The sequence below is a fragment of the Gymnodinialimonas sp. genome (assembly GCF_059726805.1).
Map to the genome: position 1 here is coordinate 2807100 of NZ_AP041059.1, position 56159 is coordinate 2863258.

Consider the following 56159-nt stretch of genomic DNA (forward strand, 5'->3'; position numbering starts at 1 on the left):
AAGGGGTTGATCTGGAAAGACATCTTCCAAGGTTGTGGCGCGGCGTCCCAGCACTTCGCGCATCGCGGAATTCATCGACAGGACCGTATCGTTGTGGCTCACGACCATCATCGGCAGGCCGATCCATTCGCCATGGCGCGAGTTTGCATCCGCCATGTCATCGAGCCGCCAGATCACGCCGCCGTTCAGGCGGTGGGCGGCCAGGCGCACGGTGCCGCGGGGCGTCACGACGATCTCATGGGCAGAGGGGCGGCGCCCGAGGGCGGTTTCCTGCCGGAACACGACCGCCGCCGCGTTGGGCAAAACACCTGAAATCGCGCGCCCGATCGGCAGGCCGAGCCGTTCGCCAAACCGTCGTTCAGCCGAGGCGTTCTGCAAGACAATCGCCCCGTCTTCGTCCGTACAGAAACACGGCGCGGGGTCATGTTGGATCAACGCAAAGGCGGCCTGAAACGTATTTTGCAGCCGCCAGACGCGCCAGATATCCTGCAGCGCCACAAGGCCCGCCGCCGCGAGGCAACCGCCCGTTGCCGCCATCAGGCCAAAGCGCAGCTCGGGCCCCGGTGCCAACAGGGTCGCTATTCCCGCCACGATCCCCAGAACCAGCAGGACGGTCGGCTGCACGAAGGGTTTGATCCCCCGCGCATCGGTCACTATGCGATCAACAGCCTCGTCCGTCACAATTCCGTTCGCCTTCCCTTAGCCACCGAGGCCGCCATCTGGCGCGGGGCTCAACTTGCCCTGAAGGTTCTGCCAAAATGGTTAAATTAACCTTAAGACCCTCTCAAATGATTGTATCATTTTCGCCCGGTTGACTAGCCGTCGGCGCGTAGAAGCTCGGCGGTGAAAAAACCGTCCGACGCCGTGAGTGGCGTGTCGATGTGCGACAGGCCCGCGCGCCACCCCTTGTGTCGGGTCAGAAACGCGGTGATCTGAGCCTCATTCTCGGCCTCGAAGAGCGAGCAGGTCATATAGATCAGCCGCCCACCCGGCCTCACCAGATCGGCGGCGTGGTCCAAGATCTCGCACTGGGTTTTGACAAGCGCGTCAAGCACTTGAGGGGTAAGACGCCACTTGGCCTCCGGGTCGCGCCGCCAGGTGCCGGAACCGGAACAGGGCACATCGGTCAGGACCACATCGAACGGCGCGCGCGCCTGCACCTCGTCCGGTGCAAGCGTCGTGATCACCACGCCCGCCCGCGCCGCCCTCGGCTCCAGATCAGCCATGCGCTGCGGCAGGGCGTCATGGGCAAAGATCTGCGCGCGGGTCCGGTCCGCGATGGCCAAGGCCTTACCGCCCCCGCCCGCGCAATAATCAAGGATCATCCCTTCGTAGGGCCAGTCCACCCGCTGGATCGCACTCTGAACGGACAGGTCCTGAGGCTCCACCCCGCCCGTCAGATAGGCAGAGGCCTGCCGCAAGCGCCGCGCGCCCTCGGTCACTTCAAGCGCTGTTTTAACTTGCGCGTGGGGCCGCGTGAGGATCCCGTCCTCGGCCAAAGCCCGGGCCGCGTCGTCGCGTGTGCCGCGTTTCAGGTTCACGCGCAGCCACAAGGGCGCACGGTGGGCGAACGTTGAAAGAAGGCTCGGCAACGCATCGGGCGCACGGGGCGCGAGCAGCGGCAGGACCCAATCTGGCACGTTCATCGCCGGATCGAGGGCGGGCAGATCCGCTCCCTTCTCGGCATCGCTCAGCGGCTCGGGCGCGTGGCCCATCCCTGAGAAAATGCTGTCCACGTCCAGGTTCTGCAGCCGTACCAGACCAAGGATCATGCCCCGCCCGGTTGTCCCACCAAAAGCCTCGCAGGCGCCTTTCTGGCGCAGCACGTCGAAGACGTGATCGCGCACGGCAGCACGGTCCTTGGAGCCCGCATAGCGCGCCCCGCGTGCCCAACGGGTCAAGGCCTGCTCGACCGGCGCGCCATCGCGCCAGGCATCCAGAACCTCGATAGCTGCCGCGTATCTCGCCGCCGGCTGCATCTTAAAGTATCACTTTAACAACAGCGCACAAGCCACTCATCCTGCGCGATAATTCGGGCTCTCGCGCGTGATCTGAACATCATGGACATGGCTCTCCTTGAGGCCCGAACCGGTGATGCGGACGAACTGACATTTCGTGCGCATTTCATCCACGGTTGCCGAGCCGGTGTAACCCATCGCCGCCCGCAATCCGCCGATCAACTGATGCACGACGGCCCCGGCAGAGCCCTTGTAAGGCACTTGCCCCTCGATCCCCTCGGGCACCAGCTTGTCGCTGGCGGCGTCCTTCTGGAAATACCGATCCGCCGAGCCCCGCGCCATCGCGCCGAGGGATCCCATACCACGGTAGGATTTGAACGAGCGGCCCTGATAAAGGATCACCTCACCCGGCGACTCGTCCGTCCCCGCGATCATCGAGCCGACCATGGCGCAATGGGCGCCCGCCGCGATCGCCTTGGCAAAATCGCCCGAGAACTTGATGCCGCCGTCCGCAATCACCGGCGTACCATCGGCGGCCGCCGCGCAATCGGAAATCGCCGTCAGCTGCGGCACGCCGACGCCGGCCACGATCCGCGTCGTGCAGATCGAGCCCGGCCCGATCCCCACCTTCACCGCGTCCGCGCCCGCATGGATCAACGCCCGCGTGGCCTCGCCGGTGGCGACATTGCCCGCGACCACCTGAACTTCGTTCGAGAGCGATTTCACCCGCTCTACCGCCGTCGCCACGCCCTCGGAATGGCCGTGGGCCGTGTCGATCACAATCAGATCGCAGCCCGCATCGATCAGGGCCTGAGACCGCTCGAACCCCGCATCGCCCACCGTCGTGGCCGCCGCCACGCGCAGGCGCCCCAGCGGGTCCTTGCAGGCCATCGGGTTCAGCACCGCCTGCTCGGTGTCTTTCAGGGTCAAAAGTCCCGTGAGCGCGCCCTGCCCGTCGGTGATCAGCAACTTCTCGATCCGCCGCGCGCGCATCAGGCTGATCGCCTCGTCCCGGTCTGCGGGCTCACGCAGGATCGCCAGATCGTCGGAGGTCATCATCGCCGCCACCGGCGTCGCGTCGTCCTGGGCAAATCGCATGTCGCGGTTGGTCACGATCCCCAGGACGCGGCGCGCCGCGTCGACCACCGGAAAGCCCGAGAAGCCGTAGCGTTCCATCAAGGCCTTGGCGTCGGCCAGCGTCTGATCCGGCGATAGCGTCACGGGCGAATACACGATCCCGCTCTCAAACCGCTTCACCCGCCGCACTTCGCGCGCCTGCGCCTCGACATCCAGATTGCGGTGAATAACCCCCATGCCGCCGGCTTGCGCCATGGCAATCGCCATCCGCCCCTCGGTCACGGTATCCATCGCAGAGCTCAGGAGCGGGATGTTCAGGGCGATGTTCTTGGTCACCCAGGTGCGCGTGTCGGCGTCAGACGGCAGGACCGAGGACTTGCCGGGAACCAGCAGAACATCATCAAAGGTGAGGGCCTCGCGAATCTCCATCTGGGTGCTCCTTGGAGGGGACATCGGTTGGCACGTCGCTATCCCATGGGGTGAGACGCGGGGCAAGACCTAAATGTGGGGGCGCCAGCGACAGGAGGGATTGCGCCCGTGCAGGTCCTTTTTCAAAGGACCTTTGCACGGTCGCCGGGGGCAAATTTTTGGGAAAAATTTGCGGGCGCGGGGCGGGTAGGTTTTGACTGATCCCAGGCGGCGTGCCCGAGGCTGTTAGAGGGAGTTGAGTTGTATTTAGCAAGATGAAGGAGCCGAGGGGGCTAGCCGCGGAACCCCGTGGCAACCACGAACTTCTCGGAACTGTCGGCGCGCGAGGCGCCCGGCTTCACATTCGCCACCTTCTTGAACCGCTGCTTCAGCAGCGCCTGGAGACTGCCCTCTGCCCCGCCCGCCAGGACCTTGGCCACAAAGGTGCCGCCGGGCTCCAACACGTCAAAGGCCAACTCGGCCGCCGCCTCGCACAGCGCCATGATGCGCATGTGATCCGTCTGCTTGTGACCCGAGGCGCTGGCGGCCATGTCGCTCATCACCACATCGGCGCGACCGCCCAGCCATTCCTTCACCTTAAGATCCGCGTCATCTTCCATGAAATCCAGCTGGTGCAACTCGCAGCCTGCAATCGGCTCCATCTCCTGCAGATCCAGCCCGATGATCCGCCCCACGGCCTTGCCGCTCTTCTCGCCCAGGGCATTCACGCGCTTCACCGCCACCTGACACCAGCCGCCGGGCGCACAGCCAAGGTCCACCACCCGCGCGCCGGGCACCAGGAACCGGTATTTGTCGTCCAGATCGACGATCTTGTAGGCCGCCCGACCGCGATAGCCGTCGCGCTTGGCGGCGGCCACGTAGGGATCGTTCAACTGCCGCTCCAACCACCGCGTGGACGACAACTTTCGCCCCCGCGCGGTCTTCACCTTTACCTTCAAATCGCGCTGCCCGCGCCCGCTTGTGTTCTTCGCCATCACTCGCCCAATCGCGCCTCGGCGCCCATTTCATCTTGCCAGGAAAACTCAATCCGAGATCCGCCCAGAAAGCCTCCAGATGGCCCGCCTACGCGACATCCGCAACACGCGCTTGCAAATTTCTCCCAGAAACTTGCCCCCGGCGCCTTTGCCCCCCGAAGGGGGGAAAAGGCGCAATCCCTCAGTAGGGCCCGTCTTCCAACACGCCGTCGCGGCTCATCTGCGCATACAAAAGCCCCTCACGCAGGCCCCGGTCCGCCACGCTCAGCCGGTCCGTCGGCCAGGCGCGCAGCAGCGCCTGCAAGATCGCCGCGCCGGACATGATTAGCGTTTGCCGATCGCGTCCGATGCGCGGGTCGCGCCGCCGTCCATCGGGGCCCAGCGCCAGGTAGCCGTTGATCACCGTATCGATCTGCGTGGACGTCATCCGCAACCCGTCCACCTTGTTGCGGTCATAGCGCCGCAACCCCAGGTGCGAGGCCGCCACCGTTGTCACCGTGCCGCTCGTGCCGATGATCTGAAAGCCCTCCAACGTCTGCTCGGCCGCATCGGTGTAAGGGGAAAACTCCGCCAATTGCTCCTCGAAGTACCACGACATCAGCGCGAACCGCGCGCCGTCGTCGGCCACGTCGTCATACATATCCTTCAGCGTCGCCACCCCCAGCGGGATCGAGATCCAATCCACCACCTTGGCGCGGGGGAAGATGCTGTCGTCGTAGTCAAACCCCTGGTGCAGGCGCATGATCGCCTTGGGGCGCTCCAGTTTGGGCACACGGGAAAGGTCGATCCAGACCAGTTCCGTTGAGCCGCCGCCGATATCCACGACCAGCAACTGCTCTGTCCGAGTCGACACCAGCGGGGCGCAGGAGACCACGGCCAACTGCGCCTCTTCCTCGGGCTTGATGATCTCCAACTCCAGGCCGGTCTCGCGCTTTACCAGGCTGATGAACTCAGCCCCGTTGACCGCGCGACGGCAGGCTTCTGTGGCAACCAGCCGCGCGCGTTCCAACTCGACCCGGTGCTTGGAAAGCTTCTTCTGGCAGATCTTTAGCGCGCCAACTGCGCGCGCCATCGACGCACGGCTCATCCGGCCCGAGGCCTCCAACCCATGGCCCAATTGCACGGACTTCGAGAAGCTGTCGACCACATGCAGCTGCGAGCCCTTGGGCTGCGCAATCAGCATCCGGCAAGAGTTCGTGCCCAGATCCAGCGCGGCATACAGATCGTCCGGGTCCGGGCCGGTCTTGTGGGCCATCGCGGGCGGGCGGCGTTCAACAGGCGGGACTGCGCCGGGCTCTCCTTTCGGGGCCACGGGCGAGACGGGTCTGGGGAACGGGCCGTCTGAGCCGGGGCGCTTGGGCGACATGGCGCGGTCCTTTCCGAATTAGCGTTACGAAAAGCCTAACGCGTTCGCCCCTTTCAAACAATGCCTGTGACACCCGCGCCCTCATGATCATGATGAGCGTTTTGGGCCCGCCGCCCTCTGGTTTGCGTGGCCTTTCAGGCGCTAACAAAGAGGCACGGAAGAAGGCTCACGTCGTTTTGGTCGGTCGTGATGTCGAAAACAGGACCAACCTGCTGTGTTAGCCCGCATATTGTGCCTCAACCGGGGCCAGATTCGCGGCCAATTGTGAAGCCCGGCACCGATGTGCCCCGAAGGGAGACGAAAATGCCGTCCATTACCCACGTCTTCTGGCGCGATATTCCCGCCCAGGTGATCATCGGCAAGGGCCGCTCCGGCGCGAAAGCCCCCCTGCCCGAGCGGTTCGAGCAAGCCATCGACCGCGCCGCCATGAAGGTCGGCGCCAAGGACGATGACGCCTATCTGGCGGGCTTTCACCGTGTCGTCGTGGGCGACGCGGACGGCGACCTGCGGGAGGCCGCCGCGGCAGAGGCCGCCAAGCTTGACGCCGCCTACGACAATGATCGCCTCAAGACCCTGATCGCGGCAGAGGGCTACGACCCCTCCAAATCCGCTTAATCTCTTTGTCACTCCGGGAGACCCTCATGGCCCTTCTCAACTTCCGCAAGCCCGCGCCCGCGCCCAGTGGTCCGACCCCGCAGATGGAGGCGCTGCTTAGGGGCTATTCCATCGAGGTCATGCCCCGCACCGCCGAGAAGGTGGATGATTTCCGCAACTACCTCGCCCCCGGCACGCGGGTCTACATCGCCCATATCGACGGCACGCCGATCGAGGATATGGTGGCGACCGCCGCCCGCATCCGCGCCGAGGGCTATGAGCCCATGCCCCACTTCGCCGCCCGCTCCATCCCCGACGCCGCCACGCTGGCCGATTGGATCGCCCGCTATCAGGGCGAGGCCGACGTGAAGCAGGGCCTAATCCTCGCGGGCGGCATCGCAGAGCCGCGGGGCGATTTCCATGCCTCCATGCAACTCCTGGAAACGGGCCTCTTCGACAAGGCGGGCTTCACCCATCTCCACGTCGCGGGCCATCCCGAGGGCAACCGCGACATCGACAAGACCGGCGATGCGGGCGTGATGGAGGCGCTGCGCTGGAAGCAGGCGTTCAACGAGCGGACCGATGCCTCCATGGCGATGGCGACGCAGTTTGCCTTCGAGTCTGCCCCCGTGATCGCCTGGGCCGAGCGGCTTCAGGCGGAGGGCATCACCCTGCCGATCCACCTCGGGATCGCGGGGCCTGGCAAGCTGCAAACGCTGATCAAATTCGCCATCGCCTGCGGGGTCGGGAACTCGCTCCAGGTCCTGCAAAAACGCGCCAAGGATGTGACGAAACTGCTGCTCCCGTTTGAGCCCAACGAGATCATGGCGGACCTTGCCACCTACAAGGCCGCCCACCCCGATAGCCTGATCGAGGGCATCCACTTCTTCCCCCTCGGCGGGATCAAAACGAACGCGAAGTGGGCGATCCAGAATGGGGGTGCCGCGACGGAGCCGGTGAACGGGGCTGAGGCGGCGTTTGCGTGACTCGCAACCCCCTGCTCAAGCTTGAGCAAGGGATTAAGCAGTTGATTTGAAACGGAAACGCGTTTGCGTTAACGTTTTGATCAGGGTTTAACAGCTCGTCTCAAGGCCTGCTGGTCCAGGCCAGAAGGGCGTGGAGGATCAGGCCCGGTAGGTATATCTCAGGCTTGCCAGTCACATAGGCGACATAGCCGTACCAACCGGAGAGTTGGCAGTAGAGGCTGCATTTGCAGGCGTAGAGGCGGGCGGCCGTGCGGAGGCGGTCGAGAGCAGTCTTCGGTTCGGTCTTCATGGTGTTTGGTCCTTGCGATGAGGACCTGCGTCCAGGTCAGTGAGAGTGTCGACACCAACACCCTCTCACCGCATCCCATTGAAGGCGCGACATCCTGGCTGTTGTAACGTTACACTCCAAAAGTAACGCCCTCCTCGCGCGCCTGCGGATATGAAGAGCCCATGACGATCCAACAGCCCATCTCCCCCGCGCTCGACGCATTTGGCAAAGCCATCAAGGCCGAACGCCTCGCCCGTGAGTGGAGCCTGACGAAGCTTGCGGAGAAAGCCCTCGGCAACCCCGACCGCAAGGGCTATTGCTCCCAGGTCGAAAAGGGCCTGCGGAACCTGTCAGAGGGCACCATCCGCAGTTTCGCCCGCGTCCTCGACCTTCCCGCCTCCGCCACCGACCCGCTCACCGGGCACCTGCTGCCGCCGGAGGATGACGAAGGCCCCTCCGACGCCGCCGCCGCTGCCCTTTTGGTTGAGGTCGAGGCATTGCGCGACAAGTTGAAACTCTCGGAAGCCATCGCCGTGGCGATTGCCTACAAATACGCGGACGGGAACCCGACCGATATTGAGGGCGCGCTGAAGGGCTTGGAGTCCGCCTTGGAACTCGCCGCAAAGGAGCAGCAACGCGGTGCGCTTCCGTCGAACCACGAGGACGCCGCCGAGGCGGTCATCCAACGCATCAACGACCTAAACAATCGCGGCGAGATCGACACCGCTTACGCCGACCTCCAGCGTGAGGCCGCTGAGCGCGCCGAGCGGCGCGAAGCGATGCTGGCCGAGGACACCCGCATCCTCGACCTGCTGATCACCCAAGCCGCCATGGCCAACGACGCCGACGGCTATGCACAGGCCCATTTGCAACGGGTGGAACTCGATAGCCCCAGCGCGGAGGACACGTTCCACCGCCTGCGCAATCTTCTCGTCAAACGCTACGAAGTCGGCGCCCGCCTCGGCACCCCCTTTGCGCTCACATCAGCTGCAGGCCTCGCCCGCAAATGCGCCGACATCGCCCCAACGCCGTACCTCCGCGCCATGGCGCAAAACGATCTCGCCGTCACGCTGGACGCCCAAGGCACACGCATCCAAGGGGCAGAGGGCAATACCCTGCTGTCGGAGGCCGTGGACAGCTACCGCGACGCGCTGCGTGTCCGCACCGAGGCCGACCACCCTGTGGAATGGGCTACGACCATGCAGAACCTCGCCGGTGCGCTCACAATCCAAGGTATACGCAGCCAAGGGGCGAAGGGTAACGCCTTGCTGGCGGAGGCCGTGGACAGCTACCGCACTGCCCTGCGGGCCCGCAAAGAGGCCGACCACCCCATGGAATGGGCCATGACGATGCAAAACCTCGGCAACGTACTCGCAATACAAGGCAAACGTACCCATGGGGCCGAGGGCAACGCTCTGCTGGCGGAGGCCGTGGACCGCTACCGCAGCGCCCAGTGCGTTTATACCGAAGCAGATCACCCCGTGGGCCGGGCCGTGACGATGCATAACCTCGGCAACACGCTTGCAGCCCAAGGCCTCCGCACCCACGGGGCCGAGGGCAAAGACCTCCTGGCGGACGCCGTGGAAAGCTACCGCAGTGCCTTGCGTGTCACTACGGAGGTAAACCACCCCGTGGACTGGGCCATGACACAAGAAAACCTCGCATATGCCGAACTCAGCCGCGCCATGCACGACACCACCGTCGACCCGCGCGCGCACCTCGACGCCGCCCTTACCCACATCAAAAATGCCCTGCGCATCTTCGACCCTGTCCACATGTCCTATCGGCACACCGAAGTCACGACCCTCCGCACCGAAATCCTCAAAGACCTCGACGCCCTGCCCCCCTCATCATCTTCATGAGCGCAATCCCCCGTGACGTCGCCCCCGCGCGCGGCTATGTCGCCTCTGTGCCGTCGCCCCTGCCGCGCCCTCTTTAGGCTCGCGCAAAACGGCCCATTCAGGAGAGCCCAACCGTGACGCGTACCATCATCGAATCGAAAACCAAGACCACCGTCATCGGCTTTGATGAGCCGTTTTGCGTCATCGGTGAGCGGATCAACCCGACCGGGCGCAAGATCCTCAACCAGGAGTTGGAGGACGGCGATTTCAGCCGCGTTGAGGCGGATGCGGTGGCCCAGGTCGCGGCGGGCGCGACGGTGTTGGACATCAACTCGGGCGCTGTTTTCTCGGGCAAGATGGCCGAGGATGCGCGCTATGCGGACAACAACTTCGTCGAGCCGCCGTTGATGAAACAGCTGATCGAGGTGGTGCAGGCGGTGACGGATTGCCCGCTGTGCATCGACTCGTCCGTGCCGGGCGCGTTGGAGGCGGGGTTGGCGGCGGCGGAAGGGCGGCCGTTGCTCAATTCGGTGACCGGGGAGGAGGAGCGGCTAGAGTTGGTCCTGCCGCTGGTGGCGAAGTACAACGTGCCGGTGGTGGCAATTTCCAATGATGACACGGGCATCTCCGAGGACCCGGACGTGCGGTTCGCCGTGGCCAAGAAAATCGTCGAGCGGGCGGCAGATCATGGCATTCCGGCCCATGATATTGTGGTCGATCCGCTGGTGATGCCGATCGGCGCGATGGCGACGGCGGGGCATCAGGTGTTCACGTTGGTGCGGCGGTTGCGCGAGGAGTTGGGGGTGAACACGACGTGTGGGGCCTCGAACATCTCGTTCGGGCTGCCGAACCGGCATGGGATCAACAATGCGTTCCTGCCGATGGCGTTTAACGCGGGCATGACGAGTGCGATCATGAACCCCGTGGCGCTGCCGGTGGGGCCCAAGAAGATCGCGGAGAAGAAGGCGCAGGTGGAGGCGGCTGGTGTGATCCTGCCCGAGGGGATGGATGACGAGGCGTTTGTGAAGCTCTTCGGCATGGGCTCCACCAAGCCGCGGGCCGGTAAGGAGATGGAGGCCATTCGCGCCGCCAACTTCCTGCTGAACCACGATGACGGCGGCGGGGCGTGGATTGCGTTCAACAAAGACCCCGATGCGAAACCGCGGCGGGGTCGTGAGGGCGGTCGGCGCGGCAGAGGTTAACGCCGTTCACGATTGACCAGGGCGGCCGTCGCGGCGCAGGCTTTGCGCTGAAGAGCGGAAAGCGTGATGACCGACGGGGACAAGAACGGAACTGACCCTGTCGAGGGGCTTTGGGTGCGCGCGATGCGGACGGCCCTGCGCGGGGCTGTTGTTCTAGCCGTAGCGGTTGCGGCGGTGCAGTTGATGTCCCTGTCCATGGCCCTGACGGAGCGATTGCCCGACGCGAGCCAGGGGCCGATGCAGGGGGCGCTGTTGCTGACGGCGCTCGCGCTTTACGCGCTGATGATCGCAACGCCCTTCGTGCCGGGGGTGGAGATTGGCGTGGCGCTTCTTCTGTTGCGCGGCGCGTCCATTGCGCCGGCGGTCTATCTGGCCACCTTGGCGGGCCTGATCCTGGCGTTCGTGATCGGGCGGCTGGTCCCGCCCGCCACCCTGGCGCGGACGTTTCGGGACCTGCGTTTGCGGCGCGCGGCGGAGTTGATCACGCGCAACGCTACGCTCGCCCCGGGCGAGCGGGAAGCAGCGCTGCGCCGCCGCCTGCCCCGCCTGCTGCGCGCGCCGCTCACACGTTGGCGCTACGCGACGCTGGCGCTGCTGATCAACCTGCCCGGCAATGCCTTTCTGGGCGGCGGTGGCGGGCTGTTGATGGCCGCAGGCCTCAGCCGCCTTTTCGCGCCGCGCCAGACGCTGTTGACCCTGCTGATCGCCGTGCTGCCGGTGCCCTTAACGATCTGGTGGTTCGGGACGGGGATGTTGGCGCTGTCACCGGACTGATACCATCGGCCTGATATGACTGTTCCCAGCCCAGACAGGAGCACCGCAATGCCCGCCCCCCTTGAAAACCTGATGATCCTTGACCTGACCCATGTGCTGGCGGGGCCGTTCTGCTCGCAATCGCTGAGCACGATGGGCGCGCGGGTGATCAAGGTGGAACGCCCCGGCGTGGGCGATGACACCCGCGCCTTCCCGCCGTTTACGGACGGCGAAAGCGCCTATTTCAACGGGCTGAACCACGGCAAGCAGTCGATTGCCCTGGACCTCAAGGCGCCCGAGGACCGCGCGATTTTCGAGCGTCTTTTGGCGCGCGCCGATGTCCTGCTGGAAAACTACCGCCCCGGCGTGATGGCGCGTTTGGGTTATGGCTGGCAAGCACTGCATGCCCGCCACCCGCGGCTGATCTACGGGGCGGTCTCGGGCTATGGGCAGACCGGGCCGGACGCGCTGAAGCCTGCCTATGACATGGTCGTGCAAGCGCGCGGCGGGGTGATGTCGATCACCGGCGAAAAGGGGCGCGAGCCGGTGCGCGTGGGGGCGTCGGTTGGGGATATCGTGGCGGGAATGTACCTGACCCAAGGGGTGCTGGCCGCCCTTTATGACCGCGAGAGCACCGGCCTGGGCCAGATGGTGGATGTCGCGATGCTGGACGGGCAGCTTTCCATCATGGAGCATGCCGTGGCCATGGTCGCCGCCGGGGGGCCGGTGCCCGAGCCTGCGGGGGCGCGTCACCCCTCCATTACCCCGTTCGAGACGTTTCACGCCGAGGATGGCCTGTTTGTCATTGCGGCTGGAAACGACACGCTTTTCCGGCGTCTTTGTCAGGTGCTTGGCCACCCCTATTGGGCCGAAACGCCGCGCTTTGCCACCAATGCCGCGCGCTGCGAAAATGCGCGCCTTCTCAAGCGGATGATTGAGTTGGAGACGCTGCTGCACCCCAAGGCCCATTGGATCGCGCGCCTGGAAGAGGCGGGCGTGCCGACGGGAGAGGTCCAGAACGTGGCCCAAGCCATGGAAGACCCGCAGATTCTGGCGCGCAACATGGTCATTGAAGTGGCGGGCCGTGAGGGCCGCGCGCCCCAGAAAGCGGCTGGAAATCCGGTGAAGATGTCGGGCCTTGACGACCCCAAAACGCGGCCCCCGGCACCGGCGCTTGATGGGGATCGCGCGGCCATTCTGGCCTGGCTCGACACCGCGCGCGAAACCTGACGTTTACCGCCCGCCCGAGGGCGCATTTCGGCTGTCGCCGCCGCGCCTTTGCGCTAGTCTCCGCCAGAGATTTCCAGCGCGGACGCACGTCATGACCGAACAGACCCCCCTTGTGATCTTCACCCCCTCGGGCAAGCGCGGGCATTTTGCTGTCGGCACCCCGATCCTGACCGCCGCGCGGCAGTTGGGGGTGGATCTGGACAGTGTCTGTGGCGGGCGGGGCATCTGCTCCAAATGTCAGATTGCGCCGAGTTATGGCGACTTTCCCAAGCACGGCGTGACCGTGCGCGACGGGGCGCTGAGTGAATGGAATGAGGTGGAGGCCCGCTATGACCGCGTGCGGGGCCTGAAGAAAGGCCGCCGCCTGGGATGCCAGGCGAAGGTGGAAGGCGACATTGTGGTCGACGTGCCGCCCGAAAGCCAGGTTCACAAGCAGGTGGTGCGCAAGGCGGCCTCGACCAAGCCGATCGTGATGGACCCGGCGACGCGGCTGGTGATGATCGATGTGGTGGAGCCTGACATGCACTCCCCCTCCGGTGATCTGGAGCGGGTGGCGGACGCGTTGAAGGCGCAATGGGATATCGGGCCGGTGACGGCGCGGCTGCCGGTGCTGAAAGCGCTGCAACCAGCGCTGCGCAAGGGGCAATGGCAGATCTCGGTCGCCGTTCACACCCCGGCGGGCAGTGAGACCAGCCAGATCCTGGGCGTTTGGCCGGGCTTTCATGAGGGCGGGCTTTACGGCTTGGCGGTGGATCTGGGCTCTACCACCATCGCGGCGCATCTGTGTAACCTGTCCGATGGCTCTGTGCTGGCGTCGTCGGGCCTGATGAACCCGCAGATCCGCTTTGGCGAGGATCTGATGAGCCGGGTGTCTTACGTGATGATGAACCCCGGCGGCGATGCCGAGATGACGGCGGCGGTGCAGGAGGCGCTGAACACGCTGGCCGTTGAGATTGCGGCGGAGGCGGGCGTTGATCCGGCGCTGATTTTCGAGACGGTGATCGTGTGTAACCCGGTCATGCATCATCTGCTTCTGGGCATCGACCCGGTGGAACTGGGGCAAGCGCCCTTTGCGCTGGCGACCTCGGGCAGCCTGACGATGGACGCCCGCGATATTGGGCTTTTGGGCATCGCGCCCACCGCGCAGCTGTATCTGTTGCCCTGTATCGCGGGCCATGTCGGCGCCGATGCCGCCGCCGTGGCCCTGGCCGAGGCGCCCAATACGTCGCAAGATCTGGCGTTGATCGTGGATGTCGGCACCAATGCGGAGATCCTTTTGGGCGACACCAATGGGGTGCTGGCGTGCTCCTCGCCCACGGGCCCCGCGTTTGAGGGCGCGCAGATCAGCTCGGGCCAGCGGGCGGCCCCCGGTGCGATTGAGCGGATCGAGATTGATCCGGAGACGAAAGAGCCGCGCTTTCGTGTCATTGGCAGCGACATCTGGTCCGATGATCCGGCGTTCCCGGAGGAGACGGAGATTACCGGCATCTGCGGGTCGGGCATTATCGAGGCGGTGGCCGAGATGCGTATGGCGGGGCTGTTGGATGCGAGCGGGTTGATCGGGTCTGCCGAGGCCACAGGCAGTGCGCGGTGCGAGCCGACGGACCGGACCCATGCCTATTTGATCCACGACGCGACGGCCACCGGCGGGCCGCGCATCACTGTGACCCAGGGCGATATCCGCGCGATTCAGCTTGCGAAATCAGCGCTTTACGCGGGCGCGCGGTTGCTGATGGACCAGCGCGGCGTCGACAAGGTCGACCGCGTGGTGCTGGCCGGGGCCTTTGGCGCGCACATCAGCCCCAAGCACGCCATGGTGCTAGGGATGATCCCCGATGTGCCGCTGGAGAACGTGCAATCGGCGGGCAATGCGGCGGGCCACGGCGCGCGGATTGCGCTGTGCAACCGGGCCGCACGCACGTCCATTGAGGCGATCGTCGGCGACATCCACAAGATCGAGACGGCGGTGGAGCCGAAGTTTCAGGAGCATTTCGTCAACGCCAACGCGATCCCCCACGCCACCGATCCGTTCCCGGAGTTGGCCAAGATCGCGCCCTTGCCGAAGGTGGCGTTCGGGGCCAGCGGCGCGGCGCCCGGGGAAGGCGGTGGGCGGCGCCGGCGGCGGCGCGGTTAACGCCTGATCTCGAACCGGCAGCGGTCGTGCGACGGTTGTGCCGCGCAGGTGGTCTCTGCGCAGTGGCAGTTGGGCGTGACCAACGTCCGGTAGAGGTGCTGGAAAACGCCCGCGTGCCAGTGGCAGAGGCAGGTGTCGCTGACCTCGCCCGCGATCAGCGGGTTGCCGGTGATCTCGAACGTCCAGGGGTCGGGCACCTGCAGCTGGCCAGAGCCCACGAAGGTCCAGGCGTTCCGCGCGATTGCCTTGGACAACAGCCGGGCCGCCGCAAAAGGCGGCAGCGCTTTCAGCACTGCCTTGATCGGGCGCGGGATTCGGTGGGCCAGGATGTATTCCGCCGTCCCCTGCCCTGCGTCGGCTGACATGGCGGCGGCCAACGTCGGCTCTTCCAGGCGCAACTGGCGGTGCAGCCGCGCGGCGTCTTCCTCGGGGATCATGCGCGTGCCGTCGGGCACCTCGGGCACGCCCGCCGCTGCCATCATCCTCGCGCAGCGCTCACGCCCGCCCAACCGCTCGATCACCGGAAGCATCTGAAGGATCGCGTTGGGGCCGATCAGGCCGCCCGTGTGTTTGAGATCCTCAGACATCCTCCATCTGCTGGGTGCCGCCGCCACAGGCCCTCACCTCGGCGCCGTTGGGCATCTTGAAGTCCTGCTTGCGCTCCAGCGTCTGGGCCTTCACCGCCGCGCGCCGCTCGGCTGCTTTGGCGGCCTTGTCGGCGGAGGCTTCCCAATCCTCCATCTGCGCCTCGGCGATGGTGCGGGTCTCATCGAACTGGAAATCGAGCCGGTTCTTCGACTGCGGCCCGGTGTAGCCGACCTTGCCGAGGTCATAGAACGTGCGCCCGACGCCCGCCTTCAGGAAGGCGTAGAGGCACCCCAGCAGATAGCGCCGCCGGAAGCCGGTGCCGCGCCAGGGGTAATGGAACAGCGCCTTTTTCATGTAGAAACGGCGGTAGTTGTTCATCACGCCATCGAGCAGCTCTCCGCGTTCCATCGCGGCGGGCTTCATGATCGGGGTCACGAAATTATAGCGGCTGAAATCGAACACCTCGACCTGATCCTTCAGCTCCTGGAACAGCGGTGTGAAGGGCCAGGGCGTATACATCGACCAGTTGGCGAGGTCCGGCTGCCAATCCCAGGCCATCTGGTAAGTCTCTTCCAGGGTCTCCGGCGTCTCATTATCGAGACCGACAATGAACTGCGCCTCCACCAGGATATCGGCCTCACGCAACAGGCGGATGGCCTCTTTATTCTCTTCGACCTTGGTTTCCTTGTTGAAGGTATCAAGCTTCATCTGCGCGGCGGCTTCGGTGCCAAGCGAGACATGCACGAGCCCCGCCTTGCGATAGAACTTGAGCAGATCACGGTCGCGGTAGATGTCCGTCACGCGGGTGTTGATGCCCCATTTCACACGGTCCGGCAGGCCGCGGTCGATCAATTCCTGGCAGAACGCCACGAATTTCTTCTTGTTGATCGAGGGTTCTTCATCGGCCAGGATAAAGAAGCCAACCCCATGATTTTCCACCAGATCCTCGATCTCATCGACCACATCCTTGGGGTCGCGCACGCGGTAGTCGCGCCAGAATTTCCATTGCGAGCAGAAGGAGCACGTGAACGGGCAGCCCCGCGCGAGGTTGGGGATCGCGACGCGGGTGCCAAGGGGGATGTAGATGTATTTCGACCATTCCAGCACCGACCAATCGGGCTTGATCTTGCTCAGGTCTTTGACCGTGGAGGCGGCTTGCGTGGCGACAATCTGGTCGCCGTCGATAAAGGCCAGGCCCTTGATCTTGTGGCGGTCCGCCGGGAAACGGCCATCTTCGATGGCCAACATCAGCTCGGTGCAGATCTCTTCCCCCTCGCCGCGCACGATGACGTCGACCCAGGGCGCCTCGGTCAGCACCTGTTTGTACATGAACGTCGCGTGGACCCCGCCCATGACCCGCACCGCACTTGGGACCACGTCTTGCGCGATCTTGAGCACATCTTCCGCCCGGTAGATCGACGGCGTGATCGCGGTTACGCCCACGACATCGGGGGAGATCTCTTCCATCTTGCGGGCGAGATCGGCGTCGGTCAGCCCATCGGTCATGGCGTCGATGAAATGGATGTCGTCGAAGCCAGATTGCCGCAAATGCCCGGTCAGATAGGCGACCCAGGCGGGCGGCCAGGTCCCGGCGATCTCGGCGCCACCGGATCTGTAATTCGGATGAACGAAAAGAATGCGCATGAAAGCCCCCTGTCTGATGTGTAAATCAGGATTGACACATTATGGGGCGCATTAACTTGACACAGATCAAACCCGGGCGGCGGCCCTTGGTTTGGCCGCCGCACGCGGGCCGATCGGCGCGGTCGAGCGTCATTTTGCACGTTGTCATTGGAGGGGCGGTAAAATACAAAAGTGGGGCATCTTGTGAGGCCACGGTGCAATGTGCAGGGCGTTTGATGCCAATTCGGTGTCACACATCCCCCCGGCGCGGGTATGGTGAAAAGGTATCACGGCAGCTTCCCAAGCTTTAGTTACGAGTTCGATTCTCGTTACCCGCTCCAACAACCTCCAATTGACACCGCGCTTACCGCCGTGTCGGGCCGCCGCGCCCGCCGCTTGGCCTGCGCACCTTTCCGGCGCGCGATTTGTGACGGGTGCGCGTGTTGGGCGCGTCCTTGTCGCGCACGAAGACGACCCAGGCCGCGACGGCGATGATCACGAAGACCACTGCTGCGAGTGCTCCGAAGGCCCAGAACATGATTTCCATGGTGCGTTTGCGGTCCCGTCAGCTGAGGTCTGCGACCAGTTTAGGGACATCTGCCCAAGCGTCAAATGCGGCGGCGTGGGTCAATTCCTCTAGCGGTGTGGCGCGGTAGCCGGGCGTATAGAGCAGGAAGGGCACGCCCGCGCGTTCTGCGGTTTGCACGTCAACCTCACTGTCGCCCACGTAGATCGCGGGGCCGCTGCCCAGGGCGTCGAGGGCTGCCAGAAGCGGCGCCGGGTCGGGCTTGCGCTGCGGCAGGCTGTCGCCGGTGAAGACGGTGTCGAAAAGTTGCGTCCAACCCAGGTGCGCCAGGACCGCCTGGGTCGGGCGCGCGGGCTTGTTGGTGCAAAGGCCCAGGCGATGGCCCTGGTCCTTGAGCGCGGCCAAGGCGGCTTCGACGCCGGGGTAGATTACCGTCTGGTGCACGGCGCCCTCGTAGTGGTGGACAAAGCGCGGCACCAGGGCCGCCGCATCGGGCAGGTTCCGCGCGCGGGCCATCCGCTCCACGAACACAACCGCGCCCGCCCCGACAAAGCTGCGCGCCAGATCGACGGACAAGGGCGGCGCGCCGACTTCGGCCAGCGTCGCATTGGCCGCGGCGGCGATGTCGGCGGCGCTGTCGATCAGCGTGCCGTCGAGGTCAAAAACAATGCGCGCCATGGGGGCCTCTCTTGCCAAGTCCGTGTCCCGCGGCGATTACACCATCACGCATCGGAGGACCATCATGACCCGCATCCCCTATCACACCCGCTTGCCCGCCGAGGCGCTGCGCGCGCTTGGCATCCCTGCGCCCTGGACCTTCGGCCTGGCCGACCGGGTTCGTTTCGGAGAGCTCGACGCCATCGGCCACGTCAATCACACCGCCTACCTGCGCTGGTATGAGAGCTTTCGCTTGCCGTTCTTGAAGGCTCGTTTCGTGACGGACTATGGCCCCACCTCGCCGCGTCTGGTCCTGAAACAGGTGCAATGCAGCTACCTGGCAGAGATGGGGTTGGGCGAGGATTACGTCGTCACCGGCCGCGTCAGCCGGTTTCGCACCACCTCGTTTACCATGGACTTCGCGGTCTGGCGTTTGGACGAGGCGGTGGCCTGCACGTCAGAGGGCAGCGCCATCGTCGTGCTGTTGAACCGGGGCGCGCCGGGGCGCTACGCGATCCCCGAGGCGGGGCGCGCGGCGTTCATGGCCGAGGACGGCGCCCTGGCGGAGGAGTGACCCCGACGTCGGGATTTCCGTAGTTGGCCGCCTGGGTCGCTGCCGGTAGGCTCAGTCGCACTTAAAAACACTTCATTTTCTTCGACGCGACCCGCTATTTTGCGGTCCGTTTCACCGGCGCGGCAACGCGACCAGACGGATACCGATGTGTCTTTTTGCTCGGTGAAACGGAGTTGCGTCCTTATTTTGAAAGGCCTCTTCCATGTTCAAGCCCAAAACACGCTACTTTGCCGCCACGTTGATCGCCGCGTCGGCACTCGCCGCGCCTGCCATGGCCGATACCGTCGGCGTCAGCCGGTGCAACGTCAGCGGCGGGTCCAGCGCCTCGGCCCTGCACTTCGTCAACGGGGGCGAGCGGTTCATCGTTCCGGTCGGCACCAGCGGCCTGACGCGCAACGTTGTCATGAACGAGCGGCGCGCCCTGGCCTGGGCCGCGGCCTCGGGTCTGTTCCCGGAGGGCACGTCCTACGGCGGCTATGCCAATGTGATCTGCGGCATGGCCTATGAAGACGCCGAGGAAACGCAGACGGCTGGCAACGGTTCTTTCACGGATGACCGGCCGACGACCGAATTGACGGAATGCACCTCGTGTGAGTAGTGATCAGCGCTTCGGACGGGGCTAGGGTCAGGACCCTAGATCCCGCCCGCCGCCTGCACGGCTTTGACGAGGGCGAGGGTGGAGCCATCCTTGCCCGCGCCGTCGTCGTCCCCGGTCAGGACCGGGTCGAGGGCGACGGCCAGCTCCTTGCCCAATTCCACGCCCCATTGATCAAACGAGTTGATGCCCAGGATCACCCCTTCGACGAAGACGCGGTGCTCATAGAGCGCGATGATCTGGCCCAGGGTGGCTGGCGTTAACTGATCATAGAGCAGCGTGGTCGACGGGCGGTTTCCGGCGAAGACGCGGTGGGCGGCCTGGCGCTCCAGCTCGGCCCCCTCCAGCCCCTTGGCGGCCATCAACGCGCGCGCTTCGTCCAGGTTTCGACCCCGCATCAGCGCCTCGGACTGGGCGAGGCAATTGGCCACCAGAAGGCGGTGGTGGTGAGCCAGATCGGGCTCATGCCCCTTGGCCGCGACAAGGAATTCGCAGGGCACGACGCGGGTGCCCTGGTGGATCAGCTGGTAGAAGGCGTGCTGGCCGTTGGTCCCCGGCTCGCCCCAGACGATTGGGCCGGAGTTGATCTTCAGCGCGCTGCCGTCCATGGCCACGGATTTCCCGTTGCTCTCCATCTCCAGCTGCTGAAGGTAGGCGGGCAAACGGCTGAGGCGGTTGTCGTAGGGCAGCACCGCGCGGGTGGCGTGGCCCTGAACCTGGTTGTGCCAGATCCCCACCAGCGCCAGCAGTACCGGAAGGTTGTCCGCCAGATCGGCGTCCTGGAAATGCCGGTCCATGGTGGCGGCCCCGTCGAGGAACTGACCGAAGGCCTCTGCCCCGACCGCGATCATCAGACCCAGGCCAATCGGCCCCCAGAGCGAGTAGCGCCCGCCGACCCAATCCTCGAACCCGAAGACCCGCTCCTGCGGGATGCCAAAGGCGCCCGCTTTATCAGTAGCCGAGCTGAGCGCCACGAACTGTGCGGACGGGTCGGCGACGTCCTTCGCCATCCAGTCCCGCGCCGTTTGCGCGTTGGTCATGGTCTCGATCGTGGTGAACGTCTTGGAAGCCACCACGACCAAAGTTGTTTTTGGATCAAGCCCTTGCAGGGCGTCGTTAATGTCGGCGCCGTCAACGTTCGACACGTAGTGGATGCGCGGCCCGTCGTGGAAAGGCGCCAGGGCCAGCGTCGCCATGGCAGGCCCGAGGTCCGAGCCGCCGATGCCGATGTTCACCACGTCGGTGAAGCGGCCGCCCTGCCCGGCAAAGCTGCCATTCCGCACGGTCTCAGCAAAGGCCAGCGCGCGCGCGCGGGTATCCAACACCTCTGGCATGACGTCTTCGCCATCGACCAGGATCGGCCCGGACGCCGCGCGCAGGGCCGTGTGCAGGACCGCGCGCCCCTCTGTCTCGTTGATCTTCTCGCCCGAGAACATCGCGCCCCGGCGCGCCTCAACGCCTTTGGCGCGTGCCAATTCCAGCAACAGCGACAACGCGCCATCATCCAGTTGCGTCTTGGAGAAATCAAAGTAGAGCCCGTCGGCGCGGGCAGAGAATTTTGCAACACGGTCTGGTTTGTTGAACAATTCCAGAATGTTACCCCTGGCATTCGCGGTATTATGCGCGCGCAGGTCTGACCAGATGTCACCCATCAATTCACTCCGCCCAATGGACTGTTGCGCCCGCCAGAACGGCGCGGATGGGCGCCTGTTCCGGGGGCAGGTTCCGTGCGCGTTCCAACGCTTCGCGTTTCTCCGCGCCCGTGATCACCACATGCTTGCTCATCGCGCCGTTGAGCACCGGCGCGGTCAGAGTGATGCGCGGCTCACCCGCGCCCTCGGCGCGCATCGGCATCAGAAGCGGCGCGTCTGACGCTAGGGCTGCGGCCAGATTGTCGGCGCCCGGAAACAGGCTTGCGGTATGCATGTCGGCGCCCATTCCCAGCAACAGGACCGAGATCGGAAGATGGGGCAAAAGGCCTGCGGAAAGCTCTGCCATGCCCTCTTCAGCCGTCACGCCGTCCTTAAACAAGGGGATTAACGTCGCCTCAGAAGCTTTTGATACCAATAGTTTTTGACGCAACAGTGCCGTGTTGGAGCGGGGGCTGTCTTCACCCACCCACCGCTCATCATTCAGCACGACCGAGACGCGGTCCCATTCCAAGGCCTGCTCGCTCAGCACATCGAAAATCGGCCCCGGCGTGGTGCCGCCGGGCACGCAGAATGTCGCACGATCATTGCTGCGCAACGCCGCCGCCAATTCGCCCGTCAGCTTATTGGCGAGGTCCAGCATCATCATCTCGCGGTCGGCATATTCGACGAGTTCCCTCATGCCAAATCCCTCCATCGGCGGCCATCGCGGTGCATCAACATCAATGCCTCTTCCGGGCCCGAGCTGCCAGTGTCGTAGGTCACGGGCTTGTCGCCACGCGATTTCCAGCCGTCGATGATCGGGTCGGTCCAGGCCCAGGCCGCCTCCACCTCATCGCCACGCATGAACAGAGTCTGATCGCCGCGGATCACATCCATGATCAACCGCTCATAGGCGTCGGGCACATGGCCCACCTCGGGCCCCAGCGCATCGGCGAAGGTCATGTCGAGCGGCACGTCGACAAGGCGCATGCCCCCCGGCCCCGGTTCCTTGATCGTGACCCGCAGATCGATGCCTTCATCGGGCTGCAGGCGGATCGACAGAACATTGGCGCGGCTGCCGGCGTCGACCTCAAAAATCGAGTGCGGCGTTTCCTTGAAGTGCACCACGATCTCGGACTTGCGCGACTTCAGGCACTTGCCGGTGCGCAGGTAAAACGGCGTACCGTTCCAGCGCCAGTTGGCGATATGCAGCTTCATCGCGATGTAGGATTCGGTCCGCGAGGCCGGGTCTTCCACATCGTCGAGATAGGACGAGTCCCCCTCATACTGCCCGCGCACAAGATCCACCGGCGCGACCGGATCGAGGGCGCGGATCACCTTCAGTTTCTCGTCACGCACCGCGTCGGGCTCAAACTTGTTGGGCGGCTCCATCGCGGTCAGACACAGCAGCTGCATCAGGTGGTTCTGCACCATATCGCGCATCGCGCCGGAGCGGTCATAGTAAGCGCCGCGCCCGTCCACGCCGACCGTTTCGGCCACCGTGATCTGGACGTGATCGACGTATTGCGCGTTCCAAAGCGGCTCGAACAGCACATTGCCGAAGCGGATCGCCATGAGGTTCTGGACCGTCTCTTTGCCCAGGTAATGGTCGATCCGGTAGATCTGCGTTTCGTGAAAATGCTCGGCCAGGGTCGCGTTCAGATCGCGGGCCGAGGCCAGGTCGCGCCCGAAGGGTTTTTCGACCACGATGCGCGCCTCGGGGTGGGCGATGCCATGGGAATGCAGGCGTTCGGCCAAGGCGCCGAAGAGGCTGGGGCCGACCGAGAAATAGAACGCCTGGGTGACGCCGTCGCGCATCTTGCCGCGCAACTCGGGCCAGCCCGCCTCGCCCACCGCGTCGATGGCGAGATAGTCGAGCCGTTCGAGAAACGCCTTGACCAGGTCCTTGTCCAATTCGACCTTCGGGAGGAATTCCTTCAGCGCCTCATTCACCCATTTGGCCCAGGCCGCCGCCGTCTGCTTGGTGCGCGCCGCGCCAATGATCCGGGCGCCTTCGGGCATTTGGCCGTCGCTGAAGCGCCGGAACAAGGCGGGCAAAATCTTGCGCCGGGCCAGATCGCCGGTGCCGCCAAAAATGACCAAATCAAACGGGTCGACCGGAATGACGCGCGAGACCATGGCAGGTCCTCCTCAAGTTGCGTTAGCGCTAACAGCGCCCTTCTATCCGACACCGCAACGCAATGTCTAACAAAACCGACGCGCCCGCCACCCGCCTCACACATGTTCCCAAAAAGTAGCACCCAAAGCCGGGGACCTGGTCATGAGCCCAGCCGCGCCCACCATTCCCGCGGTCTGACCCGGGGCCGCGCCCGCCGCGCTGCCCAAAGCCGTGCGATCCGTCGCCCGTAGTCACCGAGCGCGCCCACCGCGAGCCGATACCAAAGCCGATCTACCACCCGTGTACGCGGCTGGGTGAACGGACAGACCCGCATGCAAATCGCGCAGTCCGAGCGTAGTTTGGCCCAATATCCAAAGCAGGCCTCCGCGTCCGAGGTCCATTTCTTAACGCCGTTAAGGGCTGAGGGGCCCTTTCCGCCAAACTCTGGCGCGCCAAAGGGCAGCGCTTTCACCGGGCAGGCCACGGCGCAGACATCGCAGCCCTCGCAATAATCCTTCAATCCCAAGGGCTTCACGGCATCCACGGCCAAGGGCATATCGGTGAAAATCTTCGAGAAGCGGACCCTTGGCCCGAACTCCGGGGTCAACACCATCTGGTTGCGCCCGTATTCCCCCAGGCCCGCCTTCACCGCATAGGGGATGACCAGGGCCGTGTCGTTCATGCTGGCCACCGCGCGGTAGCCGAGGTTGCGGATGTAGGCCGCCACCTGCATCACAATCGCCGCCTCGTGGGAATATTCGCGCCCCGTCGCGGCACCGGCCAGGGCGCTCGGATAGGTCTCCACCAGGTCCGCGTCCATGGCGTGGCCCATGACGATCACCTGGCCCAGGCCGTCGGGCAGATCGTTGGGCACTGCCTCCATCGTGCGCACATCGGGGCGCGCGGAATAGTGCCAGCGCGCGTCGAAATGGGTGATCCCCACCAGATCCGCGCCGAAAAGCTTCGCGACGGCCTTGATCTCTGCCGCCTCCGCCTCGGGCGTGCCCAGGTCCGCCTTCTCGGGCGCCACCGGCGTGTCATCGCGGATCGCGCCCTGGAACCCTTCGCGCAGGCCGTCGGCCGCCGCGCGCTCGGACACGATGTCGCTGATCAGCCAGGCCGCGTTACGCAGGGCGAAATCCTTCTGGGTGAAGCCATCGCCCCGGCGCGGCGCGGCCGCCATGCGGTAGCTGGCGAAGAAGGCCTCGGTGTCCGGCGATTTCACCCGGTCGTCCCAGAACGCCCGGGTGAAGATGTCGTTGCGCTGGTCAAACCGTTCGAAATCCTCGGAAATCTCGAACCCGGCGGCGGCGTCACTGCGCGCCAAATGCTCCGGCGTTCTGTTCGCCGGGTAACTCACGGTTGCATCGCGCAAATCAGCTCGAACATGATAGAGGCCCCCAACCACGACGTGATCCCGCCGTTGTCGAACGGCGGCGAGACCTCCACCAGATCCGCCCCGATGATGTCGAGGCCGCGCAACGCCCGCACACAGGAAATCGCCTCGAACGACGTGGGCCCGCCCACTTCCGGCGTGCCCGTGCCGGGCGCAAACGCCGGGTCGACGAAATCGATGTCGAAGGACACATAGGTGGGCGCGTCGCCCACAACCTCGCGGCAAACCTGCATGACGCTGGCCCACCCCCGCTCCATGCATTCCTCGATGGGCATGATCCGCACGCCCTTGGAATGGCCGTAATCGAAATCCGAGGTGTTGTAAGACGTCCCCCGCATCCCGGCCATAACGCATCGAGCCGGGTCGACGCAGCCTTCCTCGATCGCTTGCCGGAACGGGTTACCGTGAGTCAGGGTCTTGCCGCCAAAATAGGGCGGATACAGGTCGGTATGACTGTCCAGCAGCACCAGCCCAAACGCCTCCCCACGCGCCGCGCGCAATTCCCTTAACACCGTTAACGTACACAGATGATCGCCGCCCACCATGAAGGGCCGGATCCCCTGCCCCAACACGCCCGCCACGAAGGCCTGGGCGTTCGCCAAAGCCTCGTCCTGATCCACAGGGCTCATCGCCACATCCCCCAGATCCGCGATCCTCGAAGCCTGAAACGGCAATTGCCCGGTGGAGCGGTTCATCTCGCGGATCATCGTCGAGGCATCGCGCAAGGCCCTCGGCCCGTGGCGCGCGCCCGGGCGGTTGGACGTGGCCCCATCCCAGGGCAGCCCAAAAATCCCAAAATCCACCTCTGCGCGCTTGGGATCACCCTCGGCCAGATACGGCAGGCGCATGAAAGACGGCACGCCCGCATAGCGCGGCAAGTCGGTGCCCGAGGGCGGCTGGAAGAACGGATCGGACATGGGGCAAACCTCGCAAGTGTGTCCCCGCGACGCTAGCTGCGCGCGCGTCACCTGTCACCCCGCGCGCCGGGCTCGGCTTCATCTTGCCCGAAAAACTCCCCCCGGAGGGCCGATCCGCCCCCCGCGCTCAGGCCTCCAGTTCAGAATCCCAGTAAAGGAAATCCATCCAACTCTCGTGCAGATAGTTGGGCGGGAACCGGCGTCCCTGGTTGTGCAATTCCGCCGCCTCTGGCTGGCGCGGGGCGCGGCGCAGGGACAGGCCGGACTGCCGCAGAGATTTTGAGCCCTTGCGCAGATTGCACTTGGAACAGGCCGCCACGACGTTCTCCCACGAGGTGATCCCACCGCTGGCCCTGGGCACCACATGGTCAAAGGTCAAATCACCCTTCGCGCCGCAGTACTGGCAACTGAAATGGTCACGCAGGAACAGGTTGAACCGCGTGAAGGCCACGCGCTTTTGCGGCTTCACGTAGTCGCGCAGCACCACGACCGAGGGGATGCGGATCGAGGTTGAGGGTGAATGGACGAAATCATCGTATTCCGCCACGATCTGCACCCGGTCGAGGTACACCGCCTTCACCGCTTCCTGCCAGGGCCAGAGCGATAGCGGCAGGTAGCTGAGCGGGCGGTAGTCCGCGTTCAGCACCAGCGCAGGGTTATGCTTCAACGCGCCCGGGGCGCGCACAAAGGATGTCTTGAAATCAATCTCGTCGCTGGCTTGTTGCACGTCTCGTCCCACCCGGTTCGCCGTCTCAAGCGCCAGGGCGAGAGCGCTCGCCCAAGCCGCCGTCTGAATCTTGGCCCCACTATATCTAGGCGCGACCTAGGGGCAAGTAAAACGACATGATGTGGTCGCACCCCATTCCTAGGGCGCCTTTGCAACGATCAGATGACGAAAAATCCGCGCCTTAATCCGGCAATTTATCGCGCAGGAATGCCAGCGCCACCGACAAGCCGTCGGGCGCGATGCCGTGGGCCATGCCCTGCATGACATGGGCATAGACCTCTTCCCAGCCCGCCGCCTCCAGACCTTCCGCCGCCTCGGGCAGCGATTGCGGCGGCACCACGTCGTCCGCGTCGCCGTGGATCAACAGGACCGGCGGGCGCACCACAACTTCGTCCACCAGCGCTTCGGGGTCCAGCAACCGGCCCGAGAACCCGACCACGCCCGCAAAGGCCGCGTCCCGGCGCGGGGCGGCGTGCAACGAGATCATCGTGCCTTGCGAGAAGCCGACCAGAGCCGTCTCCGCCGCCGTCACCCCGTGCTCGGCCATCACGTGGTCCAGGAACGCGTTCAGATCGATCACCGCCCGCGCAAGACCCTCGGCGGCGGCGGCCTCGCTCGATCCATCGATCCAGGGGATCGGAAACCACTGGAAGCCGGCCGGGTTCATCGCTGAACGCTCCGGCGCATCCGGCGCCACGAACACCGTGTTGGGCAGATGTTCGGCCAGCGGATCGGCCAGGCCCAAGAGATCGCGCCCATCCGCCCCATAGCCGTGCAGGAACACCACAAGTGAGGTCGCATTGCCCGAGAGCGCCGCCTTCGTTCCATAATCCAACACATCACTCATATCGCGCCCTCTCGCTTGGTCTTTTCCCGGTAGTAGGCCCAGAGCGCGCGCGCGGCAATGGCCCGCACGGGCTGCCAGTCCTCGGCCATGGCGCGCATTTCCTTCTCATTCGGACGCTCCGGCAGATCAAAGAGCAGTTTTGCCCCCTCCTGCAACGCCAGATCGCCCGCCGCGAAGATATCGGCGTGGCCGAGGGCAAACTTGGCGTAGATCTCGGCCGTCCACCGCCCGATGCCCGGCACGGCGATGAGGGTTGTGAGGACATCGTCCACGGGCGCGGTGCGCAGGGCCGCGTAGTCGATCTGCGCCGCAGCCAGCGCCTTGGCGTAGCGTACTTTGGGGCGGGACAGGCCACAGCCCTTCAACCCCTCCTCGGACGCCGTTGCCACGGCGCCCTCCTCGCAAAAGCCCGCTTCTTGCAGACGGGCCCAGATGGCGGCGGCTGAAGCGGTCGAGACCTGTTGGCCGACGATTGCGTTCAACAGCGCCCCGAAGCCGTCCGGGCGCCTGCGCAGGGGCAAAGGCCCTGAAATCACGGCGAATTTCGGCTCTATGGTGCAGAGGCGCGCGAAGCCTGCCGCCACATCCTCGTCCGTTTCGATCCGCATAGAGCCGCCCCGCGTTTTCGCCCGAGACCACCGGTGCCACAAAATGTGACAACCGCCCATCTGGACGCTTCTTGCCAAACCCTATACCGCTCTCGTCATGACCGACACCACCCTTCAGCACGACGTCCCTGACGACTCAATTGCGAAACGCAATGTGATCGTGCTGGTCATGGCCCAGGCGCTTTTGGGCGCGCAGATGCCGATGCTGTTCGTGATCGGTGGCCTGGCGGGCCTGATGATCGCGCCCTCTCCGACGCTGGCGACGCTGCCGATTTCGCTGATCGTCTTCGGGTCGATGACCACGGCGCCCTGGATCTCACCGCTGATGCAGAAATATGGCCGCCAGACAGGCTTCTACATCGGCGCCTTGGGCGGCGGTTTGGGGGCGGCCATCGCGGGCTACGGCCTTTGGATCGACAGCTTCGCCACCTTCCTCGTCGGGTCCTATTTCAGCGGCATCTACATGTCGGCCCAGGGCTTCTACCGCTTTGCGGCCACCGACACGGCCTCGCCCGGCTACAAACCCAAGGCGATTTCCTACGTCATGGCGGGCGGGCTTTTGTCGGCGCTGATCGGCCCGCAACTGGTCAAAGCCTCAAGCGAGGCGACGGTGATCCCGTTCCTCGGCACCTACGCGTTTATCTTTGCGATCAATGCCATAGGCTCCGTGCTTTTTGCGTTCCTGAAGCTGCCGAGGCCCGAGGCCCCCACCGCCGATAGCCCGCGCGGGCGCACCCGGGCCGAGTTGTTGCGCGATCCCAAGATCGTCGTGGCGATGATCTGCGGCGCGGTCAGCTACTCGCTGATGAACCTGATGATGACCTCCACGCCGCTGGCGGTCGTGGGTTGCGGCTTTACCACCGGCAATGCGGCGGACGTCGTCTCGGCCCATGTGATCGCCATGTTCGCGCCGTCGTTCTTCACCGGGCACCTGATCGCGCGCTTCGGCGCCACCAAGATCGTGGCCACGGGGCTTGCCCTTCTGGCCGCTGCGGGCGCCGTCGCCATGACGGGGGTGGAGCTGTTCCAGTTCTTCGGCGCGCTGATCCTGTTGGGCCTCGGCTGGAACTTCGGCTTCATCGGCGCCACGGCCATGCTGACCGCCGCCCACGCGCCGGAGGAACGTGGCACGATCCAAGGTATCAACGACTTCGTTGTTTTTGGCTCTGTCTTTGTTGCTTCGCTCAGCTCTGGCGTTCTCCTGGCTTCGGGAGATGGCAACGTCGTGGCAGGCTGGAGCGCCGTGAACCTCGCCATGGCGCCGTTCCTGGTGCTGGCGGGCGCGGCGCTGATCTGGCTGGCGATGCGCCCGCAGGCGCGGCCTGCTCTTTGATCACGATCTATATCCGGCCCAGAAATGACGCGGCCATCAGGCTGAGCGTCTCGCGCCCCTGGGGTAGGGCCAAACGACCGTCGGCCACGGACATCGGATCGCGCAAAACGCGTTTCAGGATCGCCTTGGCACCTGCCGCCTCAAACACCGCTGCCCGCGCGGGCATCGCCAGATCCAACCGTTTGGGCCAGGCCCGCAAGGCCTCGGACGCCTGCGAGGAGAGGGCCGCCGCGCGGCCGTCGAGGAGGGGCACGCGCCCCCGCGCCTCCAGCGCGGGCACCGCCACCAGATAGCGCGCCAAACCAGCGGCATACCCAATGGCCGCCGTCTGCCCCGAAGGCACCCCGCCCAACGCCCGCAGGCCCACATCAATCAAATGGCCGCTGGTGCGCTGAATATACTGCCGCAACGCCGCCTCATCCTCGAACGGCTCTTTGTAGATGTCCCACCGCCGCGCCGCGATCAGTTGATCGAGCGACGCCGCCCCTTCGACGTCCAGAAACCCCAGCGCGTCCACCACCTCGTGACGGCGCGCCTGCCCCTGCGCGATCTCTTCCAACGCATCGCGCCACCATTGCAGGCGCATCTCGGCGATCATCGGCTCCTCCGTGACCCAGGGCGCGCGGCTGACTTCGATGTTGAACGCATAAAGCGGCAGCAACACCTTACGCGCGGCCAGGGGCGCGGCCATGGCGGCCCGGAACCGGCGCGGGTCGCCGCGCGCGACCAGATCAGCGCAGGCCTGAAGGCTCAAACCGGCCTCACCACGGACAGCAAATACCCCGTTTCCGCGCGATGGGCGCGCCAGGCCGCGATCTCGGCCTCGGCCTCATCCAGGGCGGCATGCATCCGCGGATCAGCCGAGGGGCGCAGCGCCGCGATGCGCGCCTCCATCGGACGGTAGTAGCTTTCCCAGGCAACGTCCGACAGTTTTCGGGTGGCCAGTGTCTCGAACCCCGCCAGGCACACCTGCGCCGCGATGCCCTCGGCGTTGGTCAGGCGCGGGTAGTCCTCCCACAGCGCCTTCACGACGTCGGAAGGCGCGCTGCTGGAGAACACGCAAGGCTCCGAGAAGGCAATCGCCCCGCCCGGCGCCAGGGCCGGACGCCATTGCGGCAACAGATCCGCGATGCCGTGAAAATAGACAGCGCCCGCCGACCAGATGAAATCGAACGGGCCAGTGATTTCGGTGTAATCGCCCGCGATCAGCGCCACCCGCTTGTCCGCGCCCCAGCGCGCCTGCGCGGCCTCAATGAACGGGGCATGGGCGTCAATCGCCGTGACATGGGCGCCGTCTGCCGCGCGCAACAGCGCGCCGATATCCCCGCCGGGACCCGAGCCCGCGTCGCAGATCCGGGCTCCCGCGCCCAGGCCCGCGACTTCTGCCGCCCAGGCCACATCGGCCGTCTCCCCCGGACCTTCCCGGGGCAAATCAGCGTGGATCTTGAAGAAGCTCTCTTTATCCCAAGCGCTCATCGCACCCTCTTACCATTCATGAAAACACGGGCTGTAGACGCCCTCTATCGGGCCTTCGGTGAAGGTCTCAACCTCGTTCTCCACCAGTGAGGCCGTGGTGCGGAAGATCCCGTCGAGCGCTTGCGCCACGGGATTGCGGATGCACGACCCCTCGCGCATCGCCATGGAGCCGTCGTCGAAACGGATGACGATCGTATCGCGCCAGCCTTCGTCGCATTGGGCGATCAGATCTGTGGGAATATCGTCAAAAACCGGCGCCAGCGCGCTGTAGAATTCGGTGGCAAAGGTCGGATCCTGCCATTCGACCACGCGCGAGCGGCTGTCGCTGGACCAGGGGCTATCGACCCGCACGGCGCGCCCATCGACATGGTGGGTGAACCCGGACATGCCTTCCGCCTCGGACCCGCGCGAATAGCAGATCGAGGCCAGGTCCTGGGCGGCTGCCGTCATCGGGCCGAGGGCGGAAACACAAAGTGCAAGTGCGAGAGAATAGCGCATGGAGAATTCCTTTCTGTCAGAGCCTTACTGCAAATCTAGGGCGTCGCCCCTTCGTGAATGAGCTTCCAGGTGACCGCGTCCAGAAGCGCCTCGAAACTGGCGTCGACGATGTTGGGCGAGACGCCCACGGTGGACCAGCGCCGCCCGGTGCTGTCTTCGCTGTCGATGATCACGCGGGTGACGGCCTCGGTCCCGCCCTGGGTGATGCGAACCTTGAAGTCGACCAGCCGAATATCCTCGATCAGGTTCTGATAGGGCCCGAGGTCCTTGGCCAGCGCTTTCGACAGCGCGTTGACCGGGCCGCGGTCGCTGCCGGTCTCATCCATGCTTTCGCTGACCGACAGCTTCTTCTCGCCGCCCACCTTCAGGACGACCATCGCCTCGGACAGGCTGACCATCTGGTTGTACTTGTTTTTGCGCCGCTCCACCGTGACCTTGTAGCGCTTCACCTCGAAGAACTCCGGCAAGAGACCCAAGGCATCGCGGGCCAGAAGCTCGAACGAGGCCTGGGCGGTGTCGTAGCTATATCCCTCATCCTCGCGGGCCTTGATGGCGTCGAGGATCGCGGGCAGCGCGGGGTTATCTTTCGCCACCTCCAGCCCGGCATCGGCGAGGCGCTTGCGCAGGTTGGATTGGCCCGCCTGGTTCGACATCGGGATGATGCGCGTGTTGCCAACGGTTTCGGGCTCGATATGTTCATAGGTCGCGGGGTTCTTGACGATGGCGCTGGCGTGCAGACCCGCCTTGTGGGCAAAGGCCGAGGCGCCGACATAGGGCGCCTGGCGGTGGGGGACGCGGTTGAGGATGTCATCGAGCATCCGGCTGATCCGGGTCAGGCCTTCGAGTTTCTCCTCCGCGATCCCGGTCTCGTAGCGGCTTTTGTAGGGCTCTTTCAGCAGCAGCGTCGGGATCAGCGTCGTGAGGTTGGCGTTGCCGCAGCGCTCGCCCAGGCCGTTGAGCGTCCCCTGGATCTGGCGCGCACCGGCCTCCACGGCGGCCAGCGAGCCTGCGACGGCGGTTTCGGTGTCGTTGTGGGTGTGGATGCCCAGATGCGAGCCGGGGATGCCGGAGGCGATGACGGCAGCGGTGATATCGCGGATCTCGGAGGGCAGCGTGCCGCCGTTGGTGTCGCAGAGGACGACCCAGCGGGCGCCTGCGGTATGGGCGGCGTGGACGCATTCCAGCGCGTAGTCGGGGTTGGCCTTGTAGCCGTCGAAGAAATGCTCCGCATCAAACAGCGCCTCGCGGGACTGGGAGACGAGATGGGCGATGGAGGCGCGGATGTTTTCTACGTTCTCTGCCAGCGTGATCCCGAGGGCTTCGGTGACGTGGAAATCATGGGATTTCCCGACGAGGCAGACGGTGCCGGTGCCCGCGTTCAGGACGGCGGCGAGGACGTCGTCATTCTCGGCCGAGCGGCCTGCCCGCTTGGTCATCCCGAAGGCGGTCATTTTGGCCGCGGTGGCGGGGGCTTCGTCGAAAAAAGCGCTGTCGGTGGGGTTGGCGCCGGGCCAGCCGCCCTCGATATAATCGAGGCCGAGGGCATCGAGGGCCTGGGCGATGCGGATCTTCTCGGGCGTCGAGAATTGGACGCCCTGGGTCTGCTGTCCGTCGCGCAGGGTGGTGTCGTAGAGGTGGAGGCGGGTTTTGGTCATTGGGGGCCTCCGGCGGGGGTGCTCAAGCTTGAGCATCTTTGTAACGCGTTGGTTTTGCTGTGTTTTGCTCTGCGCGTTAACGGATTGTTAAGGGTTTGAGCCGGGGCAAGCGGCGGCACGTTCGGCGTGCGGTGGGTTGCACCCACCCTACGGACGGACCGCTTGCGGGCCGTCCAGCCCCCGACCGCCCCGTCGCACCATAGGTGCGCCCCTGAGGGGCGACGCGGGGGCTTCACCCCCACCTGCGGCCGGGGGCTGGCCTGTGTTGTGGAGAGCATCAGAGGTCCTCCAGTTTGGAGGGGTCGAAGTTTGGGCCTGGTACGAGGTCCACGCCTTCCTTGGACATTCGGACTTCGACGCCTGCAGCGGTCAGCAAAGCTTTGAGGCCATCAACTTTTGAGAAGTCTTTCGTTTGCATGGCATCAAAACGAAGTCCGGTGAGGCGGTCTTCAAATGTTGCAAGGTCAATGTCCGATTTCACCCAATCCCCCATTCCAGGGAGCAAGAGGCCGAGGAGACGCGCGGACGCCACAAAATCGCTTCTAATCTCGTCGACATACAATTCTTCCGGCAAGGCGGCACCATTTTCGTCGGCTTCGAGTATGGAAGCTAGGTTGTGCAAGTGAGCAATAGCACCCGCTGTGTTCAGATCCTTAGCTAAGGGGTTCAAAACTCCGTTTGAGGGTTTCCCATCCTCATTTCCATCAATCAGAGAATACCACTTCCGCAGCGTCTTCTCCGCCTCAACCCGTTTCTTCTCGGTCCAATCCATCGGCTTGCCGTAGTGCGTGCTCAGCATAACAAACCGGATCACCTCTCCCGGCACGCCATCCTCAAGCAAATCGCGCACGGTGAAGAAGTTGCCCAAGCTCTTGGACATCTTCTTGCCCTCGACCTGCAGCATCTCGTTATGCATCCAGATATTGGCAAACCGGTGGCCTGCGGCGCAGGACTGCGCGACCTCGTTATCGTGGTGCGGGAACATCAGGTCGGCGCCGCCGCCGTGGATGTCGAAGTGCTCGCCCAAGAGCGCCTTGGCCATGGCGGAGCATTCGATGTGCCAGCCGGGGCGGCCTCGGCCCCAGGGGCTGTCCCAGCCGGGAATATCGTCAGACGACGGCTTCCAGAGGACGAAATCCATCGGGTCTTCTTTATAGGGCGCGACCTCGACCCGCGCGCCGGCGATCATGTCGTCGACGGAGCGGCCCGAGAGCTTGCCGTAGTCCTCGAACGAGCGCACGCGGAAGAGCGCGTGGCCGTCGCGGGCGTAGGCGAAGCCTTTTTCTATAAGATCCTCGATGAAGGCGACCATCTGGGCGATATACTCAGTCGCCCGCGGCATGTGGGTGGGGTCCAGCACACCGAGCGCGCGGGTGTCATCGAGATACCATTGCGACGTCTCGGCGGTCAGATCGGCGATATCGCGGCCCTCGGCCAAAGCGCGGGCGTTGATCTTGTCATCGACGTCGGTGAAATTGCGCACGAAGGTCACATTCGCCTCGCCGTAGACATGGCGTAGAAGGCGGAACAGCTGGTCAAACACCACCGCCGAGCGTGCGTTGCCGATATGGGCGCGGTCGTAGACCGTCGGCCCGCAGACATACATCGAGACCTTGCCGTCAACGATCGGGCGCAGCTCTTCCACTGAGCGGGTTTTGGAATTCTTGAGGTGGATTCTAACCATGGTGCAGGCTTTCGGCAGGCGGAAAAAGAGCGCGCGACCGGGCTAGCAGATAGGAAAACTTAAGAAAACCACACGTGCCCGGACCGCTTGCGTTAGCGGGTGATACAAATCGTCAAACAGGGCGTGTTGCGTGTCATGGGAGGGGCTTAGCATACCAATGCGTGCGGTAACAAGCCGCAGGTATTTGCACCTGCAATCGTTTCGTTTCGCCGTTACCGTGCGCCCATGCAGGAGGCCTTCGTTGACATATACGCTAAGGGCCTGTTGGGCACCGCGCGCACCACGCCCTTCGGGGACGATGTGGTGATCTGGACGGTGCATGGCCATATGTTCGCGGCCTATACGATGGGCGGAGAGGGCCTTTCGCTTCGCATCGGCAGCAAGGTGACGGCCCATAAGCTGGTGGGGCAGAAGCGCGCGGTGACATCGCCGTACCTGAAGGGGACGGGATGGGTGCTGTTTCCCTGGGACACGCCGCCGATGGAGCTGCGCGACTGGATCGGCAAGAGCTACCGTTTGGTGCTGGATGACGGCAACGCCGGGGTGTCGTAGGGCCCCGATTTTGGGCTTGCGCGTGGCGTTCCGTGCAAGCAACGTCTGCCCAGATTGACCCTTTTCCGGAGCCTTGCCGATGCCTGCCTATTCCAACCGTATTGCCGGGTTGACCGGCGGTGGCGACGATGGCTGGGGGCTGTTTTACCGCGCCCGCGCGATGAAGGCCGCAGGCGCGCCGGTGCTGGAGCTGACCATCGGCGAGCATGACACCCGCACCGCCCCCGACATTCTGGACGCGATGGATGCCGCCGCACGGGGCGGGCATACGGGCTATGCGGCGGTGCCGGGCACCAAGTCGCTGCGCGAGGCGGTGGCCAAGCGTTTGACCTCGTTCAGCGGGTTGGCTTATGGGGCGGAGAATGTGCTGATCACGCCGGGCGGCCAGTCGGGCCTGTTTGCGGCGCATTCGCTGGCCTGCGATGCGGGCGATACGGCGCTGCTGATTGATCCCTATTACGCCACCTACCCCGGCACGATCCGCGGCGTCGGCGCGGTGCCCTGCCCCGTGGCGGCGCGGCCCGAGGACGGGTTTCAGCCGCGCGAGGCGGATCTGATGGCCGCAAGTGAAGGCGCGCGCAGTCTGTTGATCAACACCCCCAACAACCCCACCGGCGCGGTCTATTCCGACGCCACGCTGGAGGGCATCGCGCGGGTGGCCGAGGCGCGCGATCTGTGGGTGATCTCGGACGAGGTCTATGACGCCCAGGTCTGGGAGGGCGCGCATCGCCCCTTCGCCAGCCTGCCCGGCATGTTCGAGCGGACGCTGACGGTGGGCTCCCTGTCGAAAAGCCACGCGATGACCGGCTCGCGCCTGGGGTGGGTTGCGGGGCCCGAGGCGGCGGTGGCGCATATGATCAACCTGGCCACCCACACGACCTACGGCGTGCCGGGGTTCATCCAGGACGCCGGGCGCTATGCGTTGGATTTGGGGGCGGAGGCGGAGGCTTTGGTCGCGGCGCCGTTCCGGCGGCGGAGGGATATGGTGCTGGCGCGGCTGGCGCAGCAGCAGGCAAGTAATCACTTGCGGATCGGGGCGATCCCGCCTGCGGGCGCGATGTATGTGATGCTGGATATCCGCGCCACGGGGTTGAGCGGGAACGCTTTTGGCGAGGCGCTGTTGGACGAAGAGCATGTGGCGGTGATGCCGGGCGAAAGCTTTGGCGCGGCGGCGGCGGGGCACGTTCGCGTGGCGCTGACGCTGCCCGATGAGGTGTTTTCCGAGGCGCTGGATCGGCTGTTCGCCTTCGCGGAGCGCCGTATGGCAGCGCGGGCGGAGGTGGCGGGCTAGACGACGACGGTGCCCGGTGCGGTTTTTATCGCTGAGTGCGCAGGAGGATGGTGCCCGCGCCCCGGTTGATGGGAGCGCGGGGTATCGTTGATGGGGCGATCAGAAGCGGAAGGCGGCGCTGATGCCGAAGGTGGTGGCCGAGACATCGAGGCCGGAGCTGTCGAGGTCTTCGAACTCGTGCTGCAGCACCTCGGCACCCAGGATGATCTGGTCGGTTACCAGATAATCGACGCCTGCGCCGAAGAAGTAGCCGGTGTCCTGCAGCTCTGCGCCGCCGACGGTGGCCGTGGCCTGGGCGACACCGGCGGTGCCGTAGACCAGCGCGGGGCCTGCGTCATAGCCCACTTCCGCACCGAGGCGGTGGACCGCATCAAGCGAGCCGATGGTGGTGCCTGCAGGATCATCGAGGTCGATATCGGCCAGGTTCAGGTCCACCTCGGCGCCCAGTACGATGTTGCCGAAGTCATAGCGGTACCCGCCGAAGAGGCCATAGAGCACGCCGTCACCGTCGGCCGCGTCCACGCCTGCGGTAGTGTCTGCATCGACGTCGCCGTACTCCAGCTGGATACCGCCATAAAGACCGGTCCAGTCATAGCCCACCGGCGCAGGCGCGGGGACGATGGGGGCGGGTGCGGGGGCCGGTGCGGGGGCAACGCCGCCCGCGAGGGCCGCCATGGGGCTCAGCAAGAGCGCGAGCGTGCCTGTGAATACTGCGTATTTCATTGTGAGGTGTCCTCTTGTTCGTGTCAGGGGCCCGGAGGCGTTTCCGGGGGTCCAACGCATTGATGCCGCGTTGGTTCCTTGCCACAGCTAAGAGATCGCAGAGCGATTTCACCTCACACCGACGTGAGACGCGCAGGACGGCCAAAACCTGCTGATCCATTTGTTTTGGATCAGCAAATCGCCGCCACGTCCCGTCACATTTCGGTTATCGCGCCAGTGTTGCGGCCTCGCGGGCCAGACGCTCGATCTCGGCCCAATCGCCTGCCGTTACGGCAGATTTCGGGGCCACCCAGGAGCCGCCGGCGCAGACCACGTTGGGCAGCGAGAGGTAGTCATTGGCATTGGCCATGGTCACGCCGCCGGTGGGGCAGAACGAGACCTGGGGGATCGGCGCGCCGATGGCCTTCAAGACGGGCACGCCGCCATTGGCCTCGGCCGGGAAAAACTTCATGATGTCATAGCCTTGCTCGTAAAGGTACATGACCTCAGACGCAGTGGCCGCCCCCGGCAGCAGCGGCAGTTCATTGGCGGTGCAGGCATCGATCAGATGCGCGGTGGCGCCCGGGGAGACGCCAAAGGTGGCGCCCGCCTCTTTCGCCTGTTCGACATCCCAGGGGGTCAGCAGGGTCCCTGCCCCGACGACACCGCCTTCGACCGAGGCCATCTCGGCGATGACTTCCAGCGCGCAGGGGGTGCGCAGGGTGACTTCGAGGGCGGGCAAGCCGCCCTTGACCAGCGCCGCCGCGAGCGGTGCCCCATGGGCCGGGTCGTTGACCACGAGAACCGGGATGATCGGGGCCAGCGCCGCGATGCGGTGGGCGGCGAGGGATTGGGCTTGGGGGGTCATCACTGTGCTTTCCTATCGAGCCGGGGCGCGGGTTATGCCTGCGGGAGCCTCCGGCGGGGATATTTTTGGAACGGGGAAATGGGGGCGCGCGCGGTGGGGCGGGCGGGGTTGGTGGATGGGCGGGACGCGTGGCTTAAACCACAACGCCCGCGCCAGTGGTAGAGGGGCCTGCGGTTTGGCGAAAGATCTCAAACAATTCGCGGCCCACGCCGTGGGTATTGCCGGAGAGATCGGCCTCGGCCAGAGGGCGGGTTTCTACGCCCTGGGTGAGCACATCGAGGGTGCCGTTTGTGGCGTCGACGCGGATCAGGTCGCCGTCCTTGAGGCGTCCGATCAGCCCGCCATCGAGCGCCTCGGGAGCGACATGGATGGCGGCGGGAACTTTGCCCGACGCGCCGGACATGCGGCCATCGGTGACCAGGGCCACGCGGTGGCCCCTGCCCTGCAGGATCGACAGCAGCGGCGTGAGGGAGTGGAGTTCGGGCATGCCATTGGCTTTGGGGCCCTGGAAGCGGACGACGACGACGACGTCTTTGTCGAGGTCGCCTGCTTTGAAGGCGTCTTTGACGGTTTCCTGGGAGTGGAAGATGGCGGCGGGCGCCTCGATGCAGTGGTATTTGGGATCGACGGCGGAGACTTTCATCACGCCGATGCCGAGGTTGCCTTTCAGCTCGGCCAGGCCGCCGGTTTTGGCGAAAGGGTCTTTGGCCGGGCGCAGGATTTTTTCGTTGAGGGTTGTGGTGGTTCCGGGGCGGTAGTGGAAGGCGCCGTTATCAAGCGCGGGTTCCTGGGTGTAGAGCGAAAGCCCGTCGCCCGCGGCGGTTTTGACGTCCTCGTGCATGAGGCCTGCGTCCAGCAGCTGCCCGATCATATAGCCGAGGCCGCCTGCGGCGTGGAAGTGGTTCACGTCGGCTAGACCGTTGGGGTAGACGCGGGCCATCAGCGGCGTCGCCTCGGATATGTCATTGAAATCGCTGCATTCGATGATGATGCCAGCGGCGCGGGCCATGGCGATGAGGTGGATGACGAGGTTGGTCGACCCGCCCGTGGCCATGAGGCCGACGAGGCCGTTCACGAAGGCTTTTTCGTCGAGGATATCGCAGACGGGGGTGTAGGCGTTGCCGAGGGCGGTGATGGCGGCGGCGCGTTCGGTCGCGGCCACGGTGAGGGCATCGCGGAGGGGGGTGTTGGGGTTGACGAAGGAGGCGCCCGGAAGATGAAGTCCCATGAACTCCATCAGCATCTGGTTGGAGTTCGCCGTGCCATAGAAGGTGCAGGTGCCGGGGCCGTGGTAGGAGGCCATCTCGGCCTCCATCAGCTTGTCGCGGCCCACTTCGCCGTTGGCGAATTGGTTGCGGACGCGGGCTTTTTCGTCGTTGGGCAGGCCCGAGACCATGGGACCAGCGGGCACGAACAGTGCGGGGATGTAGCCGAAGGTGGCCGCCGCGATGACGAGGCCGGGGACGATCTTGTCGCAGACGCCCAGATAGAGCGCGGCATCAAAGGTGTTGTGGGAGAGCGCCACGCCCGTGGCAAGCGCGATGACGTCGCGGGAAAAGAGGCTCAGCTCCATGCCGACCTGGCCCTGGGTGACGCCGTCACACATGGCGGGGACACCGCCTGCGACCTGAGCCGTGGCACCGGCGGCACGGGCGGCGTCCTTGATCTTTTGCGGATACGACTCGAACGGTTGGTGGGCCGACAGCATGTCGTTGTAGGCCGTGACGATGCCGATGTTCGGCGCGCGGGCCGCGACCAGCACGTCCTTGTCATCGCCCATGGCGGCATAGGCGTGGGCCTGGTTGCCACAGGTCAGATGGGCGCGGCGGGGGCCATCCTCGGCCAGTTTGCGCATGCGGTCCAGGTAGGGCCCGCGCGTGGGCGCGGAGCGGGCGATGATGCGGTCGGTGATGGCGGCGATGCGGGGGGCGAGGGACATGAACGGACTCCGGGAACACAGTTGGCCGCAGGGTATCATGTTAGCGCTAACAGGACAAGGGGGCCGCAAAGATGTCACATGCGATCAAGCGCGGCGGTGGTAGGATCGCGATGGTGGCTTCACGCTTTGAATGGAGATCCTTGATGCCCCTTATCAACAAACTGATCTGGCATATCGAGACCCAGCTGGAGGACGAGCTGACACTGGAGGTTCTGGCGCGCCGCTGCGCCGTGAACGTCCACCACATGTGCCGGGCGTTCCAATTGGGCACCGGGCTGTCGGTGATGGCCTATGTGCGGGCGCGGCGGTTGAGCCGGGCGGCCCATGTGCTGGCGGGCGGCGAGGCCGACATCCTCACCACCGCGCTGGAGGCGGGCTACGGATCTCATGAGGCGTTCACGCGGGCCTTCCGCGCCTACACGGGGGTCCTGCCCCGCGAGGTGAAGGGGGCGCGCGACCTTTCAAACCTGAAACTGATGGAGCCTTTAGAGATGGACAAAAGCATGATCGTAGACGTGGCAGCGCCCGAGTTCCGAGAGCACGGGGCGTTCCGTGTGGTGGGCATGGGCGCGGAGGTGCGCGGGTTCGACATCAGCGCGATCCCCAGCCTGTGGCAACGCTTTGCCGTTCAATATCAGACCCTTGGCGCGAGTGGAGAGACATATGGCGTCAGCTATGACATCGGCGAAGCGGGCGATTTCCGCTATATCGCCGGGATGGAATGGCCCGACGTGCCGGAGGGGATGGAAGCGGTGGAGATCCCCGCCGCCCGCTACGCGGTCTTCACCCATGAGGGTCATATCGGGGACCTGCCGAAGACGATTTATTCGGTGTGGAACAAGGCCCTGCCCGACGCCGGGCTGGAGCCTGCCCTGACGCCGGAGTTCGAGCGGTATGACGAGCGGTTCGACGCCATCGCCGGGCGCGGTGTGGTGGAGTTCTGGGTGCCGCTGGCGTGAGGTCTTGGGCGTGGCGCACGGGGTGTGCCGCGCTTTGCTCCGGTAGCTGGCGGGTTGGAGCGCCGGGTGGACAAGGGTTTTGTACTGGCGCTAGGGTCATTTGTGTCGCTGAACCAAGACCTTGAACCTCTTCTGGACGTTGTGAAACGGACCGACCCCAGCTTTGCCACGGTCGATCCGGGGGTGATTGCTGCGCATGGGGAGGTGGCTCGCAGGTACGCGTCGGAGGGCGCGACGGAGCGGTTTTTGCTGGCGGCGATGCGCCTTTTGGCGCTGGCGGGCAATGGCCACACTCGGGTGATCCCGAATGACGCCATTGAGGTCCTGCCGCTGCGGTTTGTGAGCTACGGGACGTCGGCTTTTTTGACCAAGACGTCCGCCCCATTCGCGGAATTTGCGCCCTGTAGGCTGATCGCCATAAACGGTGTTCCCGTGGAAAGGATCGAGCGCGAAAGCGCGGGCCTTTTGGCGGGAACAAGACAGAGACAGCGCGTGATAGGACCGCTTCTGTTTGCCTGGCCCGCGGCTTTGGCTGATTTGGGTTTTGGGTCGAGCAGCAAGGAGACTCGGTATCTGTTGCAAAGGTCCGACGGGACACCGGCGGAGATCACGGTGGCGCACGGCGATGCTGTACCGGCGTCCGAGTTCTATCCGAGGAATGAGCACGGCCAGGTGGATCCTGTGTGGCATTTCAAGGGATTTGCGGAGATCTTCGATTGCGCCGAGACGGGCTTCGCGTTGAAGCTGCCGAGCTTCTTTGATGCCGACAGAAGCGCTTTTCCCGAAGCGATCAATAAGGCCACCGCCTGGGTTCAGGCCCGCCGCGACGAGGTCCTATTGGTGGATGTCAGGGGCAACACCGGGGGCGATTTCCTTCTGACGATGCCGTTGATCGATGCCATTACGGACACAGCGCGGCGACGGGGCTGCGCGGTGCTGATCGATAAGTTCACCTTCTCGGCGGCAATTGTCTTTGTCGCGATCTTGAAGCATCGGCTGGGTGCCAAGCTGACGATCATCGGGGAAGACATGGGCGACGGGCTTCGGTTTTTTGCCGAAGGGGGGCTCATCGAATTGCCCTGCAGCGGCGCATTCGTGCGTTATTCGACCGCGCTGCATGATTGGGAAACGGGATCGGTGGATCCTACGACGCCGCCGGAGATCGCGCGTCAGATTGTGCCGGTCGGCAGGTTGGACATTGATCGGGAATGGGTGTCGACGCCCTTCGATAGAGCGCCGCAAGATGTCGTGTATCGCAGGCTGATTGACGACCTGGGTTAGCGCCGGCGGCGGTGGCGGGCAGAGCCGCCCTCGCCGCTTGGGGCGCAAACCGCCCCTCCTCGCTTGCGCTCCTCGCAGCGGTTTTTAGTGCGGCTGCACGCCCGGCAGGAAGACATCCTGGTCGCGGTAGAGCAGCGACACGCCGTCCTTGAAGACGTGGACCTTTTCGGGGGCTGCGGCGAGTTTCACGGAAGTACCACGCAGGTTCTTGTGGATGCCCGCGAGTTTGCCGATGACGGGCTCATGATCCGGTGCGGATTTCTCGAAATAGAGGAGCGTGACTTCGCCGAGCGCCTCTGTGATCTCCACATTGGCCTGGAAGGCGAAATCGGAAGCGTCGGTTTCGACCATATCCTCGGGGCGGATGCCGACCTCGACCACGGCGCCCATGTCGGCGTCGGTGGAGGGGTAGTTGGAGGTGATGGTGCCGCCGCCTTCGTTCATTTCCAGCGTCGTGACCGCGCCGGTGCCGACGATCTTGCCGCCCAGAAGGTTCATGGCCGGCGAGCCGATGAACTTGGCCACGAAGGTGGAATTTGGACGCTCGTAGAGCTCCAACGGAGAGCCCACTTGCGCCACGCCACCGCCCGCGAGGACCACGATGCGGGAGGCGAGCGTCATCGCTTCGACCTGATCGTGGGTGACGTAGATCATCGTCGAATCCGGCATCTCTTCCTTGAGCTGCGCGATCTGGATGCGGGTGGCGACGCGCAGGCTGGCGTCGAGGTTGGAGAGCGGCTCATCAAACAGGTAGACCTTGGGGTCGCGCACGATGGAGCGGCCGATGGCAACGCGCTGGCGCTGACCGCCAGAGAGCGCCTTGGGCAGACGGTCGAGGAAGTTTTCCAGCTGCAGCTTTTCGGCGGCCGCCTTCACCTTCTGATCGATCAGATCGGGGCTGTCGCCCGCGATTTTCAGGGCGAAGGCCATGTTGTCGCGCACGGTCATATGCGGATAGAGCGCGTAGGATTGGAACACCATGGCGATGCCGCGTTCGGACGGGGGGACATCGTTGACGACCTGGTCGTCGATCACCAATTCGCCGCCGGTGATCTTTTCGAGCCCCGCGATCATCCGCAGAAGCGTGGACTTGCCGCAGCCCGAGGGGCCGACGAAGACGATCAGCTCGCCCTGGTCGATATCAAGATTGATATCGCGCAGGACTTGCACGGTGCCGCCGTAGGTCTTTTCGACATCGGTGAGTTTGAGGTTTGCCATCCGTCTATCTCCCTAATGACCGACACGCAGCGCGAGGGCTGGCTGCCATGGGCCGAGGTGTAGTTTTCCATCCGGCGCGGGGCCGGTCGATCCGAGTTCTTGTCCGATTTGCACCCAGTTTCCGGGGGGCGCGTCGATGGCCGCAGGTTCGCCCGAGAGGTTGATCGCGATGAACAGCGTCTCGTCGTCCTGGGTGCGGGTGAAATGCAGGATATCGCCCGAGGCCGTGACGTCCGCGTGGGCGCCTTTGACCAGCGCCTTGTGGGCGTGGCGGAAGGCGATGGCGCGGCGGTAATGGTGCAGGAGCGAGCCGGGATCGGCCTCTTGCGCGGCGACGGATTGGGCGAGGTGTTCGTGGCTGACGGGCAGCCAGGGCTGGCCTTCGGAGAAGCCGCCGTTCTGGTTGGACGGCTCCCACACCATCGGCGTGCGGCAGCCGTCGCGGCCCTTGAACTCGGGCCAGAACTCGATCCCGTAGGGGTCTTGCAGGGCGTCGAACGGCACATCGGCCTCGTGCAGGCCCAACTCTTCGCCCTGGTAAAGGCAGAGCGAGCCGCGCAGGCACATCATTAACGTCGTTAACGCTTTCGCGCCCGCCGGGCTGAGATCCCAGCGCGAGGCGTGGCGCATGACGTCGTGGTTGGAGAAGGCCAGGCACGCCCATCCGTCCGGGGCCTTGTCGTCGATGCGGCCCAACACGTCAGCGAAACGCGCGGCTGTGGGGCGTTCTTTCGACAGGAATTCAAACGAATAGCACATGTGGACCATGTCATCGCCCGCCGTGTACTGGCCCATGATCTCCAGCCCGAACTGGGCGTCTCCGACCTCTCCTACGGCAGTCGCCGCCGGGTATTCATCCAGCACCGCGCGGAAGCGTTTGAGGAACGCCAGGTTCTCGGGCTGGTTCTTGGAATAGAGGTGCAGCTGGTGGTTATAGGGGTTCACCGAGGGCGCGATGGTGTCATCGCGCTGGTCCTTGGGGAGGGCTGGATTGGAGCGCAGCTCATCATCGTGGAAGTAGAAGTTGATCGTGTCGAGGCGGAAGCCATCGACGCCGCGATCCAGCCAGAAGCGGACGACATCCAGAAGCGCGTCCTGCACCGCGTCGCAGTGGAAGTTGAGGTCGGGCTGGGTGGTCAGGAAGTTGTGCAGGTAATATTGCTCGCGCCGGGCGTCCCATTGCCAGGCGGAGCCGCCGAAGATCGAGAGCCAGTTGTTGGGCGGCGTGCCGTCCTCTTTCGGCTCGGCCCAGACGTACCAATCGGCCTTGTCGTTGGTGCGATCCGCGCGGGATTCCGCAAACCACGGGTGCGCGTCGGAGGTGTGGGACAGGACGAGGTCGATCATCACCTTGAGGCCCAGGGTATGGGCTGTCTCGATCAACACGTCGAAATCGCTGAGCGAGCCGAACATCGGGTCGACGTCGCAGTAATCGCTGACGTCGTAGCCGAAGTCTTTCATGGGCGAGGTGAAAAAGGGCGAGATCCAGATCGCATCCACGCCAAGGCTTTGGATATGCGACAGGCGCTGGGTGATGCCGTTGAGGTCGCCGATCCCGTCGCCGTTGCTGTCCTGATAGCTGCGCGGATAGATCTGGTAGATCACCGCGCCGCGCCACCAATCGGCATCGGCGGCCAGGATCTGGTCTTGGGACAAGGTCTGATGAGCGGTCATGGGCAAGATACTCTTTACTTCACGGAGCCGGCCAGAAGACCGCGCACGAGGTAGCGTTGCATGGAGAAGAACACGAGCAAGGGGATCGCGATGGACACGAACGCCGCCGTCGCAAGGATACCCCAATCACCGCCGCGCGAGCCCAGAAGATCGTCTGCGATCTTCACGGTCATCACCTGGGCGTCGCCGGTAGAGGGCAAGAACACCTTGGCCACCAGGAGGTCATTCCAGGTCCAGAGGAACTGGAAGATCGCGAAGGAGGCGAGCGCCGGGAAGGACAGCGGCAGGATGATCTTGGTGAAGATCTGGAAGTCCGTCGCGCCATCGACCTTGGCGGATTCGATGATGTCGCGTGGCAGGCCGACCATGTAGTTGCGCAAGAGATAGATCGCGAGCGGGAGGCCGAAGCCTGTGTGGGCTAACCATATACCGAGGAACGATTGCCCGATGCCGATCTGGTTGTGCAGATTGAGCAGTGGCACGAGGGCCAGTTGCAGCGGTACCACCAGAAGGCCGACGACGCAGGCGATCAAAAGCCCCCTGCCCGGGAAATCCATCCAGGCCAGCGCATAGGCCGCGAAGGCTGCGATGAGGATCGGGATGATCGTTGCCGGGATCGTCACGGTTAACGTGTTGATGAAGTTTCGGAAAATTCCCGCCTCTTCAAACAGAAGCTCTCCGAAACTGGCGCCTGCCGCGATTTCCTGGGCGCGGTCATCCTCATCCAGGCCAGTCAGGACCTCGGCGTAATTGCCCAAGGTGAAATCCGGCGGGGTTTCGGCAAGGAAGTACAGCCTGGGGCCCCGGTCATCGATGGGTTCCGGCGAGGTGTAGACGTAGGAGCCGTCGGCATTCACCACGACGGTGCCGCCATCGCGGTTCTCCACCGTTTCGCCTGCGGGGAAGGCTCCGGGCTCACGCCCGCGTAGACCGAAGGCCGCGATGGAGTTTTCGCCCGAGGTGAATTGATCCTGCACCTCGCCGGTCTCGAAAATGTTGCCCTGGGCGACGTAGAGATCGCCGTCCTGGGTCGGCGCATCATCGGCGCGGGTGCGGTAGGTCAGTTCGACCGAGAACGGCGCCTGCCACCAGCCCGAGGCGCTGATCTGATCGCGGTCCCGGAACGAGGAGACGAAGAGGCCCACGGTCGGGATCAGCCACAACAGCACGATCAGGAACACGGCCACATTGGTGACGATGGAGAGGCCAGACTTTTGCCCTGCAATGTTATCCATTTTAACGCATCTCCTTGCGGGCTTGTACGATGTTCCAGATCATCACCGGCAGAACCACCAGCATGATCACGAAGGCCACGGCGGTCGCCTGCCCGTCATCGCGGAACATGAAATCCATCATGAAGGACGGCAGAATCTCGGTCCCGAAGTTGCCGCCGGTCATCGTGTAGACGATGTCGAAAACCTTCAGGACAAGGATGGTGATCGTGGTCCAGACCACGACAATGGTGCCGATGATCTGAGGCACCTTGATCTTGAAGAACACCTGGAACGGGTTGGCGCCGTCGATGATCGCGGCCTCGATGGTTTCCTCGGGCACGCCGCGCAGGGCGGCCGACAGGATCACCATGGCAAAGCCCGTTTGGATCCAGATCAGGATGACCATCAGCAGGAAGTTGTTCCAGAACGGGATTTGCAGCGGGTCCACCGGGGTGCCGCCCATTGAGGTGCGGATCGCGTTGATGATGCCAAGGTCGGGGTCTTGCGCGTAGACGAACTTCCAGATCAGCGAGGCGCCCACAAAGGAAATCGCCATCGGCATGAAGATGATCGACTTGGCGATGTTGCCCCAGGTCAGCTTGTCGGTGAGCTGCGCGATCAGAAGGCCCATGAAGGTCGACAGCGCCGGCACGAACAACGCCCAGAGGATGTTGTTGAGGAAGGCGGTGCGGAAATCAGGGTTGTTGAACAGGCGCACATAGTTGCCCGCGCCCACGAACTCGGTGCCCGAGCGGTCGTACATCGACCGGAAGAAAGAGCCCACGACGGGGTACATCAGGTAGAGGCCAAGGGCGAAGACCGCCGGGAACAGGAACACCCAGGGGCGGATCTGGTTGGCGCGGTTGATGTTGCGGCCCGCGTTGGGACCGCGCGCGGGGAACAGCACCTTATCGAGGAACAGGTTGGCGAAGTAGAAGTAGCCCACACACCCGCCGACGCCGATGACGATGGTGATGATGCCTTGAATGACTGGCGACATGCGCGCGCCCTCCCCCCGAAGAATGATGTGGGCCGTGACGTGGCGCCCAGACGGGTCTGCGTTGAGACCGGGTGTTTTGGCCACCCGGCCCGCGCAATGGCGGGCCGGAGGCAGTCTTTCAGATCAATGGCTTACTGGATTTCGGCCCAACGGTCCTGGATGCGACCCGCCACGGAAGCGGCGTCTTCGCCACCGACGTAGTCGACCATGCCGGACCAGAAGATGCCCTGGCCGATCTCGGACGGCATCAGGTCGGATGCGTCAAAGCGGAAGGTCGTGGCCCCCAGAAGGATGTCGTTCATCTGACGCAGAGTGTCAGAGGCGAAGAGATCGCTATTCACGCCCTGGTGCGGTGTCAGGAAGCCGGATTGTGCCATCCAGACCTCGTGGCTGATTTCCGTCTGCAGGAAGGCCATGAACGCCTGTGCGGCTTCACTGTTAGAGGTGATGCCGAAGAGCGTACCGGCGCCCAGGACCGGGGAGCCGAGGTCTTCGCCCTCGAACGCGGGGAAGTAGAAGAAGTCGCTGTCCGCATCTTCAGGGAAGAAAGTCGGGATGAACGACGCCTGGCGGTGCATGTAGCATTCCGCCGGGAAGGTGAAGAGGCCCAGGGGGCTTTCGCGGAAGTCGGTGGAGGCCACGGCTTCCACGCCGCCGTTCACATAGTCGCCGTTGCGCGCGAAGGTGCCGAAGGTCTCGATCGCGTTGATCACCTCGGGGGCGTTGAACGGCATCTCGTTGGAAACCCAGGCGTCATAGACGTCGGGCGATTGGGTGCGCAGCATGATGTCCTCGACCCAGTCGGTCGCGGGCCAGCCCGTTGCACCGCCGGAACCCAAGCCGATGCACCACGGCGTCTCGCCGTCGGCCACGATCTGGTCGTTCAGCGCCAGCAGGTCTTCCATGGTCTCGGGCACGTCATAGCCCGCCTCGTCAAAGGCCTCGGGCGAGTACCAGACCAGCGATTTCAGGTCGACCTTGTAGAAGAAACCGTAAAGCGCCTCGTTCCCGTCGGCGTCCGCAGCGGTGCCAAGGGATACCCAGCTTTCGCCCGCGGCGTAGTTCTCACGGACCCAATCGGCGGTCTCGGGCGCCAGCGGAGTCAGGAAGCCGCGCGCGGCCAGGTCCGTCATCAGGCCGGGCTGCGGGAAGACGGCAATGTTGGGGGCAGAGCCCGCCTGGGTCGCCACGACGATGTCGGTCTCGAAGCTGTCAGAGCCGGAGTACTGGACGGTCGCGCCGGTGGCGGACTCGAAGTAGTCAAGCACAGCGTTTACCAGTTCCGCGTCGTCGCCGGTCCAGGGACCGGTCATCGTCAGCTCTTGACCGGACAGGTCATAGGCGTCGGCGTAGGCGGTGTAGCTGTCCCAGTTGAAATCACCCTCGCCCACGGGGAAGATGTGGTTGATGTGCCCATCGGCCAGTGCGCCGCTTGCGGACAGAGCCAGCGCGGCGGCGCTGGCCAGGTAAATCTTCTTCATTGGTGACCTCCCAGTCATTTGCCGCGCGCCGGCGCTTTGGTGCACCCGGCCGCGGCCGTCTTTCTATTCAGGTCCCGGCGCGCGTTTTTCAAAGCGCTTTGGGGTGGCGGCACCCTTGCGCATGCAACCATCCCTGTCAATCCATCTCTGACGTTTCTTGTAAATCAACTGAAATTCCTTTGTCGCACTTTACCCGCGTCAATATTCACCCTTTGACATCCGCGCGTCCCTTTGCGTAACTTTCGCCGAACTTCTAAGCGCTTTGGACCTCGCCGCACCATGAACCTTCGGGAATTGTCCGAGTCTCTCGGGCTAAGCCAAACCACTGTCAGCCGCGCGTTGAACGGCTACCCCGAGGTGCGGGAAGCCACACGCCTGCGCGTGCAGGAGGCGGCGAAGGCGGCGAATTACTCGCCCAACGCCCGCGCCCGCAGGCTGGCCACGGGCCGCGCCATGTCCATCGGCCACGTCATGCCCTTGAATGGACGCGAAGAATTGGTGAACCCGATCTTCGCAGACTTCATCGCCGGGGCGGGCGAGGTCTATGCGCGCGAGGGCTATGACCTGCTGTTGTCGATGGTCCCGGTCGAGGGGGCCGAGGCCGCGTATCGCCAGATGGCGGCCAATGCCTCGGTCGATGCGGTGATGGTGCAGGCGCCCACCTTGGACGACCCCCGCGTGCCTCTTCTACAAGAGTTGGGCCTGCCGTTTCTGGTCCATGGCCGGACCGCGTCGCCGGGCGCCTACAGCTGGCTCGACGTGGCCAACGTCCGCGCGTTTCGCCGCGCGACGGATCTGCTTCTGGACCTCGGGCACCGCCGAATCGCCCTTTTGAACGGGCAAGAGACGCTCGACTTCGCGCTGCGGCGTCGGCGCGGGTTTGAAGAGGCGATGGCGGCCCGGGGCGTGCCGGTGCAGCCCGATTTCATGCATTCCGACGTGATGACCGAGCAATATGGCTACCGCACCGCTTGCGCCCTGCTGGACCGGGACGATGCGCCGACCGCGTTCGCCGTCTCCTCGATCATCCCCGCCATTGGCATCCGCCGCGCGGCGGGCGAGCGCGGGCTGCGCACGGGCCGCGATATCTCGATCATCTGCCACGACGATGTGCTGAGCTATATGGACAACGACGGCATTAATGCGCCCGAGGGGCCTGCGTTTACCGCCACAAGATCCTCGATTCGCGCGGCAGGCCAGCGCTGTGCCGAGATCCTTCTGGCCCTGATCGACGATCCCAACCAGCCGCCGATCCAGGAGCTTTGGGAAACCGATCTGACACTCGGCCGCTCGACCGGACCCGCGCCCATACGTTAACGCCGTTAAGGAACCCCACCGATGAACTTCACACGCGCCGACTTCCCCGACGGCTTCCGCTTCGGGGTCGCCACCTCTGCCTACCAGATCGAAGGCCATGCCCAGGGCGGCGCGGGCCTGACCCACTGGGACAGCTTCGCCGGAACCCCCGGCAATGTCGTGCGGTTCGAGGACGGCGCCTTGGCCTGTGACCACCTGAACCGGATGGACGAAGATCTGGACCTTATCGCGGGCCTGGGCGCGGATGTGTACCGTTTTTCAGCGTCTTGGGCACGGGTCATGCCCGAAGGGCGTGGGCCAGTGAATGCGGAAGGGCTCGATTTCTATGACCGCCTGGTGGACGGGCTGCTGGCGCGCGGCATCGACCCTGCGGTGACGCTTTACCATTGGGAACTGCCGCAGCCGCTGGCCGATGAAGGGGGCTGGCGCAATGCCGACATGCCCAATTGGTTCGCCGATTACACCGAGGCCGTGATGGGCCGCATCGGCGACCGCACCTGGTCCGCCGCGCCGATCAATGAGCCGTGGTGCGTCAGCTGGCTGTCGCATTTTGAGGGGCACCACGCGCCGGGCCTGCGCGACATCCGCGCCACGGCCCGCGCGATGCACCACGTTCTGTTGTCCCACGGGCGCAGCATTCAGGCGATGAAGGCTTTGGGCGTGAAGAACCTGGGCGCGGTGTGCAATTTTGAATGGTCGACCCCGGCCTCGGACAGCGCGGCGGATGTTGCCGCCGCGGGGCGGTATGATGCGATTTACAATCGGTTTTTCCTAGGCGGGCTGTTCAAGGGAGAATACCCGGCGGAGGTGTTGGAGGGGTTGGAGCCGCACCTGCCCCAGGGCTGGCAGGACGACTTTGCCACGATCCAATCCCCGCTCGATTGGGCGGGGCTGAACTACTACACGCGCAAGCGGATTTCGGCGACGGATGAGCCCTGGCCCGCCTACGCCTACGCCGACACCCAGGGCCCGCTCACCGATATGGGATGGGAGATACATCCCGAGGGCTTGCGTGATTTCCTGACCCGCACGGCGCGCGAATACACCGGCGACCTGCCGCTTTACGTGACCGAGAATGGCATGGCCTCGGCCACCACGCCGGACCCGGACCGGATCGCCTACCTCACCGATCACCTGCGCAATGTTCAGGCCGCCGTGGCCGAGGGCGCGCCCGTCGCGGGCTATTACGTCTGGTCGCTGATGGACAATTATGAGTGGGCGCTGGGGTACGAGAAACGCTTTGGCCTGGTCCATGTGGACTTCGAGACCTTGGCAAGGACGCCCAAAGCGTCCTATCACGCGTTAGCCGATTGGTGGCGTTAACGCCGTTAAGGAATTGAATATGGTCCCCGCAGCCCTTTCGCTGGTCGCCGATATCGGCGGCACCAACACGCGCGTGGCCCTGGCCAACGCCACCAGCGTCCGTGTGGACAGCGTGCGGCGCTATCGCAACGCTGAGTTCGATGGCATCGGCTCGGTCATTGCGCAGTATCTGGCCGACAGTGGCCAGGATGATACTTGGATTACAGGCGTTTGCGTCGCCATGGCGGGGCCTGTCCATGACGGTGTCGGCACGCTGACAAACCTGGATTGGCGCATCGACAAGGCGGTTCTGGCCGAGGCTTTGACCGCCGAGCGGGTGGCGGTTCTGAACGATCTGCAAGCCCAGGGCCATGCGATTGGCAACATCGCGGCGGCCGATCTGGCCGAGGTCTTGCCGCAGCCGCCCGCGACGGATCTGGCCGCGAAACTGGTCATCGGCCTTGGGACGGGCTTCAACGCGTGCCCGGTCTTTGACACGGCAGGCGGGCGATTTGTGCCGCCGTCGGAAGCGGGCCACGTGAGCCTGCCGACCTCCATCGCGGAGTTGCATCCGCTGCTGAGCAAACTCTCGGACTCGGGCGGATACCCTTCCGTGGAAGAGGTCCTGTCGGGGCGTGGCGTAAGCCATCTACACGCCGCCCTTCACGGCGAAGTCATTGATCCCGCAGACATTTTGGCCCGCATCGGCGAGGGCGAGGCCCTGGCTTGCGACACCGGCGCGCTGTTTGTGAAGGTGTTGGGCGATGTCGCGGGCAACCTGGTGTTGTCGCATCTGCCCTTTGGCGGCGTGTTCCTTGTGGGCGGCGTGACGCGCGCGTTCGCGCCGCACCTTGCGCAGTTTGGGTTTGCGGAGGCGTTCCGGTCCAAGGGCCGATTCTCGGCCTTTATGGAGCAGTTCGGGGTCTCGGTGGTCAGCGACGATTACGCGGCGCTAACCGGCTGTGCGAGCCATTTGGCACGGGGCTGACGGCCCCTTTTTGGTCGACCCCTCCTCGCTATCGCACCCCGGGGGTGCGAACGCTCCTCGCAGCGTTATGCGACCTCGTGGCCGAGGGCGGCGGTGTAGACCTCGTACCAGTCCTGACGGTCGAGTGTCACTTTAAGAGCGTCTGACAAGCCGTTGATCCGATTGAGGTTGTTGGTCCCCATCACTGGCATGATCTGCGCCGGATGACGCAGCAACCAGGCCACCGCGACGGCGTCTGCGCCGACGCCGTGATCTACGCCGATCCGCTCCAGCACCGCGCGGACCGCCGCGCCGTCGTCGCCGAAAAGCGTGCCGCCGGCCAGCGGCGACCAGGCCATGATCGGTTGCGCGCGTTGCTGGTGGAAGGCCACGTCGCCGTTGGTGAAGGGCGTGTGGTGGAGGACGGAGGCCTCGATCTGGTTGGTGGCGAGCGGGGTCTGCATGGCCGATTGCAGCAGGTCCCAATCCCAGGGGCGGAAGTTGGAGGTGCCGACGGCGCGGACCTTGCCAGAGGCGACCAGAGCGTCGAGGCAGGCGCCTGTTTCCACGTGGTCCATGAGCGGATCCGGACGGTGGATCAGCAGCAGGTCGATGACGTCAATATTCATCAATTTCAATGACCTATCGACCGAAGCGGTGATGTACTCAGCGCTCGTGTCGTAGTATTTCACCCGCTTGTCAGAATGAATCCCGATGGGCGCCACGATATCGCATTTGGTCACGATCTCGATCTGATCGCGCAGCGCGGGGGCGGCTTTCAGGGCGTTGCCCAACAGCTCTTCCGCCGCGTAGCCGCCGTAGATGTCGGCCTGGTCCATGGTGGTGATGCCCTGGGCGAGGCAGGCCTCGACCTTGGCCTGCACGTGAGCAACCGAGGTATCTTGGTCATCGCCCAGACGCCACATGCCGTATACGATGCGGGACATGTCGACCCCGCCTACATTGACCCGGTTCATCGTCTCTCTCCCACGCCGAGGGGCGTTGCTGGTACCGAGGCCGGGACGCGTCCGTAAGCCTCTGGCATTGAACATGTTTTCAGCTCGGGCATGACCAGACGCCCGAAGTGTTTGCACTCATCCATATGCGGATAGCCCGAGAAGATGAAGGCGCGGATGCCCATCTTTTTGTAGTCCTCGATCTGGGTCAGGACCTGATCGGCGGAGCCCACAAGCGCCGCCCCGCAGCCCGAGCGGGCGCGGCCGATCCCGGTCCAGAGGTGCGGTTCGACATAGCCGAATTTATCGGCCAATTCCCGGGCCTTAGCCTGGTGCGACACGCCGAGCGACCCGCTGTCGAGGGCGCGTTCGCGGATGAGCTGGCCGTATTCGTCATCGAGCTTCGATGTCAGATGTTCGGCGTATTCCCGAGCCTCGGCCTCCGTGTCGCGCACGATCATGTGGACGCGCAGACCGTAATCCAAGGTTCTGCCATATTTTTCAGCGACTTGGTTGACGTCCTTCATCCTTTGCGCCAGCGCCTCCTTCGGCTCGGGCCACATCAGGTAAACGTCGCAGTGTTGGCCACAAAGCTCCAGCGCGGCGGGGGAGTAGCCGCCGAAGTAAAGAAGCGGCCCGCCGGTCTGATAGGGGCGCACGGGATCTGTAGTTAATCCTTGGAAATCATAGACTTCTCCGGTGTAGTTAATCTCGTCCCGGGTCCAGGCCTGCTTCAGGATTTCGACCACCTCGCGCGAGCGTTGGTAGCGATAGCCGCTTTCGGCCTTTTCGCCGGGGAAGTCGCTGGAAATAATGTTTACCGTTAAACGACCTTCCAGCATGTGGTCGAGGGTCGCGATGGGTGCGCGCCAGCATGATCGGCTGCATCTCGCCACAGCGCACGGCCGCCAACATGTTGATTTTGCTGGTAATTGGAGCGCATCCGGCGACGAACGACAGCGTGTCCTGACCCACCTGGTAAGACGAGGGGCAGAGGATATTGCGGAAGCCCTGCGCCTCAGCCTCTTTCACCAGGCCGCTGCAATGCTCCCAGGAGGATCGCAACTTGCCGTCCGGGACGCCCAGAAATTCATAGTCGTCCGAGCAAAGCGCCGCGAACCAGCTGACCTCCGCCGCGTCGAGATCTGCTGATGTGACCGGAACCACCGTCATGCGCGCGCCCTCCCTTGATCTTAGCACAGACAAGGCGTAGCAATCCAAACAGGGTATATCAATGGTATATCAATTTCGGCAAACGCACGGGAGGGCGGCATGACCGAGACCCGCACATCGGGCGCGCTGCCGACCTATTTGCGCATCGCCGAGGCGCTGACCATCGACATCGGGGGCGGGCGATTGTCGCCCGGTGAAAAGCTGCCGCCCGAGCGCGCGATGGCCGCCGAGCACGGCGTGGCCGTGGCCACCCTGCGCAAGGCGTTGGGCCTGCTGGTGGAGCGCGGGTTGATCGAGCGGCGCCAGGGCTCGGGCAATTACGTGCTGGGGGGCAACAAGAACATCGGCACCTATGCGCTGTTCCGGCTGGAGCTGAAGGACATCGGCGGCGGCCTTCCCACGGCGGAACTTCTGGACATCCGGAAGACCCGGAAGCCCGACACTCTGCCCAACCTGGGGCGCATGTTCGATGTCGGTATCCGGATGCGGCGGCTGCGGTTTCTGGCAGAGATCCCCGTCGCGGTGGAAGAGATCTGGCTGGATCTGCGTTGGCATGACGACAACGGATTGAACGCGCGCACTGTCTCGGAATCGCTCTACCGGACCTATGCCGAGAAGCTGGGGCTGCACATTCAGCACGCCGAAGACGTGATCAGCGCCGCCCCCCTGCCCGACTGGACGCCGCCGGAACTGGGCCTGGCCCCCGGCACCCCGGTGGGCTTCATCGAGCGGCGCGCCTACGACCAGCACGGCGCGCCGGCGGAGGCCTCGTGGACGTGGTTCGACCCGGCGCGCGCGCAGTATTTCTCCAAGGTGCCGTGAGGCGAAAAAGGAACAATGGACATGACAAGATACGGCCTCGTGGGGGCGGGCATGATGGGCCAGGAGCACATCCGCAACATCGCGCTTCTGGCGGAAACTGCCGTGACGGCGTTCTTCGAGCCCGATGACGCGATGGCGGCCCAGGCGGGCGCAACCGCGCCGGGCGCGGAACGGTGTGACACCCTGGACGCGCTGCTGGCGCGGGGTGACGTGGACGCGCTGGTGATCGCTTCCCCCAACCACTGCCACGTCGGGCAACTCAAGCAGATCGCCACGCAGGTGACGCTGCCGATCCTGTGCGAGAAGCCGCTTTATACCGCCCCCGGCGATGCCGCCGAGATCGCCGCGTTGGAGGCCTACGGCGCACCGATCTGGGTGGCGATGGAGTACCGCTACATGCCCCCCATCGCGAAGTTCCGCGAGCTGGTGGAAGAGGCGACGGGCGGGATCAAGATGCTGACGATCCGCGAACATCGGTTCCCGTTTCTGGAAAAAGTCGGGGACTGGAACCGGTTCAACCGCAATTCCGGCGGCACTTTGGTGGAGAAATGCTGCCACTTCTTCGACCTTATGCGCTTGATTCTAAACGATGAACCGGTGCGGGTCATGGCCAGCGCCGGGCAATCGGTTAATCACCTTAACGAAACCTACGAAGGTGAAGTGCCGGACATCTGGGACAATGGCTATGTCATCGTCGATTTCGCCGGCGGCGCCCGCGCGATGCTGGAGCTGTGCATGTTCGCCGAGGGCAGCGAGTATCAGGAAGAGATCACCGCCGTGGGTCCCGCCGGCAAGATCGAGGCGCGGGTGCCCGGCCCCACGCGGTTCTGGAACTTCGACATTGGTCCCGCGCCGATGCCCAAAGTGATCGTCAGCCCCCGGATGCCGACGACGGGCCGTGTGGTCCATGAGACGCCGGTGGACAAGCAGCTGCTGACGGCGGGGGACCACCATGGCTCCACCTACTATCAGCATGTGCAGTTTTTGCGGGTGATCCGGGGGCAAGCGAGCCCCCAGGTCACGCTGAGCGACGGGGCCGCGGCGGTGCGGATGGGGATGGCGGCGCAGGAAAGCGCGCGCACCGGGCGCGCCATCGATTTGTAAGGAAAGGTGCGGCCCGGCCTATTGTGCCGCGCCGGTCCCTTCTTTCTCAGGGATGTGATAGCCCTTCACGAAG

At 64.6% G+C, this 56159-nt stretch carries 52 protein-coding genes, 1 tRNA gene and 1 pseudogene (2 of these 54 cut by a window edge); 20 read left to right on the top strand and 34 right to left on the bottom strand.

What is annotated here, in order from left to right:
• The 5 genes from AC6I9R_RS13620 to AC6I9R_RS13640 form a co-directional block, all read right to left on the bottom strand.
• Window positions 1-681, bottom strand: partial view of an ATP-binding protein gene (locus AC6I9R_RS13620; RefSeq protein WP_461426106.1) — the 5' portion only. 1635 nt of this gene lie to the left of the window's left edge; the window shows 681 of its 2316 coding nt (coding positions 1-681); the start codon lies at window positions 679-681; the stop codon falls past the left edge of the window.
• Between the two features lie 134 nt (window positions 682-815).
• Entirely contained in the window at window positions 816-1979 is a 1164-nt protein-coding gene (locus tag AC6I9R_RS13625) for an RsmB/NOP family class I SAM-dependent RNA methyltransferase (protein WP_461426107.1), read from the bottom strand.
• Window positions 1980-2015: 36 nt separating this feature from the next.
• Entirely contained in the window at window positions 2016-3464 is a 1449-nt protein-coding gene (guaB, locus tag AC6I9R_RS13630; protein WP_461426108.1) for an IMP dehydrogenase, read from the bottom strand.
• A 272-nt stretch (window positions 3465-3736) separates the two neighbouring features.
• The gene (locus AC6I9R_RS13635; RefSeq protein WP_461426109.1) at window positions 3737-4438 is read right to left on the bottom strand and encodes an RlmE family RNA methyltransferase; all 702 of its coding nucleotides are present in this window, start codon (window positions 4436-4438) and stop codon (window positions 3737-3739) included.
• Between the two features lie 181 nt (window positions 4439-4619).
• Window positions 4620-5804, bottom strand: coding sequence for a Ppx/GppA phosphatase family protein (locus AC6I9R_RS13640; protein ID WP_461426110.1), 1185 nt, complete (start codon window positions 5802-5804; stop codon window positions 4620-4622).
• A 303-nt stretch (window positions 5805-6107) separates the two neighbouring features.
• Between AC6I9R_RS13640 and AC6I9R_RS13645 the strand changes: the two genes are divergently transcribed.
• Window positions 6108-6419, top strand: a complete 312-nt coding sequence (locus AC6I9R_RS13645; protein WP_461426111.1) for a virulence factor — start codon at window positions 6108-6110, stop codon at window positions 6417-6419.
• Between the two features lie 26 nt (window positions 6420-6445).
• Entirely contained in the window at window positions 6446-7384 is a 939-nt protein-coding gene (locus AC6I9R_RS13650; protein WP_461426112.1) for a methylenetetrahydrofolate reductase, read from the top strand.
• A 100-nt stretch (window positions 7385-7484) separates the two neighbouring features.
• Here AC6I9R_RS13650 and AC6I9R_RS13655 read toward each other — a convergent pair whose 3' ends face one another.
• Entirely contained in the window at window positions 7485-7673 is a 189-nt protein-coding gene (locus tag AC6I9R_RS13655) for a hypothetical protein (protein WP_461426113.1), read from the bottom strand.
• A 161-nt stretch (window positions 7674-7834) separates the two neighbouring features.
• Here AC6I9R_RS13655 and AC6I9R_RS13660 point away from each other — a divergent pair, with 161 nt between their 5' ends.
• The 5 genes from AC6I9R_RS13660 (at window position 7835) to AC6I9R_RS13680 (ending at window position 14812) form a co-directional block, all read left to right on the top strand.
• Complete coding sequence (locus AC6I9R_RS13660; RefSeq protein WP_461426114.1) at window positions 7835-9514, top strand: helix-turn-helix domain-containing protein; 1680 nt, start codon at window positions 7835-7837, stop codon at window positions 9512-9514.
• Between the two features lie 113 nt (window positions 9515-9627).
• A complete protein-coding gene (locus AC6I9R_RS13665) occupies window positions 9628-10695 on the top strand; it encodes a dihydropteroate synthase (protein ID WP_461426115.1) in 1068 nt (355 codons plus the stop codon).
• Between the two features lie 66 nt (window positions 10696-10761).
• Window positions 10762-11469, top strand: coding sequence for a hypothetical protein (locus AC6I9R_RS13670; protein WP_461426116.1), 708 nt, complete (start codon window positions 10762-10764; stop codon window positions 11467-11469).
• Between the two features lie 48 nt (window positions 11470-11517).
• Window positions 11518-12678, top strand: a complete 1161-nt coding sequence (locus tag AC6I9R_RS13675; protein WP_461426117.1) for a CaiB/BaiF CoA transferase family protein — start codon at window positions 11518-11520, stop codon at window positions 12676-12678.
• Between the two features lie 91 nt (window positions 12679-12769).
• Window positions 12770-14812: an ASKHA domain-containing protein gene (locus AC6I9R_RS13680; RefSeq protein ID WP_461426118.1), complete on the top strand. Its 2043-nt coding sequence runs from the start codon at window positions 12770-12772 to the stop codon at window positions 14810-14812.
• Here AC6I9R_RS13680 and bchJ read toward each other — a convergent pair.
• Both bchJ and bchE read right to left on the bottom strand, forming a co-directional pair.
• Window positions 14809-15399, bottom strand: a complete 591-nt coding sequence (bchJ, locus tag AC6I9R_RS13685) for a bacteriochlorophyll 4-vinyl reductase (RefSeq protein WP_461426119.1) — start codon at window positions 15397-15399, stop codon at window positions 14809-14811. The two genes, AC6I9R_RS13680 and bchJ, sit on opposite strands and share 4 nt — an antisense overlap.
• Window positions 15392-17044, bottom strand: coding sequence for a magnesium-protoporphyrin IX monomethyl ester anaerobic oxidative cyclase (bchE, locus tag AC6I9R_RS13690; protein ID WP_461426120.1), 1653 nt, complete (start codon window positions 17042-17044; stop codon window positions 15392-15394). The genes bchJ and bchE overlap by 8 nt, the downstream gene beginning before the upstream one ends.
• A gap of 246 nt (window positions 17045-17290) precedes the next feature.
• Between bchE and AC6I9R_RS13695 the strand changes: the two genes are divergently transcribed.
• A tRNA-Gly gene (locus AC6I9R_RS13695) sits at window positions 17291-17364 on the top strand.
• Window positions 17365-17387: 23 nt separating this feature from the next.
• On the opposite strand, the gene AC6I9R_RS13700 is transcribed toward AC6I9R_RS13695, so the two are convergent.
• Window positions 17388-17570: a hypothetical protein gene (locus AC6I9R_RS13700; protein ID WP_461426121.1), complete on the bottom strand. Its 183-nt coding sequence runs from the start codon at window positions 17568-17570 to the stop codon at window positions 17388-17390.
• Between the two features lie 18 nt (window positions 17571-17588).
• Complete coding sequence (gene gph / locus AC6I9R_RS13705; protein WP_461426122.1) at window positions 17589-18227, bottom strand: phosphoglycolate phosphatase; 639 nt, start codon at window positions 18225-18227, stop codon at window positions 17589-17591.
• A 64-nt stretch (window positions 18228-18291) separates the two neighbouring features.
• Between gph and AC6I9R_RS13710 the strand changes: the two genes are divergently transcribed.
• Entirely contained in the window at window positions 18292-18780 is a 489-nt protein-coding gene (locus tag AC6I9R_RS13710) for an acyl-CoA thioesterase (protein WP_461426123.1), read from the top strand.
• A 202-nt stretch (window positions 18781-18982) separates the two neighbouring features.
• Window positions 18983-19378 (top strand): hypothetical protein, encoded by a 396-nt coding sequence (locus tag AC6I9R_RS13715; RefSeq protein WP_461426124.1) that lies wholly within the window; start codon window positions 18983-18985, stop codon window positions 19376-19378.
• Window positions 19379-19413: 35 nt separating this feature from the next.
• Here the strand turns inward: AC6I9R_RS13715 and pgi are convergent, their stop codons facing one another.
• The 8 genes from pgi to AC6I9R_RS13755 all read right to left on the bottom strand — a co-directional run bounded on the left by pgi (window position 19414) and on the right by AC6I9R_RS13755 (window position 27620).
• Window positions 19414-21027: a glucose-6-phosphate isomerase gene (gene pgi / locus AC6I9R_RS13720; protein ID WP_461426125.1), complete on the bottom strand. Its 1614-nt coding sequence runs from the start codon at window positions 21025-21027 to the stop codon at window positions 19414-19416.
• Between the two features lie 4 nt (window positions 21028-21031).
• A complete protein-coding gene (gene pgl, locus AC6I9R_RS13725; protein WP_461426126.1) occupies window positions 21032-21706 on the bottom strand; it encodes a 6-phosphogluconolactonase in 675 nt (224 codons plus the stop codon).
• The gene (gene zwf / locus AC6I9R_RS13730; RefSeq protein WP_461426127.1) at window positions 21703-23145 is read right to left on the bottom strand and encodes a glucose-6-phosphate dehydrogenase; all 1443 of its coding nucleotides are present in this window, start codon (window positions 23143-23145) and stop codon (window positions 21703-21705) included. Before zwf ends, pgl begins: the two co-directional genes overlap by 4 nt.
• Before the next feature lie 140 nt (window positions 23146-23285).
• Window positions 23286-24485 (bottom strand): 4Fe-4S dicluster domain-containing protein, encoded by a 1200-nt coding sequence (locus AC6I9R_RS13735; RefSeq protein ID WP_461426128.1) that lies wholly within the window; start codon window positions 24483-24485, stop codon window positions 23286-23288.
• Entirely contained in the window at window positions 24482-25438 is a 957-nt protein-coding gene (locus AC6I9R_RS13740) for an agmatinase (protein WP_461426129.1), read from the bottom strand. Before AC6I9R_RS13740 ends, AC6I9R_RS13735 begins: the two co-directional genes overlap by 4 nt.
• 127 nt (window positions 25439-25565) lie before the next feature.
• Complete coding sequence (locus AC6I9R_RS13745; protein WP_461426130.1) at window positions 25566-26165, bottom strand: HNH endonuclease; 600 nt, start codon at window positions 26163-26165, stop codon at window positions 25566-25568.
• A gap of 181 nt (window positions 26166-26346) precedes the next feature.
• A complete protein-coding gene (locus tag AC6I9R_RS13750; RefSeq protein ID WP_461426131.1) occupies window positions 26347-27012 on the bottom strand; it encodes an alpha/beta hydrolase in 666 nt (221 codons plus the stop codon).
• Window positions 27009-27620 (bottom strand): DNA-3-methyladenine glycosylase family protein, encoded by a 612-nt coding sequence (locus AC6I9R_RS13755; protein ID WP_461426132.1) that lies wholly within the window; start codon window positions 27618-27620, stop codon window positions 27009-27011. The genes AC6I9R_RS13750 and AC6I9R_RS13755 overlap by 4 nt, the downstream gene beginning before the upstream one ends.
• Before the next feature lie 97 nt (window positions 27621-27717).
• Between AC6I9R_RS13755 and AC6I9R_RS13760 the strand changes: the two genes are divergently transcribed.
• The gene (locus tag AC6I9R_RS13760; RefSeq protein ID WP_461426133.1) at window positions 27718-28953 is read left to right on the top strand and encodes an MFS transporter; all 1236 of its coding nucleotides are present in this window, start codon (window positions 27718-27720) and stop codon (window positions 28951-28953) included.
• Window positions 28954-28960: 7 nt separating this feature from the next.
• On the opposite strand, the gene AC6I9R_RS13765 is transcribed toward AC6I9R_RS13760, so the two are convergent.
• From AC6I9R_RS13765 to cysS, 5 genes are all read right to left on the bottom strand, one after another.
• Entirely contained in the window at window positions 28961-29707 is a 747-nt protein-coding gene (locus tag AC6I9R_RS13765) for a squalene/phytoene synthase family protein (protein ID WP_461426134.1), read from the bottom strand.
• Complete coding sequence (locus AC6I9R_RS13770) at window positions 29704-30429, bottom strand: class I SAM-dependent methyltransferase (RefSeq protein ID WP_461426135.1); 726 nt, start codon at window positions 30427-30429, stop codon at window positions 29704-29706. Before AC6I9R_RS13770 ends, AC6I9R_RS13765 begins: the two co-directional genes overlap by 4 nt.
• A 9-nt stretch (window positions 30430-30438) precedes the next feature.
• A complete protein-coding gene (locus tag AC6I9R_RS13775) occupies window positions 30439-30927 on the bottom strand; it encodes a hypothetical protein (protein ID WP_461426136.1) in 489 nt (162 codons plus the stop codon).
• Between the two features lie 35 nt (window positions 30928-30962).
• Window positions 30963-32582, bottom strand: a complete 1620-nt coding sequence (cimA, locus tag AC6I9R_RS13780; protein ID WP_461426137.1) for a citramalate synthase — start codon at window positions 32580-32582, stop codon at window positions 30963-30965.
• A 277-nt stretch (window positions 32583-32859) separates the two neighbouring features.
• A complete protein-coding gene (cysS, locus tag AC6I9R_RS13785; protein ID WP_461426138.1) occupies window positions 32860-34266 on the bottom strand; it encodes a cysteine--tRNA ligase in 1407 nt (468 codons plus the stop codon).
• 225 nt (window positions 34267-34491) lie between these two features.
• Between cysS and AC6I9R_RS13790 the strand changes: the two genes are divergently transcribed.
• Complete coding sequence (locus AC6I9R_RS13790; RefSeq protein WP_461426139.1) at window positions 34492-34818, top strand: MmcQ/YjbR family DNA-binding protein; 327 nt, start codon at window positions 34492-34494, stop codon at window positions 34816-34818.
• Between the two features lie 79 nt (window positions 34819-34897).
• The gene (locus AC6I9R_RS13795) at window positions 34898-36109 is read left to right on the top strand and encodes a pyridoxal phosphate-dependent aminotransferase (RefSeq protein WP_461426140.1); all 1212 of its coding nucleotides are present in this window, start codon (window positions 34898-34900) and stop codon (window positions 36107-36109) included.
• Between the two features lie 99 nt (window positions 36110-36208).
• Here AC6I9R_RS13795 and AC6I9R_RS13800 read toward each other — a convergent pair whose 3' ends face one another.
• From AC6I9R_RS13800 to edd, 3 genes are all read right to left on the bottom strand, one after another.
• On the bottom strand, window positions 36209-36832 hold the full coding sequence (locus AC6I9R_RS13800) for an outer membrane protein (RefSeq protein ID WP_461426141.1): 624 nt from the start codon (window positions 36830-36832) through the stop codon (window positions 36209-36211).
• 205 nt (window positions 36833-37037) lie between these two features.
• Window positions 37038-37679, bottom strand: a complete 642-nt coding sequence (gene eda, locus AC6I9R_RS13805) for a bifunctional 4-hydroxy-2-oxoglutarate aldolase/2-dehydro-3-deoxy-phosphogluconate aldolase (protein WP_461426142.1) — start codon at window positions 37677-37679, stop codon at window positions 37038-37040.
• A gap of 133 nt (window positions 37680-37812) precedes the next feature.
• Window positions 37813-39618: a phosphogluconate dehydratase gene (gene edd / locus AC6I9R_RS13810; protein WP_461426143.1), complete on the bottom strand. Its 1806-nt coding sequence runs from the start codon at window positions 39616-39618 to the stop codon at window positions 37813-37815.
• 143 nt (window positions 39619-39761) lie between these two features.
• On the opposite strand from edd, the gene AC6I9R_RS13815 reads away from it, so the two are divergent.
• A complete protein-coding gene (locus AC6I9R_RS13815; protein WP_461426144.1) occupies window positions 39762-40577 on the top strand; it encodes an AraC family transcriptional regulator in 816 nt (271 codons plus the stop codon).
• A 102-nt stretch (window positions 40578-40679) separates the two neighbouring features.
• Window positions 40680-41858, top strand: coding sequence for a S41 family peptidase (locus AC6I9R_RS13820; protein WP_461426145.1), 1179 nt, complete (start codon window positions 40680-40682; stop codon window positions 41856-41858).
• 84 nt (window positions 41859-41942) lie between these two features.
• Here AC6I9R_RS13820 and AC6I9R_RS13825 read toward each other — a convergent pair whose 3' ends face one another.
• From AC6I9R_RS13825 to AC6I9R_RS13845, 5 genes are all read right to left on the bottom strand, one after another.
• Entirely contained in the window at window positions 41943-43076 is a 1134-nt protein-coding gene (locus AC6I9R_RS13825; RefSeq protein WP_461426146.1) for an ABC transporter ATP-binding protein, read from the bottom strand.
• Between the two features lie 12 nt (window positions 43077-43088).
• Window positions 43089-44750, bottom strand: a complete 1662-nt coding sequence (locus tag AC6I9R_RS13830) for an alpha-amylase family glycosyl hydrolase (protein ID WP_461426147.1) — start codon at window positions 44748-44750, stop codon at window positions 43089-43091.
• Between the two features lie 14 nt (window positions 44751-44764).
• Complete coding sequence (locus AC6I9R_RS13835) at window positions 44765-45985, bottom strand: carbohydrate ABC transporter permease (protein WP_461426148.1); 1221 nt, start codon at window positions 45983-45985, stop codon at window positions 44765-44767.
• A gap of 1 nt (window position 45986) precedes the next feature.
• Window positions 45987-46964, bottom strand: a complete 978-nt coding sequence (locus AC6I9R_RS13840; protein ID WP_461426149.1) for a carbohydrate ABC transporter permease — start codon at window positions 46962-46964, stop codon at window positions 45987-45989.
• Window positions 46965-47095: 131 nt separating this feature from the next.
• The gene (locus AC6I9R_RS13845; protein WP_461426150.1) at window positions 47096-48445 is read right to left on the bottom strand and encodes an ABC transporter substrate-binding protein; all 1350 of its coding nucleotides are present in this window, start codon (window positions 48443-48445) and stop codon (window positions 47096-47098) included.
• A 279-nt stretch (window positions 48446-48724) separates the two neighbouring features.
• Here AC6I9R_RS13845 and AC6I9R_RS13850 point away from each other — a divergent pair, with 279 nt between their 5' ends.
• From AC6I9R_RS13850 to AC6I9R_RS13860, 3 genes are read left to right on the top strand one after another with little or no spacing between them, the layout of a single operon-like run.
• On the top strand, window positions 48725-49762 hold the full coding sequence (locus tag AC6I9R_RS13850; RefSeq protein ID WP_461426151.1) for a substrate-binding domain-containing protein: 1038 nt from the start codon (window positions 48725-48727) through the stop codon (window positions 49760-49762).
• 21 nt (window positions 49763-49783) lie between these two features.
• Complete coding sequence (locus AC6I9R_RS13855; RefSeq protein WP_461426152.1) at window positions 49784-51085, top strand: GH1 family beta-glucosidase; 1302 nt, start codon at window positions 49784-49786, stop codon at window positions 51083-51085.
• A 19-nt stretch (window positions 51086-51104) separates the two neighbouring features.
• Window positions 51105-52052, top strand: coding sequence for a glucokinase (locus AC6I9R_RS13860; RefSeq protein WP_461426153.1), 948 nt, complete (start codon window positions 51105-51107; stop codon window positions 52050-52052).
• Window positions 52053-52117: 65 nt separating this feature from the next.
• On the opposite strand, the gene AC6I9R_RS13865 is transcribed toward AC6I9R_RS13860, so the two are convergent.
• Both AC6I9R_RS13865 and AC6I9R_RS13870 read right to left on the bottom strand, forming a co-directional pair.
• On the bottom strand, window positions 52118-53008 hold the full coding sequence (locus AC6I9R_RS13865; RefSeq protein WP_461426154.1) for an aldo/keto reductase: 891 nt from the start codon (window positions 53006-53008) through the stop codon (window positions 52118-52120).
• Window positions 53005-54160 (bottom strand): annotated as a pseudogene (locus tag AC6I9R_RS13870) (LLM class flavin-dependent oxidoreductase). The gene AC6I9R_RS13865 and the pseudogene AC6I9R_RS13870 overlap by 4 nt, the downstream one beginning before the upstream one ends.
• Before the next feature lie 99 nt (window positions 54161-54259).
• Here AC6I9R_RS13870 and AC6I9R_RS13875 point away from each other — a divergent pair.
• Window positions 54260-54982 (top strand): GntR family transcriptional regulator, encoded by a 723-nt coding sequence (locus AC6I9R_RS13875; RefSeq protein ID WP_461426156.1) that lies wholly within the window; start codon window positions 54260-54262, stop codon window positions 54980-54982.
• A 21-nt stretch (window positions 54983-55003) separates the two neighbouring features.
• On the top strand, window positions 55004-56086 hold the full coding sequence (locus AC6I9R_RS13880) for a Gfo/Idh/MocA family protein (RefSeq protein ID WP_461426157.1): 1083 nt from the start codon (window positions 55004-55006) through the stop codon (window positions 56084-56086).
• 18 nt (window positions 56087-56104) lie between these two features.
• Here the strand turns inward: AC6I9R_RS13880 and AC6I9R_RS13885 are convergent, their stop codons facing one another.
• A protein-coding gene (locus AC6I9R_RS13885; protein WP_461426158.1) for a polysaccharide biosynthesis protein crosses the window boundary here: on the bottom strand, window positions 56105-56159 show its final stretch. 1811 nt of this gene lie beyond the right edge of the window; the window shows 55 of its 1866 coding nt (coding positions 1812-1866); its start codon lies beyond the right edge, outside the window; its stop codon occupies window positions 56105-56107.

Excerpts from the sequence above, each read along its gene's own strand:
- AC6I9R_RS13625 (WP_461426107.1), bottom strand. The coding sequence starts at position 1,979 with ATGCAGCCGGCGGCGAGATACGCGGCAGCTATCGAGGTTCTGGATGCC.
- guaB (WP_461426108.1), bottom strand. The coding sequence starts at position 3,464 with ATGGAGATTCGCGAGGCCCTCACCTTTGATGATGTTCTGCTGGTTCCC.
- AC6I9R_RS13635 (WP_461426109.1), bottom strand. The coding sequence starts at position 4,438 with ATGGCGAAGAACACAAGCGGGCGCGGGCAGCGCGATTTGAAGGTAAAG.
- AC6I9R_RS13640 (WP_461426110.1), bottom strand. The coding sequence starts at position 5,804 with ATGTCGCCCAAGCGCCCCGGCTCAGACGGCCCGTTCCCCAGACCCGTC.
- AC6I9R_RS13645 (WP_461426111.1), top strand. The coding sequence starts at position 6,108 with ATGCCGTCCATTACCCACGTCTTCTGGCGCGATATTCCCGCCCAGGTG.
- AC6I9R_RS13650 (WP_461426112.1), top strand. The coding sequence starts at position 6,446 with ATGGCCCTTCTCAACTTCCGCAAGCCCGCGCCCGCGCCCAGTGGTCCG.
- AC6I9R_RS13655 (WP_461426113.1), bottom strand. The coding sequence starts at position 7,673 with ATGAAGACCGAACCGAAGACTGCTCTCGACCGCCTCCGCACGGCCGCC.
- AC6I9R_RS13660 (WP_461426114.1), top strand. The coding sequence starts at position 7,835 with ATGACGATCCAACAGCCCATCTCCCCCGCGCTCGACGCATTTGGCAAA.
- AC6I9R_RS13670 (WP_461426116.1), top strand. The coding sequence starts at position 10,762 with ATGACCGACGGGGACAAGAACGGAACTGACCCTGTCGAGGGGCTTTGG.
- AC6I9R_RS13675 (WP_461426117.1), top strand. The coding sequence starts at position 11,518 with ATGCCCGCCCCCCTTGAAAACCTGATGATCCTTGACCTGACCCATGTG.
- AC6I9R_RS13680 (WP_461426118.1), top strand. The coding sequence starts at position 12,770 with ATGACCGAACAGACCCCCCTTGTGATCTTCACCCCCTCGGGCAAGCGC.
- bchJ (WP_461426119.1), bottom strand. The coding sequence starts at position 15,399 with ATGTCTGAGGATCTCAAACACACGGGCGGCCTGATCGGCCCCAACGCG.
- bchE (WP_461426120.1), bottom strand. The coding sequence starts at position 17,044 with ATGCGCATTCTTTTCGTTCATCCGAATTACAGATCCGGTGGCGCCGAG.
- AC6I9R_RS13700 (WP_461426121.1), bottom strand. The coding sequence starts at position 17,570 with ATGGAAATCATGTTCTGGGCCTTCGGAGCACTCGCAGCAGTGGTCTTC.
- gph (WP_461426122.1), bottom strand. The coding sequence starts at position 18,227 with ATGGCGCGCATTGTTTTTGACCTCGACGGCACGCTGATCGACAGCGCC.
- AC6I9R_RS13710 (WP_461426123.1), top strand. The coding sequence starts at position 18,292 with ATGACCCGCATCCCCTATCACACCCGCTTGCCCGCCGAGGCGCTGCGC.
- AC6I9R_RS13715 (WP_461426124.1), top strand. The coding sequence starts at position 18,983 with ATGTTCAAGCCCAAAACACGCTACTTTGCCGCCACGTTGATCGCCGCG.
- pgi (WP_461426125.1), bottom strand. The coding sequence starts at position 21,027 with ATGGGTGACATCTGGTCAGACCTGCGCGCGCATAATACCGCGAATGCC.
- pgl (WP_461426126.1), bottom strand. The coding sequence starts at position 21,706 with ATGAGGGAACTCGTCGAATATGCCGACCGCGAGATGATGATGCTGGAC.
- zwf (WP_461426127.1), bottom strand. The coding sequence starts at position 23,145 with ATGGTCTCGCGCGTCATTCCGGTCGACCCGTTTGATTTGGTCATTTTT.
- AC6I9R_RS13740 (WP_461426129.1), bottom strand. The coding sequence starts at position 25,438 with ATGTCCGATCCGTTCTTCCAGCCGCCCTCGGGCACCGACTTGCCGCGC.
- AC6I9R_RS13750 (WP_461426131.1), bottom strand. The coding sequence starts at position 27,012 with ATGAGTGATGTGTTGGATTATGGAACGAAGGCGGCGCTCTCGGGCAAT.
- AC6I9R_RS13755 (WP_461426132.1), bottom strand. The coding sequence starts at position 27,620 with ATGCGGATCGAAACGGACGAGGATGTGGCGGCAGGCTTCGCGCGCCTC.
- AC6I9R_RS13760 (WP_461426133.1), top strand. The coding sequence starts at position 27,718 with ATGACCGACACCACCCTTCAGCACGACGTCCCTGACGACTCAATTGCG.
- AC6I9R_RS13770 (WP_461426135.1), bottom strand. The coding sequence starts at position 30,429 with ATGAGCGCTTGGGATAAAGAGAGCTTCTTCAAGATCCACGCTGATTTG.
- AC6I9R_RS13775 (WP_461426136.1), bottom strand. The coding sequence starts at position 30,927 with ATGCGCTATTCTCTCGCACTTGCACTTTGTGTTTCCGCCCTCGGCCCG.
- cimA (WP_461426137.1), bottom strand. The coding sequence starts at position 32,582 with ATGACCAAAACCCGCCTCCACCTCTACGACACCACCCTGCGCGACGGA.
- cysS (WP_461426138.1), bottom strand. The coding sequence starts at position 34,266 with ATGGTTAGAATCCACCTCAAGAATTCCAAAACCCGCTCAGTGGAAGAG.
- AC6I9R_RS13790 (WP_461426139.1), top strand. The coding sequence starts at position 34,492 with ATGCAGGAGGCCTTCGTTGACATATACGCTAAGGGCCTGTTGGGCACC.
- AC6I9R_RS13795 (WP_461426140.1), top strand. The coding sequence starts at position 34,898 with ATGCCTGCCTATTCCAACCGTATTGCCGGGTTGACCGGCGGTGGCGAC.
- AC6I9R_RS13800 (WP_461426141.1), bottom strand. The coding sequence starts at position 36,832 with ATGAAATACGCAGTATTCACAGGCACGCTCGCGCTCTTGCTGAGCCCC.
- eda (WP_461426142.1), bottom strand. The coding sequence starts at position 37,679 with ATGACCCCCCAAGCCCAATCCCTCGCCGCCCACCGCATCGCGGCGCTG.
- edd (WP_461426143.1), bottom strand. The coding sequence starts at position 39,618 with ATGTCCCTCGCCCCCCGCATCGCCGCCATCACCGACCGCATCATCGCC.
- AC6I9R_RS13815 (WP_461426144.1), top strand. The coding sequence starts at position 39,762 with ATGCCCCTTATCAACAAACTGATCTGGCATATCGAGACCCAGCTGGAG.
- AC6I9R_RS13825 (WP_461426146.1), bottom strand. The coding sequence starts at position 43,076 with ATGGCAAACCTCAAACTCACCGATGTCGAAAAGACCTACGGCGGCACC.
- AC6I9R_RS13830 (WP_461426147.1), bottom strand. The coding sequence starts at position 44,750 with ATGACCGCTCATCAGACCTTGTCCCAAGACCAGATCCTGGCCGCCGAT.
- AC6I9R_RS13835 (WP_461426148.1), bottom strand. The coding sequence starts at position 45,985 with ATGGATAACATTGCAGGGCAAAAGTCTGGCCTCTCCATCGTCACCAAT.
- AC6I9R_RS13840 (WP_461426149.1), bottom strand. The coding sequence starts at position 46,964 with ATGTCGCCAGTCATTCAAGGCATCATCACCATCGTCATCGGCGTCGGC.
- AC6I9R_RS13845 (WP_461426150.1), bottom strand. The coding sequence starts at position 48,445 with ATGAAGAAGATTTACCTGGCCAGCGCCGCCGCGCTGGCTCTGTCCGCA.
- AC6I9R_RS13850 (WP_461426151.1), top strand. The coding sequence starts at position 48,725 with ATGAACCTTCGGGAATTGTCCGAGTCTCTCGGGCTAAGCCAAACCACT.
- AC6I9R_RS13855 (WP_461426152.1), top strand. The coding sequence starts at position 49,784 with ATGAACTTCACACGCGCCGACTTCCCCGACGGCTTCCGCTTCGGGGTC.
- AC6I9R_RS13860 (WP_461426153.1), top strand. The coding sequence starts at position 51,105 with ATGGTCCCCGCAGCCCTTTCGCTGGTCGCCGATATCGGCGGCACCAAC.
- AC6I9R_RS13865 (WP_461426154.1), bottom strand. The coding sequence starts at position 53,008 with ATGAACCGGGTCAATGTAGGCGGGGTCGACATGTCCCGCATCGTATAC.
- AC6I9R_RS13875 (WP_461426156.1), top strand. The coding sequence starts at position 54,260 with ATGACCGAGACCCGCACATCGGGCGCGCTGCCGACCTATTTGCGCATC.
- AC6I9R_RS13880 (WP_461426157.1), top strand. The coding sequence starts at position 55,004 with ATGACAAGATACGGCCTCGTGGGGGCGGGCATGATGGGCCAGGAGCAC.